At 51.8% G+C, this 57,671-nt stretch carries 38 protein-coding genes and 1 pseudogene (1 of these 39 running past the window's edge); 5 read left to right on the top strand and 34 right to left on the bottom strand.

What is annotated here, in order from left to right:
* Both VF260_08075 and VF260_08070 read left to right on the top strand, forming a co-directional pair.
* A protein-coding gene (locus VF260_08075; protein ID HEX7057136.1) for a sensor histidine kinase crosses the window boundary here: on the top strand, nt 1–78 show its 3' portion. Its footprint begins 1,782 nt before the window's first position; the window shows 78 of its 1,860 coding nt (coding positions 1,783–1,860); the start codon falls outside the window, past its left edge; it ends in the stop codon at nt 76–78.
* Nucleotides 75–1,697, top strand: a complete 1,623-nt coding sequence (locus VF260_08070; GenBank protein ID HEX7057135.1) for a response regulator — start codon at nt 75–77, stop codon at nt 1,695–1,697. Before VF260_08075 ends, VF260_08070 begins: the two co-directional genes overlap by 4 nt.
* A gap of 21 nt (nt 1,698–1,718) precedes the next feature.
* Here VF260_08070 and VF260_08065 read toward each other — a convergent pair whose 3' ends face one another.
* Entirely contained in the window at nt 1,719–4,028 is a 2,310-nt protein-coding gene (locus tag VF260_08065; protein ID HEX7057134.1) for an ATP-binding protein, read from the bottom strand.
* Nucleotides 4,029–4,105: 77 nt separating this feature from the next.
* Here VF260_08065 and VF260_08060 point away from each other — a divergent pair, with 77 nt between their 5' ends.
* Nucleotides 4,106–4,294 (top strand): hypothetical protein, encoded by a 189-nt coding sequence (locus VF260_08060; GenBank protein HEX7057133.1) that lies wholly within the window; start codon nt 4,106–4,108, stop codon nt 4,292–4,294.
* 104 nt (nt 4,295–4,398) lie between these two features.
* On the opposite strand, the gene VF260_08055 is transcribed toward VF260_08060, so the two are convergent.
* From VF260_08055 to VF260_08005, 11 genes are all read right to left on the bottom strand, one after another.
* Nucleotides 4,399–10,029, bottom strand: coding sequence for a bacterial Ig-like domain-containing protein (locus VF260_08055; protein ID HEX7057132.1), 5,631 nt, complete (start codon nt 10,027–10,029; stop codon nt 4,399–4,401).
* A gap of 188 nt (nt 10,030–10,217) precedes the next feature.
* Nucleotides 10,218–13,571 (bottom strand): carbohydrate-binding protein, encoded by a 3,354-nt coding sequence (locus tag VF260_08050; protein ID HEX7057131.1) that lies wholly within the window; start codon nt 13,569–13,571, stop codon nt 10,218–10,220.
* Nucleotides 13,572–13,685: 114 nt separating this feature from the next.
* Complete coding sequence (locus tag VF260_08045; GenBank protein HEX7057130.1) at nt 13,686–20,144, bottom strand: S-layer homology domain-containing protein; 6,459 nt, start codon at nt 20,142–20,144, stop codon at nt 13,686–13,688.
* A gap of 26 nt (nt 20,145–20,170) precedes the next feature.
* Nucleotides 20,171–22,558 carry a TIM-barrel domain-containing protein gene (locus tag VF260_08040; protein ID HEX7057129.1) on the bottom strand — a complete coding sequence of 796 codons (2,388 nt, stop codon included), beginning with the start codon at nt 22,556–22,558 and terminating at the stop codon, nt 20,171–20,173.
* A gap of 25 nt (nt 22,559–22,583) precedes the next feature.
* Nucleotides 22,584–23,426 carry a sugar ABC transporter permease gene (locus VF260_08035; protein HEX7057128.1) on the bottom strand — a complete coding sequence of 281 codons (843 nt, stop codon included), beginning with the start codon at nt 23,424–23,426 and terminating at the stop codon, nt 22,584–22,586.
* Nucleotides 23,427–23,428: 2 nt separating this feature from the next.
* Nucleotides 23,429–24,727 carry an ABC transporter permease subunit gene (locus tag VF260_08030; GenBank protein ID HEX7057127.1) on the bottom strand — a complete coding sequence of 433 codons (1,299 nt, stop codon included), beginning with the start codon at nt 24,725–24,727 and terminating at the stop codon, nt 23,429–23,431.
* A 75-nt stretch (nt 24,728–24,802) separates the two neighbouring features.
* Nucleotides 24,803–26,134, bottom strand: a complete 1,332-nt coding sequence (locus tag VF260_08025; GenBank protein ID HEX7057126.1) for an extracellular solute-binding protein — start codon at nt 26,132–26,134, stop codon at nt 24,803–24,805.
* 28 nt (nt 26,135–26,162) lie between these two features.
* The gene (locus VF260_08020; protein HEX7057125.1) at nt 26,163–27,197 is read right to left on the bottom strand and encodes a LacI family DNA-binding transcriptional regulator; all 1,035 of its coding nucleotides are present in this window, start codon (nt 27,195–27,197) and stop codon (nt 26,163–26,165) included.
* Nucleotides 27,198–27,382: 185 nt separating this feature from the next.
* Nucleotides 27,383–28,351, bottom strand: coding sequence for a sugar phosphate isomerase/epimerase (locus VF260_08015; protein HEX7057124.1), 969 nt, complete (start codon nt 28,349–28,351; stop codon nt 27,383–27,385).
* A 15-nt stretch (nt 28,352–28,366) separates the two neighbouring features.
* Nucleotides 28,367–29,449 (bottom strand): Gfo/Idh/MocA family oxidoreductase, encoded by a 1,083-nt coding sequence (locus VF260_08010; protein HEX7057123.1) that lies wholly within the window; start codon nt 29,447–29,449, stop codon nt 28,367–28,369.
* Nucleotides 29,446–30,210 carry a sugar phosphate isomerase/epimerase gene (locus VF260_08005; GenBank protein ID HEX7057122.1) on the bottom strand — a complete coding sequence of 255 codons (765 nt, stop codon included), beginning with the start codon at nt 30,208–30,210 and terminating at the stop codon, nt 29,446–29,448. The genes VF260_08010 and VF260_08005 overlap by 4 nt, the downstream gene beginning before the upstream one ends.
* A 176-nt stretch (nt 30,211–30,386) precedes the next feature.
* Here VF260_08005 and VF260_08000 point away from each other — a divergent pair, with 176 nt between their 5' ends.
* On the top strand, nt 30,387–31,196 hold the full coding sequence (locus VF260_08000) for an AraC family transcriptional regulator (protein HEX7057121.1): 810 nt from the start codon (nt 30,387–30,389) through the stop codon (nt 31,194–31,196).
* 54 nt (nt 31,197–31,250) lie between these two features.
* Here VF260_08000 and VF260_07995 read toward each other — a convergent pair whose 3' ends face one another.
* From VF260_07995 to VF260_07940, 12 genes are all read right to left on the bottom strand, one after another.
* Nucleotides 31,251–32,162 carry a fumarylacetoacetate hydrolase family protein gene (locus VF260_07995; GenBank protein ID HEX7057120.1) on the bottom strand — a complete coding sequence of 304 codons (912 nt, stop codon included), beginning with the start codon at nt 32,160–32,162 and terminating at the stop codon, nt 31,251–31,253.
* 35 nt (nt 32,163–32,197) lie between these two features.
* Entirely contained in the window at nt 32,198–32,971 is a 774-nt protein-coding gene (locus VF260_07990) for a glucose 1-dehydrogenase (protein ID HEX7057119.1), read from the bottom strand.
* Nucleotides 32,972–33,017: 46 nt separating this feature from the next.
* Nucleotides 33,018–33,773 carry an IclR family transcriptional regulator gene (locus tag VF260_07985; protein HEX7057118.1) on the bottom strand — a complete coding sequence of 252 codons (756 nt, stop codon included), beginning with the start codon at nt 33,771–33,773 and terminating at the stop codon, nt 33,018–33,020.
* Nucleotides 33,774–33,933: 160 nt separating this feature from the next.
* Nucleotides 33,934–36,405, bottom strand: coding sequence for a family 78 glycoside hydrolase catalytic domain (locus VF260_07980; protein HEX7057117.1), 2,472 nt, complete (start codon nt 36,403–36,405; stop codon nt 33,934–33,936).
* A gap of 81 nt (nt 36,406–36,486) precedes the next feature.
* A complete protein-coding gene (araA, locus tag VF260_07975) occupies nt 36,487–37,977 on the bottom strand; it encodes an L-arabinose isomerase (protein HEX7057116.1) in 1,491 nt (496 codons plus the stop codon).
* A 16-nt stretch (nt 37,978–37,993) separates the two neighbouring features.
* Nucleotides 37,994–39,679 (bottom strand): ribulokinase, encoded by a 1,686-nt coding sequence (locus VF260_07970; protein HEX7057115.1) that lies wholly within the window; start codon nt 39,677–39,679, stop codon nt 37,994–37,996.
* Nucleotides 39,672–40,376, bottom strand: a complete 705-nt coding sequence (araD, locus tag VF260_07965) for an L-ribulose-5-phosphate 4-epimerase (protein HEX7057114.1) — start codon at nt 40,374–40,376, stop codon at nt 39,672–39,674. Before araD ends, VF260_07970 begins: the two co-directional genes overlap by 8 nt.
* Nucleotides 40,377–40,477: 101 nt before the next feature.
* Complete coding sequence (locus VF260_07960; protein ID HEX7057113.1) at nt 40,478–41,569, bottom strand: GntR family transcriptional regulator; 1,092 nt, start codon at nt 41,567–41,569, stop codon at nt 40,478–40,480.
* Between the two features lie 1,052 nt (nt 41,570–42,621).
* A complete protein-coding gene (locus VF260_07955; GenBank protein HEX7057112.1) occupies nt 42,622–44,106 on the bottom strand; it encodes a tagaturonate epimerase family protein in 1,485 nt (494 codons plus the stop codon).
* A 21-nt stretch (nt 44,107–44,127) separates the two neighbouring features.
* Nucleotides 44,128–45,534, bottom strand: coding sequence for a glucuronate isomerase (gene uxaC / locus VF260_07950; GenBank protein HEX7057111.1), 1,407 nt, complete (start codon nt 45,532–45,534; stop codon nt 44,128–44,130).
* 4 nt (nt 45,535–45,538) lie between these two features.
* On the bottom strand, nt 45,539–46,354 hold the full coding sequence (locus tag VF260_07945) for a sugar phosphate isomerase/epimerase (protein HEX7057110.1): 816 nt from the start codon (nt 46,352–46,354) through the stop codon (nt 45,539–45,541).
* Nucleotides 46,355–46,381: 27 nt separating this feature from the next.
* Complete coding sequence (locus VF260_07940; GenBank protein ID HEX7057109.1) at nt 46,382–47,668, bottom strand: Gfo/Idh/MocA family oxidoreductase; 1,287 nt, start codon at nt 47,666–47,668, stop codon at nt 46,382–46,384.
* Nucleotides 47,669–47,815: 147 nt separating this feature from the next.
* Here VF260_07940 and VF260_07935 point away from each other — a divergent pair, with 147 nt between their 5' ends.
* Nucleotides 47,816–48,793 carry a LacI family DNA-binding transcriptional regulator gene (locus VF260_07935; GenBank protein HEX7057108.1) on the top strand — a complete coding sequence of 326 codons (978 nt, stop codon included), beginning with the start codon at nt 47,816–47,818 and terminating at the stop codon, nt 48,791–48,793.
* Nucleotides 48,794–48,854: 61 nt separating this feature from the next.
* Here VF260_07935 and VF260_07930 read toward each other — a convergent pair whose 3' ends face one another.
* The 10 genes and pseudogenes from VF260_07930 to VF260_07885 form a co-directional block, all read right to left on the bottom strand.
* Entirely contained in the window at nt 48,855–50,021 is a 1,167-nt protein-coding gene (locus VF260_07930; GenBank protein ID HEX7057107.1) for a right-handed parallel beta-helix repeat-containing protein, read from the bottom strand.
* A gap of 129 nt (nt 50,022–50,150) precedes the next feature.
* A pseudogene (locus VF260_07925) lies at nt 50,151–50,741 on the bottom strand (LamG-like jellyroll fold domain-containing protein).
* Between the two features lie 222 nt (nt 50,742–50,963).
* A complete protein-coding gene (locus tag VF260_07920; protein HEX7057106.1) occupies nt 50,964–51,680 on the bottom strand; it encodes a helix-turn-helix domain-containing protein in 717 nt (238 codons plus the stop codon).
* 103 nt (nt 51,681–51,783) lie between these two features.
* Nucleotides 51,784–52,803 carry an alpha/beta hydrolase family protein gene (locus tag VF260_07915; GenBank protein ID HEX7057105.1) on the bottom strand — a complete coding sequence of 340 codons (1,020 nt, stop codon included), beginning with the start codon at nt 52,801–52,803 and terminating at the stop codon, nt 51,784–51,786.
* Nucleotides 52,800–53,927: a glycoside hydrolase family 88 protein gene (locus VF260_07910; protein ID HEX7057104.1), complete on the bottom strand. Its 1,128-nt coding sequence runs from the start codon at nt 53,925–53,927 to the stop codon at nt 52,800–52,802. Before VF260_07910 ends, VF260_07915 begins: the two co-directional genes overlap by 4 nt.
* Complete coding sequence (locus VF260_07905) at nt 53,924–54,235, bottom strand: cupin domain-containing protein (protein ID HEX7057103.1); 312 nt, start codon at nt 54,233–54,235, stop codon at nt 53,924–53,926. The genes VF260_07910 and VF260_07905 overlap by 4 nt, the downstream gene beginning before the upstream one ends.
* A gap of 36 nt (nt 54,236–54,271) precedes the next feature.
* Nucleotides 54,272–55,399 (bottom strand): hypothetical protein, encoded by a 1,128-nt coding sequence (locus VF260_07900; GenBank protein HEX7057102.1) that lies wholly within the window; start codon nt 55,397–55,399, stop codon nt 54,272–54,274.
* A 48-nt stretch (nt 55,400–55,447) separates the two neighbouring features.
* Entirely contained in the window at nt 55,448–56,323 is an 876-nt protein-coding gene (locus VF260_07895; protein ID HEX7057101.1) for a carbohydrate ABC transporter permease, read from the bottom strand.
* 14 nt (nt 56,324–56,337) lie between these two features.
* A complete protein-coding gene (locus tag VF260_07890) occupies nt 56,338–57,291 on the bottom strand; it encodes a sugar ABC transporter permease (GenBank protein ID HEX7057100.1) in 954 nt (317 codons plus the stop codon).
* Nucleotides 57,292–57,390: 99 nt separating this feature from the next.
* Nucleotides 57,391–57,671, bottom strand: a 281-nt coding sequence (locus VF260_07885) for an ABC transporter substrate-binding protein (protein ID HEX7057099.1), incomplete at its 5' end; no start/stop codon positions are given.

Genomic DNA, 57,671 nt, shown 5'->3' with positions numbered 1-57,671 from the left:
GCCGGCACCACGGTAACCATTCGGCTGCCGCTTCCAGACGGCAAGAGACAAACGGGGAAAAAGGAGGATCATCTATGAGGATCTTGGTGGTAGACGATGAGCCGCTGACAAGAGCTTTTTTGCGGGAGCAGCTGCCCAAGCATGATGCCGCATGGCAAGTTGTCGGCGAAGCCATGGACGGGCAGGAAGCGGCGGATTTTCTGATGAATGAAGAAGTTGATCTGATCATCACCGATATCAAAATGCCGGTGATGAACGGTTTGGCTTTATGCCGCTGGGTCATCGAGAACGGGAAAAAACAAAAAATGATTATTCTTTCCGGCTATGATGAATTTTCGTTGGCCAAGGAAGCGATACGCTACGGCGTGAAAGATTATTTGCTGAAGCCCATCCAGTCGGACGAACTGTACGATACGGTTCGGCGCATCGGGGAGGAAATCGAACAGGAAAAAGACCAGGAGCTAGCTTTTCGCGCCATGCGGAATATGTCGGAAGCTTCCCGGCGCATGGCGGTTCGGCAATTGCTGAAAGCGATCGTGACAGACAGCCATGTGGAAGTTAAAGCGCTATATCCGCTGCTTTACAAGTTCAAGATCAGTCTGATTGAATCGCTTGGCATGATTATGGTGCTCTCACTGGATGAAGAATCGATACTGACCAAGCCGTCCGTCCCGGCGAGCGACATCGCACTGTTTCAATTTATTCTGAATCAGATTGCCGAGGAACTGGCTGACGGCAGTGGGCGGGGGAGAGTTTTTCTCGACGAAGAGCAGAATACGAACATTCTGCTTAGCGGAGACGATGAAGCGGAATTAGTGGCTGCCGGGAGGCGGCTTTATGCCGATATTGCTTCCGCGATGGCCAAACATACCGGGCTTACGGTTTCGGGGGCGATCGGAACGCCGAAATACGAGGTGCTTCAGCTCGGGGCTTCCGGCCTGGAGGCGCGGAAATTGTTGTTTTCCCGGGTCGTTCACAGTGGTGGGACACTCTATGTCTACCTTGATAAACCATATGTGGACAACGGTATCATCAACAAGTGGGAACAAACGATACAGGCTTTGCGGGCGGAACTGCCAAACGCCGGGGTTGCCGCTATCGCCATGCTGGTCAAGGAATATATCGGCCTGTTCCCGGATTTTCGGCCAGCTTCCTTGCGACGATACGGCGTTCATCTGATCCGTCGACTTGGATTACTGTCGCCGGGAGATGCGGGGGAACGCAAAGAATCGGCGATGAAGTTGCTGCGGGAACTCCCCACATCGGATGAAACGCCTTTAGCAAAAGAGGCGGTGGTTAAGTTGTTCACGAACATCGCACATATTTATGCTCCGGCTGAACCTGAAGAGAAGGGCGAACATGATGTGGTCAGCCGGGCGAAGGAGTATATCAACGCTCATTATGCCGAGCCGCTCAGCCTCGCCTTGATTGCCGAGAAAATAGGCGTATCGTCGGGATATTTGAGCAGCATTTTTCATCAGGAGACAAACGAATCGTATATCAAATTCCTATCCCGGGTGCGGATGGAGCAAGCGGCCAGACTGTTTCGCATGAAGCCCGGAATTAAGGTATACGACGTTTCCGAGCAGGTTGGATACGTTAGTGTCAAGCATTTTTCCTATGTGTTCAAACAGCATTTCGGCATACCGCCAGGCGAGTACCAAAGCCTGCATGGCCGCTCGGAAGGTTCCCCATGACCATAAACCAATCGTTTCTTTTTACGCCGACCGGGTCGCGTTCAGCGGGAATGCGACCCGCACTTTTAACCCGCCGCCTTTGTTTGACTTGATATCCAGCTGACCGTTCAGGTCCAGGACACGGCTTTTCAACTGCAGCATGCCGACTCCCGATTTGCCAAGCACCGGTTCGGGTATATAATCGAAGCCGATTCCGTCGTCGCGATACGAAAGCGTAACCATTCCGTCTTTTGCGGCCAGTTCAATCGCCACTTCCGTCGCGTTGGAATGCTTCTTCGCATTATTGATCAGCTCTTGCACAATGCGGAACAAATGGCGTTTTTGCTCCATGTCAAGCCGTTCAATCTCTTTGACGTTAACCGGACGAAAATAAATCTGAAACGGTACTGAAACATTTTCGATATCCAACGTTTTCTCGATCGTATCCACCAGGCCGGTTGCCCGCAGCAAATGCGGAAACAACTCAAAACAGCTTTGCCGCAAGTTGGAGTTGATGGCCTCAATGTATTCGATCAAACTGTTCAATTGGGCGCGCTCTTCCTGTGTAATCTGCATTTTATTCATCAAGGCGGCAAGCTTGCGCTTCAAATACAATAAATCCTGCATCGTCGTGTCATGCAAATCATTGGCAATCCGCTGCCGCTCCCTTTCCAACAGTTCGAATAACGATTTGCGGAACCATAAAAATTCGCTCGCGGTTTGCTCATCAAGCGCCTGCGCGGCAAACTCATGCAATTTTGTCGTCAGCTTGCGGATGAGATAGATGTTTTCCAGACTGACCGACAGATAGGTAATGATCAGATTCAGCCATTCGTGCTCTTCCAGCACAAGCATCGTATTTGCTTTCTTTTTCGTCACGACCAGGAAACTGCTGTATTCCTCGTGACGGTTGATGGGAAAAATGGTGCATTCGTCACAGTTCAAGCGTCCATCGGCAATATGCCGTTCCACTTTGCAAAGATCGATTTCCCCGATGCTGATCGTCTCCAGTTCTTCCGTGAATTTAAACACGATCGCCACACCATAAACCTGCAGCGTTTTCATGATGTCAACGAGGACAATCTCCTTAATTTCACGCAGACTGGAAATCGTAGCCAGATCACGGGCGATTTTTCCTAGCGCTTGTTGCAAATAGTACTTGTGCGGGAACATAAACTTGTTCAATTTGGTTGTAATGTATTCAAGCGAATACAAAATAAACGTAATCAGCGCCTCGATCAGAATAAACTGAATGGCCAGCCGCTCCATATCGGCTTGCGGCGTGAATAAAAATACGGATGCGGCAACGATAATTCCGCTCGGAATGACGGCCATCAAGGCGGTAAACAGGATGCGGCGGACGACATTGGGAATGTCGTACAACCGCTCCGTTGCGATCAGATAAGTAAACGAAAGCGGCAGAAACAGGATGAACCAGGCGGTATATATGGAACCGATCCATTCTTGGCCAAAAATAATTTGCGGCAAAAATGACAGAATGATGACGGGCGAGAACGAAATCACCAACGATACCCATATCGTTTTGATAATCGTTGACAAATACAAAATATTCCGTCGGTGTTTTCGGTACAAATAAATCAGCACAAAAAAATTGATCACGATGCCAAACACAAAATACGGAAGAGAAATGATCGTATTGTATTTATTGATATAATAAGCGAATGCAGGCAAAAAGAGCCCCAGAAATAGAACCATATGCGCAAATGAAAGGCCATACAGATATTTCATATAGCGCACATTCAGTGATATGTTTCCTTTTTCGCTAAGCAGGACGAGCAAAAAATGCAAAAATACAATCGGAGTGAGCAAAACCGCATTAATGATCAAATATTTTCCCAACGCATCGCCCCGCGCCGAAGCGCCCAGACTCATAAACGCCAAACCGATTATAAAAAAAACCAGCGCCAGAAATCGTGCCGAAGGTGTGCGGCCAAGTTTAAAATACAACAGGACAGCCATTAACAAGGATACGGCTTCTGCCAACAACGGAAGCGTCCCAACGGAAAAACTGTTTTGAACGTCTCCAACATCGACTATCAGCGGAGTGCCATTTCGCATTATTTTGATTGAATCAGCCTGTTCGATTGTCCGCCAATATTTCGCGCTGAAATAATCGTCCGGATTTACGCCATCAATTTTTAAAATTTGGTCACCGACTTCCAGTTTGACGAGCCCATCCGTACTTTTATCCAGGCTGGAAACCGTCCACTCATCGGCATTTTTGCTTAAATTAATCCCTAGATAAGGGTGTTGCATTGTAATATAGGCAAACCAGATTTGGGCGGCAAGCAATAATACTAAAATCAAACCCATAAAAACTTTTTTATGCACAAATTTCACTCCGCTTTTTTACAATTATTTGGTATAATAGCGTTTGAATAGATACATATATGTAAGGAGGAGTTTAAATGCAATTCGTTGAGTTTTCTCCCAGCTTGCAATTTCATGTAAGAAACCTCAAAAGTGATCGCAAAACCCCGATTGTAAACCTTTTCAATGCGGCGGATTTAAGCAAGGAAGAAAGTAAAGCAATGTTAAAAGTATTTTCGCAAAACGAACCTGAAAAACCGGTTCAAGTTAAAGCCTGGTGGTCGTAATCTCTTACTTAATTTTACCAGACGCAAAAAAAGATTGCACATTTTTCTACAAAATGCGCAATCTTTTTTTGTATTCTTGAATTCGCCTTTAATGCAAGCAATTTTTAATGCAGATTGATCAATTTGTATATCACCATGGCCGCTTCGGCCCGGGTGGAACGGCCGTTTGGTTTGAGCATAGACCCGTCGCCCGACACAATTCCCAGTTGCACCAACGATGCAATGCTATTTTTCGCATACGGGGAAATTCGGCCGGAATCCTTAAACGCGGCAAGCACGGAAGTGTCAATTTGTCCGCTATGTTCGTGCATATTGGTGAACGACAACGCGTTTGCGATCATCACGAACATTTCCTCACGGGAAATATTTTGCTTTGGCAAAAATGCGCCGTTCCCGAATCCCTGCACAATTCCGAGCTTTCGCGCAATCCCGACTTCCCTGTAATAATAATCGGACGGCTTCACATCCGCAAAGTTTGTATCCACATTGGCGGTAAGCCCAAGCGCCTTCACCAGCATGATTGTGAAATCGGCGCGGGAAACCGGGCGGTCCGGCATAAACGAATCCGCCGAAACACCATTTAACACTCCTTTCGAAGCCAGGACATCGATTGCATGCTTGGCCCAGTGAGAGGAGGCCACATCCGCGAATGTTTTGTGAAGATAGGTCACGACATATCGGCTGAAATGGCTGGTGGTAAAGACAACTTCGCCGGAATCGGCATCGTAATGTCCGTTCGTAACCGGCATTATATTTCCTTCCGGATCAATGTACCAAACCACGACGAATTCCGCATCGGTTTCATCGGCGGATAACGAATAGGGGATAGCTACTTTTACCGCCGCATCGGGATTATTCCATGCAGCTTCTTTGCCGTCAACCGCAATCGAAAAATCGTATATGGGCTGGTCGCCCAATTTTTCCCGCAACTCTCCGTCCGGCATGCTGGAATTTATCGACAATTGAACATTGTCCTTGATTTCCATCCCGGTACCGGTAAACATATTGGCCGGTAGCAGCACCGTAGCCGCATTTGTTTTGATTTCAAAGAATGTCGCTTCCTGGGCAAATGCCTCGGCAGGAAGATTTACGGCTAAAGTCTTGGCGGTGTTCGCTTCGCTTTGCGTGAAATCGATGCGGATGATCTTTTGCCCGCGCTCATCCGCTACTGCTTGCGAAACGGCATATTTCACCGTATCGCCGTCAATCGTAACGGTGGCTGTGCCATTGTCAACTTTGACCGGAGCTTTAAGCGTAACGCTGCCGTCTTCATTCCCCGTCAAATCGGTTGTTGCCGTTTGCGATGGGGAGACACTCGATGAATCGGACGAGGACGCGGGCGTCGGCGCAAGAAATCTCAGGAAATCGCCACGGATAATATCGCCATTCTCATCCCGTTGATAAGGCAACGCGGGTGTCAAACTGGCGAAGTTGTTATCCGTCAGGGTTATACCCGACAGATTTACCGATTTGGCACCGTCAAAAAAGTAATTATTGTTTGCTTTCAATCGCGACGGGAAATTGTCTTTCGCCGTACCTTCCGTCCTGTAGGAAACAAAGCCGTTAATCGTAAAATCCTCGGGAATATTCGTATATGTCGTGAAGCTCAAATTGCTTCCGCCATTATTGAAGGAAATATTATTCTCGGCAATCACACCCGGATTGCTGTTGCTGGTAAAGCCGGCAGCCCCGTTGCCAAAGGCCAGGCTATTGCGGATTATATGCGAGACATAAATTCCTTCGCCGCCCAGCTTAAACCCGTTCTTATCGCCTTTCCCAACCGTCCCGTCCGATAAAGTGCCGTTATGATAGGCGATGCAATCTTCGATCAGCACCGCTCCGATCGCGCCCGAACCGGCTTTTGTATACAGATCCCAACCGTCGTCTATATTGTTGTGGGAAATATCGCCTCTGAATACGTTGCCTTCGCCTGAAGTAAGCTTGGCGGCAAAACCGTCGGCGTTATTTTGCGACGGATCCATATTATCGAACGATTCACTGTTTAAAATCAAGTTATAGGACGGCCATTTTGCCTTATCATTTTCCGTTATGTCCGTGCGGCTGATTTGCAAGCCGGTATCGCCGTTTTCGTAAAATTTGCATTGCTCGATAATATTATGGCTTCCGCCAATCGTGTATCCTTTGGTGTTGGGTGCGGAATGGGTAAACGCGATACCTTTCACATGCCAGTAATTCCCGCTGTGCACAACGCCTTCGGATTTCTTGTTGAAATCGATAACCGGTGACGCGCCGGGCGCGGCAACAAGCGATTTCATCGCAAGAGCCGTGCCGTCGTTAAATTTGTCGATGATGAGACTTGTATCGCGCGAATAGATTCCGTCCTGCACGATAATGGTCTGACCGGCGGAAACAAAAGCGATCGCGGTATCGAGATCCAACGGATCATCCATGCTTCCCGTCCCCAGGCTTGTTCCCGTCGGGGCGACATAAATGGCTTTGCCTTCCTGGTATGTTTTCATATTTACGGAAAAGTTGATGATCTGTTTGTCATAGCTCGTCAAATACTGCGTGTCATCCGGAATAAATGTCAAACTGAAATTGTTTGTCGTTTGCGCCGCCAATGTCGTCGGAATGGACAGCACTTGTCCCGCTTGCACGGCTACATTCTGCGCAAGAACGCTTTGGCCCAACTTTAACGTCGCGGTTCCGTTTACATTCGTTTTGGCCATGAAATCATATGCGGTTTCCGCCGATTTATCCCGCGATAAAATTTCTACCTGCGGAGCTACCGGGGCAGCGGGCGGCTCCATCCGGGGAGCGTCAGTTTCCGCCGCTGTTACGGAAAAGTCAATATTGCTGACTTCGATGGTCGCCAGTCGTGCGGTATAAAATCCGACATACATTTTTCCGTCCTGCACATTCATAATTTCCGGTGTAAAAATGAGTTGCATTAGCCCGTCATTCAATCTTCCGATAAAGCCGCTGTTCGTTTTGGCCAATGTAAGCCGGTATTCGGCATTCGGATAAGTGTTGTTGGGCGCCGGCCGTTCGTTTTTCAACATGATTTTCTGAATGCCTTGGCTGCCAGCCCCGTCCGGAGTGGTTACACCGGTTCTGACAAACAATTGCGTGCCATTGTCGGCGGTGGTTCCTCCGCTGTAACCGCCCACGGCTGCGATATTGGACGCAAATATAGACGAATCGCCATCAACGCCAATGGCGTCTCTCGCCATTATTCCGAACGATTCCTGACCGTCTTGCGGACTTTTGGCATACTCAATCACTTTGATGTCCGCCGACAGCGTAAAATTGTCTTTGACGGCATCAAGCACCGTATAATAAAACGTTATTCCGTCATGATCGCCGGTAATTTTGCCGCCGCCCTCCAAGGCGGTCAGACGATAAACGCCACTGCCCAAATCTTCAAACGTATTTTTGCTTTTCGACGTTGATTGGCCGAATCGCGTCCATTTCCATTCATACTCGGCTTTTTCCCGCACTGTAACCGGCAATGTAATAGGGGACAGCGTCTGATCGGCGGGTTTGATTACAATATCATAAACACCGGGGGCTGTTCTATCGAACGCGGACGTGTCGATCGAATAATCGGTGCCGGCAGCTAGCGTTTCTTTATCCTGGTTGTCAAATACCTTTGACACAATGAGGCCCAAACTGTTAAAACCTTCGCCAATCGTATAGGTCGTTTTCGGGTATTGGGTGACTTCAATACGCACGGCTTTTTTCACTTTCACATTGACGTGGAAAGTTGCCGTCAAACCTTTGTAGGAAACGGTCACTTCCTTGTCCCCCGCACTCGCGCTGTCAAGCGGAGAAACGGCATACTCGCCGCGCAGCAATCTTGTTTCCGAACCGTCGCTATATTGGGCATAAACGACCATACCGGCAAGATCCAACCGATCGCCGATAAAATATTGCGTTTTTGCGGGCATTTGTCTGATTTCCAGTCCGCTGATCGCCGCATTTCGAACCGTAACTTCAAAAGCTGCGGACATCCCCGGCGTTTCCAGGGAATTGATCCGTACGGTCTTTGCGCCCGGGCTGTCAAACGTGTATGTCGCCCCGGTCACCGTGGCGTCTGCAATCGAAATAGCATATTTGTCCGCCGTCAGTTCCGCACTGACGCCAGTATTGTAATCGGCTACCACGACCAAGCCTTGCGGGTCAAAAACATCTCCCAAATAATAATCCGTTTTGGCCGGGTAATATTTGATCGCCATATTCGTAACGGTGAGCGGCAGAATTTGCAAGTCGATCGTCGCTGTTTTCCCATTAAAATACAGCGTAATCGTATTCGTTCCGGCACTGCTGCTGTCAAAGCCCGTCACCGCATATTCATTGCTTAATAAATATTCCTCGCTGCCGTCTGCATATTTCGCCTTTGCGACCAAACCGTTCAAATCAAGACTCTCGCCAACCAGATAAACAGTTTTCATCCCGGACGTATCCAGGTTAAGTACGCTTGGCGCTCTGGCATCCGTTCGGATCCCGAAATCGCTGAAGGTGACTTCCGCATCCCGTGCGACATAAATACCGGCAAAAATGCTGCCGCTAAAGATGTCATCCTGAACGATCGTGTTGCTAATCCCGTTCACGGTATATATATAAGCATCGCCGATTTTTTTGATGCTGAAGTCATATGTTTCGCCTGCAGCGGGAACAGCGGCATCTAGGATGGGAAGTTTTGTTTGCGAGCCATTCTTATAAAATCCTTCAATTATCTGGTCAAGGCCGCCGACACCCACATAATTCGCCGTATGGCCGCTCGTATCCCCATCAATGCCAACCTCATCGCGCAACATGAGGCCGAATGAAACCTGATTGTTGGCGCCGAAGTAATTGACGGTCGCCTTTCCATACACTTCAAAGGATACGGTGGCGGGAATTTCTTTGTAGTAGAAGCTGATACCGTCGACAGAACTAGAAATCTTGCCGCCATTGGCCGCGATGGTGACCGAACCGTCGTCGTTGACAACCGGATCAGGGTTTTTCGGCGTAGCTCCGGACCTGCCCGTGTTGGAGCCAAACGCGCTGAACTGCCAACTGCCCAGCGGAACTTCCGGCTCCATCGTTAATTTGACGTCGCTATATGTCACGGTCGTATTCCGCGCGGTAAACAGGCCGACATAGGCCAGAGCGCTGTCGCTTTCAATCACTTTTGTTTCGTCTCCGACCCTGATCAAGTACAAATTGCCCGACTTTTTAATGCTCAGGCTATACTGCTCGTCCTTGCCGGGAATACTGGCCGAGGAAAATTCAAAACCTGTTTTAACCTGCTTTCCATCCGCTTTGGTGAACCCTTTCATAACCTGGTCCAAAGCGCCGACCGCCACATAATCGCCGGTGAAGCTCGCACTTTCATTTTGCAGCACGTTGCTGCGCAGCATAATTCCGAACGATACCTGGTTATTTGCCTTCCAGGCATCGACATGGGCGGTGGCTGACAGTTGAAAATTTGCAGACGGGGAAATTTGCTTGTAATAATACGCGATACCCTCCGAACCGCTGGCTATTTTCCCCCGATCATTCCGACTGCTTATGGTGACAAAACCGTTGGCAGCGCTTTCAACAATGCTGAAGTTTTCCGCGTTGATCTTGTCCTGCCCGCCGACATCGCCAAACACACTGCCTTGCCAGTCGCTCGCAATATTGATCATCCCCGCCGTCTCGTCAGCGGCGAAAGCGGACACGGGCACGAGCGAAAAAACCAGCAATAAAGACACAAAAAACGCAATCAACCTTTTGTTATTTCGCACATGTTGGACTCCTTTCCTATAGATTACCATCTATTTAACCATTTCACAGGTATTACTTCTATAATCTTCATCTCATATCTTTACTTTTCCAATGCAAAAAACGGCGAGGATAAACCGCATTTATCCCCGCCGTTTTCACATTTCCCGACTTTGGATTACAAATCTTTTAAAACAAGATTATTCCTGTGTTACCATCCGCTGTTGCCGGCGCCCCGGTTAATCGTATAGGTGCTGTTATAGAGTCCGCCCGCAGCCGCGTTCGTAACTGTTACATTGCTGAAAGTGCCCGTTCCGGTTACGCCGTCGAAATACAAGCCGTAACCGCCCGCTTTGTTAATTTGCACGTTATTGAAACTGGTGCTGCTGATGTTTTGATTGTAACTGAGCTTGATGCCGTCATACGTGCTGTCGTTAATAGCCAGCGTATCGACAACAATGGGAGCGGGAATGCCGGTGTTTTCCGCATAAATCCACAATCCGCCAAAGCTGGTGTTCCAGTTGGGTTCCCAGCCGCCTGTGCGATTCAGCGTGTTTCGTAGCACCTCTGTTGTCCCCGTAAAGGTGGTTGCGCCAAAACGATTGCTGATGGTGATGCCTGCGGATGCGGTAACGGTATCCGCGCCGATGTTGTCAATAATTTTGTTGTCCTGGCCGCCGTAGATCGCAAACGTATTGGCCAAACACGGGAGCTGCGCGGTGTTGTAACGGAACGTGTCGTTCACGTTGGCGCTGCCGTTCGACCACATGGCAAACGCATCATCGCCGGTATTGCGGATATTAAAGTGACTTATTGTCGAATTGAGCACGCCGCCGGCGAAATTAACCCCATCCGCCCAAGTATCGCGAACTTTACCGTTTACAATATAAAGGCCATTCGTTCCCGCGGAAATCCAGAAGCCGACTTTCATATGTTCAATCCATACATTTTGAATGAGTGATCCTGTACCGAAATTTCCTTCAATGCCCGCATTGTCGCCGGCATCGTTCCGGTAGGTGGAATCACTTTCGATTGCCAGGTCGGCAATCGTCACATTGCTTCCCTGGCCGAAAAATCCTCCCTTGCCGCCAACGCCTTTCAGCTTCGAGTACCACATGCCGGCGCCGCGAACCTGGACATGATCCACGTTCAACCTGCCGCTAATCACAAACGTTCCTTCGGGAATCCATACTCCTTTCCCTTGCGCTTTCGCATCGTTAATCGCATTTTGAATCGCGGCGGTGTTGTCTGTTGACCCGTTTCCCACCGCGTAGTAGGGGGCTAATGTAATATCGATAAAGTTTGCCGGCTTGGAATAAGGAGAATCAATTTGTTCCAGGTCAATCAGGTCAATCGTATAGTAAGCCGCGGTATCGCCGGAATCTTTCTGTAATTTGACCGTTGCCCCGGCCGGGATATTTACCAAGAAACGGCTCTCATCATAGAAATGGTGCGGGCTGCCGTTTGCCGGGTTATCGTTATACGGATAGGCTCCGTAAGTCCAGGCATATTTGGAACTGAGATTTAATGTGTTTGTTTTCGTGCCGTTTACATACAGACTCAACGTTTTTTCAAGGCCGCCGCCGGCAGCGGAATCCGGCATACTGTAACGGACAACAAGTGAATTGGCCGCCTGGCTTGCGGTGAATTGCACGTATTGGCCCGTTGCGTTTAAAGTTACGGCGCTTCTGCCGGAAGATTCGGCGGCGACAGTTCCAAACGTTCTGTCGGGCGCAATGACCGTACCGTTGGTTACGCCGTTTTCCGCTTCATATTCTTGATAAGCAAGAGTTGCGCCGCGAGGAGACAACGACAGGCCACCGGCTACAGATACGGAATCGATATTGACATTGCCGCTGTTGCCGCTGTCAAACCGATAGGAAATCGTATTGATCCCCTTGCGCAAATTCAGCGTTTCATTCTTTACGGCCCATGTTGTCGCACCGCCGGTATCGGCAAGCGTTGTCGTTAATGCGTATAGTCCGTTCACATAAACATTCAAAGTTTTATTGCTTCCCGTTGCGTTCGCGTAGTTCAAACCGACATTTACGTTGCCCGCCGTGCCGGAGTTGACTGTGAAAATAACGCGCGCGCCGACAGACGAAAAGTTCTGCAAAAAAGTTCCGGCATTCGTTACCCCGCCGGAGTAAAACTGGTCTTCCGCCTGATACGTATTGGCAGGCTCCGGTGTCGGCGTTGGCGTCGGGGTTGGGGTAGGCACCGGCGTGTTCACAAAGATGTTGTCCAAATTCACATTGCCCGAATCGGTTGCGTCAAATTTATAGGCAATCGTGTTGCTGCCGTTATTCAGGTATAACACATCCGTTTTCGTCGTCCAATCATTCCAACTTGCGGTTGGGGATAGCGTAATTTGTCGTAATTTTACGCCATTCACGTAAATGCTTAACGTCTGGGAAATCGTGGTGCCGTTCGCATAACGCAGCACTACATCCGCATTGCAGGAGTTCGACACTGCAACGGTGAATTTTACCTGGGCAGTGCCTTTATTCGTATCTGTGAAACCGGCGACAAACCCGGTCCCGGTATAGCCGGTATGGTCGGAAGCCACGACGGCTCCACCCGACAAAGCGGCGTTTTCCGCTTCATAAGCGCCGGACGGAGTTGGGGTGGGCGTCGGTGTGGGCGTTGGCGTCGCAGATAATGGCATGAGCACAATATTGTCCAAATTCACATTGCCCGAATCGGTTGTATCGTATTTGTAAGCGATTGTATTGGTCCCGGCATTTAACGTCACCGTCTCATCTTGCGTGCTCCATGTATCCCAATTCGCCAAATTGGCCAGGGATATTTGCTTGATCTTCACATTATTTACGTAAATGCTAATGGTTTGCGTGATCCCGGAAGCGTTCGCATAGCGTAAAGCGACGTTATAATTGCCCGCTGCTGCGGCATTGACCGTGAACTTGGCTTGCGCGCTGCCTTTGTTGGCATCGGTGAAACCGCCTACAAACCCGGTCCCGGTATAGCCGGCATGATCGGAAGCGACGACGGCGCCTCCCGTTAATTCGGCGGCTTCAGCTTCATATTGCCCTTCCGGGGGAACAGGCGTCTTGTTTACATCGATTTTATCCAAATTTACGTTTCCGGAATCGGTTGAATCAAATTTATATTTGATCGTATTGGTGCCGGAAACCAGATTGACCGTATCGACTCGCGTGCTCCAACTATCCCAGTTGGCTGTTGCCGGAAGGGAAATTTGTTTTACTTTTGTTCCGTTCAAATATAAACTTAATGTTTTTGCGCTGCCGGTGCCATTCGCATATCGTAACGTAATATCATAGCTGCCTGCGGAAGCGGCGTTCACCATGAATTGCGCGGCGGCATTTCCTTTGTTGACATCGATGAAACCGGCCGCAAATCCGGTGCCGGAATAACCTGTATGGTCTGTCGCAACAAAAGCGCCTCCCGATAAGCTGGCGGCCTCGGCTTCATATGTAGCCGCATAGACGGAACCGCCCAAGGACAATTGTACGAAGACGATTGAGAAAATTAACAGACAAATCGCCAGTTTATTTTTGACAAATAAAATGCTTTTCTTCGTCATGTTAACACTCCTTGCCTTTTTATTTTGGGAATCGGCACGCGGGCATTCGCGGGCATGGCGTTTTGCCAGCAGTTTGAGGCCGTACGGCCAAAAGCGCACGGCCTCATCTTGATTTTATCGGAACAAATCGGCGGAAGACGTTTGTTGAATAACGCCGTAAATCATTACGGCGGCTTCCGCGCGCGTCGTACTTTGCTGCGGCAGCAAGCGTCCGGAATCGCCATGGATCAGGCCTATTTGCACGGCCCGGGCGAGATCTTCCCGCGCCCAAGCTGCAACCTGCCCATCATCACGGAACGAATTTAGCACATTCAAATCCACACCTGGAACATCCTCCGCTTGAGCGGCCAACAGATGGAAAGCGCGCAGCAATAAAACGACGCTTTCTTCGCGCGTAATCGGTTGGTTGGGCCGGAACGTGCCGTCGGCGTAGCCGGAAATCAACCCGACCGCTTTGGCTGCACCCAGGTCGGAAGCAAACCAGTCGCCCGCATGCACGTCCTTGAATGATTCGCCGTACGATCGGCCGCTCAATCCCAGCGCCCTGACGAGCATTCCGGCGAATTCCGCGCGCGTAACATTGGCCTTCGGAGCGAATTTCCCGTCAGCATAGCCGGAAATAATGAAATGATTGGCTAACCACCGGATCCGGCTTTCCGCCCAATGCTTGTCGATATCGGAAAATGCCGTTTCATTGTCGACTACCGTATAAACGCTGTTGCCCGGGCTGCGGATAATCGCCGCAGGCTTGCCATCCACCGTTCGAAATACGGCGGGAACATAGCTGAAACGCCCTGCCGACGGATCGTAACGCACGGCAGCCGCGGTGTTTTCGTCTACTTGCCGGTTCAATATCAAAGTGCGGGTAATATAGTGCCCATGCAAATCGTCGAGCCACCGGGTATGATTGGAATTTCTTAGCCCCAGACGGAATTCCACGGCCGGCGCCAACAAGTTATTGCCAGTTTTCCGCAATGCGGACTGCGCCGCCGCATCCACCGGTGAAATCTGTACCACCCATTGATCATCCGCGGAAGCGGTGAACCAGCTTGCGGCTGTAAACGGCAACATATAACTTGCATTCGCGCTTTGAACCACGACGCTGCCGCCCTCAGCTTGTTTTGCCGCCGCCGCAAACGCTGTCGCGGGAATGGCAACCTCCACAGCAGCGCTATTTGACGGCGCACGGAGGACGATTTGGTTTTTACCCGATTTTTCCAGCTGGGCTACCGCCTGTTCCAATACGTCGCCAGGCAATGAATAGGCCGTCAGCGCCTGCCCGGCATTTGCGTCCGGCATCTCCTGCGGCGGCAACTCAATCACGACGCCTTGCGGGGAATTTTGCACGTTTATGGCACCTTCCCCATTGGATCCTGGCGTTTCCGCTATCCCGCCCGAATTTGCCGGAATGCGCACTTCGGCCGTTAGCGGCAATTCGCTCCAGTTGCCGGCATGATCGATTGCTTCCAGCACGAGGGAATACGGGCTGCCGAAAGATAAATTATGAATAGTATAAGAAGTGATATCGCCCGGAACGACAGCATACGACGCGCCCCAATTTAGCCGATAGCGCGCGACGCCTCCGTTATCCAAAGCGGTTGGCCACGAAACTTGCACCGTATTGCCCTGGACATTTGCCTGCAATTGAGCGCCGGCTTGCCAGTAAGGCGCCTGATGATCGGTTACTTGCAGCGTCCAGGTTGCGGAAGTATCGCCGTAAACCGCCGTTATGACCGTATTGCCCGGCGAAACAGCCTGGACGATGCCATTATCAGCGATTTCAGCGATTAACGGATCGCCGACCTGCCATTGTACAAGCGGCGTTACGTTTACCGGCGCGCCATTGTAAACCGCGGTCACAACCGATGCGGCATGATCGCCGGCCATCAGCGTAAACGGACCGTCCGTCACGCTGCCCAGGATAAGCTGAAGCCCTTGCCGGTCAAAATTAAATCCTTGGTTTTGCGGCAATAACATCATCCGTCCGCCGGTTCCGTTGAACAGCTCGCCGACCCGAACGTTGCGAACGATCACATGATCAAAAACAGCGGTTCCTTTAATATTGCCGGACGCGTTGATCCCCCACGTGCCGGTTCCATCCACCAGATCACGCGAAAAGACTACGCCGGATGTGCTCTTTTCACCGAGGAAAGAAATTCCCTGTTTCGAGCTGTCCAAAATATCGTTATCCGCTATTTGCACATCGCCGGTTAAATCAATATCCCCGGCAAATATCAGGATGCCGCCAAAATCGGCATTCCAGTTGTATTCCCTGCCGCCGGCGCGCACAAGCGTATTGCGCTTAACCACTGTCGTACCGGCAAACGGCGCAGGGTTAAACCGCGTGCTTACCGTAATTCCCGCGCCGAACGCGATCGTATCGGCGATCACATTATCGGTTACCCGGTTGCCGTTGCCGCCGTAAATGGCGACATTGTTGGCGAGCCAAGGAAGCTGTACGGTATTGAAGCGGAATGTGTTGCCAACCGTGGCGACGCCGTCCGACCACATCGCCAGCGCATCATCGCCCGTATTTTGCAGTTGTGTTTGCTCGACCATTGAATGCATGGTTCCGGCGTCAAAGTTTATACCGTCGGCAAACGTGTTGCGAATGCGGCAGCCGACCACATACAAGCCGTCCGTATCGAGTTTGCCCAAGGCGCTGTCGTTCTGCTCCGCAGACCAAATACCCGCCTTCACATGCTCGATCCACATGTTTTGAATAATCGAGCCTGGGCCGAACACCCCGTCTACGCCCGATTCCGGCAAAGCGTCATGGCGGCCGGTGACTTCGCCGTCGATCGTAAAGTCGTACAAGCCAATTGCACCGCCTTTGGCCAGGAAGCCGGCGCCTTGCACGGTCGTATGCCATACCCCGGCACCGCGGACGGTTACTCCGCGAAGTTCGACGGGGCCTTGCTTCAAGTCAAAGACACCTGCGGGAATCCAGACGATTTCGCCGGTTTTCTCCGCCCTTGAGACAGCCGCGACCAGCGCATCCGTATCGTCCTTGCCATCGCCCGCTACCGCGCCGAAATCAGCGATGGAGATGCTGCCGGTAGGAGCCGTATACGCTTCATCCGCCTGTTCGGCTTCCACTTTGTCGATAACATAGTAATCCGCCGGATCATCCGCGTCTTTTTGCAAACGAATGACCGTTCCGGCCGGCAAATCGCCAAGCCAGATTCGCGTCTCGTCGAAAAAGCGGTGCGCATCGCCGTCGGCGGGATTATTGGACCACGGATACGCGCCATACACCCAGGCGTAATGCGAAGTCAGATTCGCGCTTTGCACGCGTTTTCCATTCACATAAACGCCTAGCGTAGCGTCCATTCCGGTTCCGTCCGCGGAATCGGGAAGCGCGTAGCGAACGGTGAGCGCGTTGGCATTTCGGCTTAACGTAAATTCAACATATTGTCCGGTTTCATCCAAACGCACCGCTTGTCTTCCCGAAGCTTCCGCGGCAATCTGTTTGTATTCCCGGGTCGGAGCAAGAATGGTTCCGGTATTTGCCATTTGTTCCGCTTCATACACCGTATAAGGCAGCGTCGCGCCGCGATATTCCGGGTATACGCCATTATCAACGGTAAGCGAATCGACGCTCACATGCTCGCTAATACCGCTTGCATGATCCAAAGTGATCGTATTGATGCCCTTGCGCAGCGTCACATCGGCTTGCGCCAATCCCCACGCATCCCAGCCGCCGGTGCTGTCCAGCCACAACTGTTGTTCATTCAAACCGTTCACTCGCAGTTTCAATCCGGCCGTTAAACCCGATCCGTTGGCATACCGCAAATGAATCCGATAGGCGCCGGCAGATTGCGCATTCACCGCGAAAATGACGCGCGCGTTCGCCGCGGTTAAATTATCCACATATCCGTCGCCGGTGAAGCCTTTCTGATCCGTTGCGACGACCGCGCCGCCGGAGATAAACGCTTCCTCCGCCTCGTAAACGGCGGTGCCGCTCATCACTTCCCGCAACCATTGCCCTGCATTAGCCTCGTTCGGCGTACCCAGCCGCAATGTTGCGCCATCGGCATACACTTGCGCGTCCGGCTGCGATACGCTGAACAAAGCGATCCAGTCGCCCTGCTGCCGCAATGCCCACTCATTTTGCCCGGACACCGTGAGCGGTTCGCCGGATGATGGGTTGATTAACTGCACATGCGCGTTTTTATGCTGAATAACCCATTCTGCAGCCGCCGGATCAACCGGATTGCCGACCGCGGCCGTGCCGTTCGTTTCATATAGCAGCGAACCGTTCACTCTGCTGTGCAGCCGAACCGGATTCGCTTCTGCGAACACGGCAGTATCCATTTGCGTCCCGCCAGCGCCCGGCTCCGGCAACACAATTTCATCCGCGGCGGGCTCGAACGTCCATTGTACGGCGGCGGACTCGATCGACCGCAAACCGACTTCGGCAAATCCTGCGCCGGACGATATATGCAAATACTGCTCAGGTTGGGAAACGCTTCTAAACAGCACTTTCCCCGACGCGGGAGCGCTTTCAAGCTGCCACTGTTCCGTATCCTGAATGTCGCTGATTGCCAAGCTTTCCACGAACGCTTCATGATTGCGCAAACTCATGAAATGATTGGTTCCACGATTTTGCAGCGTGATATATGCGCCATTGGGAACCACTTTCCATTGCGCATTGGGATCGGATGCGGCCGGATTTCCATACTGCACAATGCCGTGCGCATTTTCATACAGAAGCGCGCCGGATTGGGCATTCACGATATGCACAAAACCGTCCGGTATCGTTACCGGCAAGTCCGCCGGAGCATCTTCCTTTGTCCATTGAGCGCTGCCCCAGTTTTCCGGAATCGAGCTGCTTTGCGCGAAACTTAACTGATCCTCAACATGGATCACTTGTTCGGGATGCCATACATTCGCAAACACAACATCGCCCGGTGTTGCCGCGTCCCGCATTGTCCACTGCGCGCTGGCCCAGGAATCTTCGACCGGAATACATTCCAGCGGGTCCATATACGACGTTACATGTTCATTCGTCATAAAACAGCCGTTCGCACGGTTCTGGATGCGCTTGTTGCCGTTAAAATCCGCGATTAGCCAGTGGCTGCGCGCATCGTTCAGATCGGGATTGCCATACATAACCTTCCCGTCGTCCGCATACAGATATTGGCCGGTAAATTGATTTTTCAGACGCACATAGTGCGGAATAGCGGCATCATTTACTTCGATAAAATCCCATTTCGGGCTGCCCCATTCCGGCGGAATGACGCCGAATTGCACAAATCCCAATTGTTTTTCGACATGCAAATATTGATCATCGTACGCCACGTTGCGAATCAGCTTGACGCCTGCGGTATCGAGATTGTCGATGATCCATTGCTCGGTTTGCGCGCTTTCCGGCGCATCCACCGCTTTGACCGCGACTTTGTCCGAAGCGACGTCGGCAATGCTCAGATAATGGCCGGTCGCGCGGTTTTTGATGCGCTGCACGCCATCCTCATTTTCAATCAACCAATGGCCGGTTTGATCGTCCGCGCGCACGTTGCCATAGCGAACAATGCCGTCATCCTCATACATATACAGGCCAAGATAATCATTCTTGATGCGAATATAAGCCGGTCCGTCATCTTTCCCGCCTTCGTTGAAGGGGTAATCCACGTTCACGACCAGCAATTGCCATTGCGGCGTACCCCATTCCGGCGGAATTTTGCTCGATTGCGCATATCCGGTGTTATCCTGCACATGGATGTATATTTCCGGATTGGTTACGCTCTGAATCACCTTAAGCCCCGGAGTGACCGCGTCCAGCACGTGCCATTCAGCAAACAGATCATCGTCGGCAACATCCAGACTTTCCAGCGGATCGCCAAAAGAGACCACATGCTCCATCGTCATGTAATGGCCGGTGGCGCGGTTTTTAATGCGCTCGTTGCCGTCAAAAGATTCAATCAGCCAATGGGAGGCGGGATCGGCGGGATCAGGGTCCCCATACAGCACTTTGCCGTCCTGCTCAAACAAATACTTGCCCGTATAGCTGTTCTTGATTTGCACATAATCGGCCACGGGCTCAAACGCCCACTGCGGCGTACCCCAATCCGGCGGAATTTTGCTCGATTGCGCGTATCCGGTGTTATCCTGCACGTGGATGTATAGTTCCGGGTTGGTTGCGCTCTGGATCACCTTAAGCCCCGGAGTGACCGCGTCCAGCACGTGCCATTCGGCAAACAGATCATCGTCGGCAACATCCAGACTTTCCAGCGGATCGCCGAAAGATACGACATGCTCCATCGTCATGTAATGGCCGGTGGCGCGGTTTTGCAGCCGCTGATAAGTTCCATGATCCTCAACCAGCCATTGCGACGTAAAATCCGTTTCTTCCGGATGACCATATTGCACTTTCCCGTCGCGTTCGAACAAGTACGCGCCGGTGTAGCTGTTTTTCAGTCTTACATACACTCCGTTCGTCGGGCCTGCCGCGCTTTCGGCGTAAACAACTCCCCCGTTACCGCCAAAGACGCCGGGCAAAATCGGCAATTGCGGAATGAGCAACAAGCATACAAGCAATACAGAAACCGTTTTGACTAACCGTTTAATCATGTTCACACCGCCTTTGTTTGTATTCGCTATTTTCCATCGGCGAGCGATATGGACAGCATCCGCTTGTCTGCGGCAAAATGAATTTGTTCTTCCGGCACAGGCTGCCCGTTCAACACGACCGGAAGCCGTTCGCTTACCCCCTGAACATAAAGAAGGCGTTTTCTTTTCCATTCCGGGGTGTAGCCATCATGCTCAATCGTGATGCGGATTTCGAGACTGCCTGCGGCAAGCGAAACAGACCCGGATTCTTCGTAATACTCGCCGTTTTTGTGATTAATCGTTTCACCATCATCGTCATAAAAGCGATAAGTTGCCGTTTGCACCTTTTCCGCAAAATAGACGTACATCGCCAACTCTTGCATCGCTTCTTTTGTGCTTTGCCTTACCGGGCTTTGGAAAATGACCGCGCCGGATTTGATATAAATCGGCAATGTATCGAGCGGCGCAGTGGCGATATAACAGCGGCCCCCGCGCAGATGCTCGTTCGTCCAATAATCCACCCAGTCGCCTGCAGGCAAATAAACGAGCCGCCGTTCCATATCGGGCTGCATGACCGGAGCGATCAGAACAGAGTCGCCGATCAGAAACTGATCGTTGAGATTGTAAGTGTTCGCATCATCGGGATACTCCAAAACGAGCGGGCGCATCAGCGGCATGCCGGTAAGCGCGCATTCTCTTTGCAAATTATAGAAATGCGGCAGCCAGCGGTAACGCAGTTCAATGTATCGGGTGACAATTTTTTCAATTTCTTCGCCAAACGCCCATGGTTCTTGTCTGACCGATTTAATTTCGCTATGGTTGCGGAAAAACGGAAAAAACGCCCCGGCCTGCGTCCAGCGCACCAGCAATTCGCCGTTCGCGTCAAATGCAAACCCGCCTACATCCGCGCCGGCCATGGCGACGCCGGATAGGCCCAGGTTTAAACACATCGGAATAGCCATTTGCAGATGCTCCCAGAAACTGCGGTTATCTCCAGTCCAAACCGCCGCGTAGCGCTGAATGCCGGCGTAACCGGCCCGTGTCAGGACAAACGGACGCCGTCCGTTTAATTCTTCGTATAATCCTTCATAGGTCGATTGCGCCATTAATTGTCCGTAAGCGTTATGCAATGCCTGATGCGGAGCGGGCTCGCCGTTGTTGCCATGCAGAACATCCAAATCCATCGTTTTGGAATCCTGAAAAACGGAAGGTTCGTTCATATCATTCCAGATTCCCTCGATTCCGGCGGCGACAAATTCCTTATGGTTCTTGCCCCACCATTCGCGAACGCGAGCTTCGCTGAAATCGGGAAACGCGCTATTTCCGGGCCAAACGGGGCCGTAAAAAACACTCCCGTCGGGCTTTTTACAAAACACGGATCGTTTCAGGCCTTCCGCGTATATGGCATATTCGGCATCTTCCTTGACGCCGGGGTCCACGATCGGGACGACCCGCACACCCTGGTCCAGCAAGTCCTTAATCAATTGTTCGAAGTTGGGAAAGCGGCTGCGGTCGACGGTAAAAACGCGGTAGCCGTCCATATAGTGTATATCCAGATAGATCGCGTCGAGCGGGATCCGCTTTTCCCGGAAAGTGCGCACGATTAAGCGTACTTGCTCTTCCGTTTCATAGCTGAAGCGCGATTGATGATAGCCGAACGCCCATTTCGGCCACAGCGGCGCGCGGCCGGTCAATGCCGTATACCGCGAAACAACTTCCTTGAGCGTCGGACCGGCGATAAAATAGTAAGCCAACTGGCCGCCTTCGGCGACAAAGCAATATTCTTCTCTTTGCCTGAGATCAAACGTTGTCTTGCCGGTGTTGTCCACCAGCACCCCGAACGCGTTGCCGCCACGGTTGGTCATGTAAAAAGGAATAGAGACATAGAGCGGGTCCGTTTCCGGGTTATGCGGCGCATAAACGTCCGTGTTCCACATCACAATTTGCGTTCCGTTTTTATCCAGATAACCCGACTTTTCGCCAAAGCCATAAAAGCGATCCCCCGCCTGTTTTCGCTTATAGCAGGCCAATTCGCCATTGCCGCTTATGCATAGCCCATGTTCGCCCTCATCGAGCAGCGTATTCCCCGCGGCATCCTGAATCCGTATGCGTACGGGAGCTTTGCCGATTTCCAGGCGCACAGCGCCGCCGCTAAGCACAATGCGTTCCGCTTGTTCTTCCATTTCGGTCGCGATCGATTGCGGCGCAAGCCGGACGGCCTGGCTGCCGGAGCGCAAATTCGGCGGCTGCGACGCATTCATGACAATACGGACGATATGTTCCGCAATAAATTGAATGGACACATATCCCTGTGCGCAGCGCAACAAATATGCGTCTTGCTCCTTCTCGACGGCGATCAGATCACCGATATCGGCAAAAGAGACCTGTTCCCTAGCTGTAAAGTTGTCAGGATGAATTGACAGGCTTGTATCCATGTGTTTCCCTCCACTTTTATGTCTTTTAGCCTTTTGTGCCGCCTTCTGCCAACCCGGAAATCAGGTAACGCTGCAAAAATAAAAATACGATGGAGATGGGAAGGGCGATTAACACGGCTCCTGCCGAAAAGCGCGTAAAGTTGTTGGCCACTTTATCGCTGATAAAATTAAACAGACCAAGAGCCAGCGTAAACTTTTCCGGACTGCGCAAAATGATGCGGGGAAGCAAAAAATCCATGAACGGAGCCATGAAATTAAACAATGCGACAACCGCCAAAATGGGCTTGGCCAGCGGCATCAGCACTTTGAAAAAAATTCGCAAATAGCCCGCTCCATCGATTTTCGCAGCTTCATCCAAATCTTTCGGGATGGTGTCAAGATACCCTTTTACCAGAAATACGTTCATCGGCAACCCGCCGCCGATATAAATAATGACCAGACCGTACATGGTATCCAACAGCCCGACTACATTAAGCAGCAAATAAATCGCCACCATTCCCATCATGACAGGGAACATTTGCAGGATTAAAAAGCTGTATATGCCATATCTCCGCCCGACAAAATGAAAGCGGGAAAAGGCGTAGGCGATAAACGAAACGACAATTACCGAGGCGATAGAAGTGAGAATGGCGACATAAATCGTATTTTTATACCAAAGCAAATAATTGCTGTTGGGGTCCGCAAACAGCCACCGATAATGCTCAAACGACAAGTGCTCCGGAATCAGGCTTGCGCTAAACATGCTTGTGCCGGGATTCAAAGAGATGCTGATCGTCCAAAGAAGAGGATAAATAATCACGATAAACATCACCAGCACGATCAAATAAATGCCGGCAACTTCGAAACGGGATTTTATTTTTCGCGACATGGTTAATAAACATCCTCCTCCCGGAATGATCGGGTTTTGCTGAATTGATACAGGGCGAATATGGCGACAAACAGGCCCATGACGATGGATATCGCCGCCGCCATCATGTAGTTGTTGCTGTCAAAGGTCAATTTGTACACCCAGGAAATCAAAATATCCGTCCCCCCGGCGTTTTGGCCGAAAACGGGCGGTCCGCCCTTATTGAACAAATAAATAATATTGAAGTTGTTGAAATTGCCGGCATACTGCATAATCAGCAATGGCGCCGTGGCGTACATGACATGCGGGAACGTGATGTAACGAAACTTTTGCCAACGGCTGCCGCCATCGACATCCGCCGCCTCAAACCAATCTTTGGAAATGCTTTGCAAAACCCCGGTGAACAGGGCGAACACGAACGGAAAGCCCAGCCACACCTGAATCATGATGATCGTGAACTTCGCCCAGTTCGGATCGGTCATCCAGGGGACATGAAGGCCGAAAGGAGCAAGCACATCCCGGTTTATCGCGCCGAAATCATCATTGAACATCGCCGCAAATACAAGAATGGTAACGAACGAAGGAACCGCCCACGGCAAAATAAATACGGTGCGAATCAGCCGCTTGAATTTGACGCGCGCATCATTGACCAACACGGATAAAAACAAGGCAAGCGCGATTTGCAAAGTTGTAGCGACGACCGTCCAGACAATGGTCCAGGTGAGAACCGACAGCAGGCTTTTGCGCCATAACGGCTCGGTAATGAGCGACTTGAAGTTTTCCAACCCGACCCAATCCAGCAGTTTGGCAGGGGGCGCGTTATAGAGATTGTAGTTCGTAAAGGCAAGGCAAATCATGAACAACAACGGGAAGACAACAACAAACATCAAGATAAAAAATCCCGGCAAAACGATGAAATAGGGGAATCCATGATCCCACGTCCGGCTGAACGCTTCACTGACGGATACAATCCGGATGCCCTGCTTGATTTTTTGCGCGTCTTTGCGCGCATCGATGAAATTTACGACATAGAGCAAGACGGCGAATCCGCTGATGATGATAGCCAGCAATCCTTGCACCAAGAGCGCGCGGGAATCATCCAATTCGGCAATGGTCCCCAACGTGTAAATGCCCCAAAAACCGATGTTTAAAAAATTGTAGAAAACGGTAAAAAACGAAACAAATATGACAAAAAGCAAAATTCCTTTAATATATCTGCGATTATACAATTGACCCAGGCCTGGGATTATTGATAAAATAGTGGCGACCGTCGTGCTATGTCGGCGGTTTTGCCGCGAGCTCGATGTTGTCTCTGTAAGCATGGTGTACCACCTTTTTCAAGAATGTGCTGGAAAGGGCCGCATCCCTTTCCAGCACATTTTCCATAATTGCAGCTATTACTTGCTTGCGCCCATCATTTTGATTTTTTCCTGGACTTGCTTCACCGCTTCATCCAACACCGTTTGCACATCTTTGCCTTCCGCAGCAAACTTGAGCGCGTTCGCCATCGGATCCCATACCGCATCCAGTTCCGGCACGTTCGGGAACGGCAAGCCGTGCTTGATTTGTTCGCTGAAACCGGCGACAATCGGATCGTTCGTTAATACCGGATTGCTTAACACTTCCAATACCGGCGGAATTTCTCCGGTTTGTTTGAAATAGGTGAGCGTCGAATCGGCGCTGGTCAAAAATTCCGCAAGGTCGGTTGCCCATTCCGGGTTTTTCGAGAATTTGGAGAGCATCCAGCCCTTCACGCCGATAAAGGATTGCGGCACATTGCCGTTTGCCAGCTTCGGAAGCGGAGCTACCGCAAATTTATCGCCCAATTGTTTCTTGGAGTCGGACACGGCCCACGGACCGTTAATAATCGCGCCGACTTTGCCCTGGTTGAACAAGCCCCCGGCGATATCCCCGTTCACGCCCTTCGGCAAATATCCTTGTTTAAACCAATCCTGAATCAGTTTGACGCCGGCAACCGCTCCTTCTTTGTTCAGACCGATGTCGTTAATATCGAACGAATTGCCGTTTGGCTTGAAAATATACCCGTTGTTTCCGCCCATAAACGCCCAGGCAAAGTAGAAATTCGTCGCGTCGAACAAAAAGCCGTACTTGTCGTTCGCTTTATCTGTCTGCGCTTTCATGATTTGCTCCAGATCGGCGATCGTGGCCGGCGGAGTGGGCACCAAATCTTTGTTGTAAAAGAGCGCATACGTTTCAACCACAAACGGCAAGCCGTACAATTTGCCGCCGTCGCTTAACGCGCTCAGCGATTCCGGCGTATAGGTCTTCAGCACGTCTTCCGGAACGTTCATCGGCTGTACCAGACCTTCCAGCGCCAGTTTCCCGATACCCGGTTGATAGAACAAGTCCGGTCCTTTGCCGGCCGGCCCGTCGAGCGTCAACGTTTTCGGCTGGTCATTCATGGCGATCGGCGTAATTTTTACGGGAATTCCGGTTTTTTCCGTGTATTTCTTCGTAAGTTCATTCAGCACGGCAAGTTTGTCTTCCGCCGTATCGGCCCAAATTGCAAGTTCCTGCGGTTTCTCCGGCATCGCGCTTGCTTCCGCATTATCTGTCGGCGCGGCTGTTTGCTCGCTTGCCGCAGGCGAATTCGCCGGTTGCTCGCCCCCGTTTGCATTATCCCGCTTCGGCCCGCATGCCGAAAGCGACAACATGACAAGCATTAAACACAAAACGAGCAGCACAATCTTGTTTCCCTTTGTAAACATGGTGTGAACCTCCCAGTAAGTCTTTGTGTTAGTTTCTTGCCAACCCCGTTGTTTCGCGAATCACCAATTCAACCGGCATCACCACCTTTCGGGAAATAATCGGCCTTTTTTCAATTTGATCGAGCAAAAGCTTGATCGATAGCTGCCCTTTTTCCAAAATATTTTGCGATACCGTCGACAACGCCGGCAACGTAAAACCGGAGACAAACAGGTTATCGAAGCCTATTACCGAATAATCGTCAGGCACTTTTTTGCCCGCTTCTTTCAAACCTTTCACCAAACCCATCGCGCTGATATCGGAAAACGAAAAGACAGCGGTTACTTTTTCCATCGCAACGAGTCTGGAGGCGGCGCGAAAACCTCCCTCCATCGATGTGGGCAGCTTGATCATGAGTTCGGGATCATACTTTAGTCCGGCTTCGTCCAAGGCGTCGCGATAGCCAAGCCATCTGGCATGCAAAACCCCGTAATAGGAAATTTGCTTCATATCGATATCGCCAATCAACAGCGCGATGCGGGTATGTCCCTGGCTGATCAAATATTTGGTGGCCAAATACCCTCCCCTGCGGTCATCGATGCACACTTGATATAAAGCGGGGTCCTGCAAATAACTGTCGATATAGACCGTCGGGATGCGCAGATTCATAACCCGTTTAAGGGCTTTCGAGCGCTCATTGACCCCGATCATAATTAATCCGTCAAGCATTCGTTCGCGAACGAACGAGAATGTCTCGGTCCGCTCATCAATCCCGGTCAGAATGATATGGAAATTGTGGTCCCTGGCCACCTCTTCCACGCCCGCAAGCAGATCCCAATAAAACGGGTTGTCTTGCAGCCGTCCCGGCTTCATCGTCGGCACAACCAGGCCGATCAAATGGGTCCTGCGGGTTTTCAAATGCCTGGCGGGCAAATTCGGGGCGTACCCCAGTTGTTCAATAATCTTTTTTACTTTTAATTTTGTTTTTTCCGAGACGCGGCCTTTGTCGTTAATCACATTCGAAACGGTGGCTATGGACACGCCGGCTCGCTCGGCAACATCGCTAATATTAATTTCCCGATCCATTTTTATTGCTCCTACCGATTAAACGTTTAATCGACATAAACAAAGTTGATTAAACCTTTAATCAAAGGGTACCATATCCAACATTTCCGCGTCAACACCTGATTTATGAAATCACAAAAAAACTGCGCCTCCAACGCCAGATCGCCTCTAACGGTTGAAGGGGCAGTTTTAAGATCAGTTTAAGGCTATACCCACCACATATCGCCCAATGGCTCGCTGATGAGCACTTGCCGCAAATTTTTCACCGCTTTTGTAAAGCCTTCTTCGATCGACATCAAGCCGTCCTCATGCTCGATGCTGACGACATAATCGTATCCCGTCAAGCGCAGCGCGCTGATGATATCCGCCCACGTTTTCAAATCATGCCCGTAACCGACCGTACGGAACTGCCAGGCGCGATCCAGCATGTTGGTGTACGGCTGCATGTCGGTCAAACCGAATTTATTGACATTGCTTGGATCGATCGACGTGTCTTTGGCGTGAAAATGATGGATGGCGCCTGCGCGGCCCAATATTTGCACGGCCTGGACGGGGTCGATGCCCTGCCACCACATATGGCTGGGGTCGAGATTCGCGCCGATCACTTCGCCCGCATATTCGCGCAGTTCCAGCAGCGTGGCCGGCGTGTGCACCGAAAAACCGCCGTGCAGTTCCAGGGCTATTTTCACATGATGATCCGCGGCAAATTTGCCCCATTCCGTCCAATACGGAATCACTTTGTTTTCCCATTGCCATTTGCGCACTTCCTGGTAGTCGTTCGGCCATGGCGCAACGGGCCAGTTCGGATATTTGGCGCCTTCGTGGTCGCCGGGGCATCCGGAAAAATTGTTGACAACCGGCACTTCCAACTTCTCGGCAAGCTCAACCGTTTTAATGAACGTCTCGTGATACGCTTTGGCAATCTCCTTTTGCGGATGCAGCGGGTTGCCGTGGCAGCTCAATGCGCTGATGACAAGCCCGCGCGACTCCACCGCTTTTTTGAACGCGCGCAGCTTCGTTTCATCTTGCAGCAGTTCGTCCGGGTTGCAATGCGCGTTGCCCGGATAATTGCCCGTCCCGATCTCGACCGCGTCCAGACCGGCAGCGGCTATGTAATCCAACGCCTCTTCCAAACTTTTTTGCGAAAAAAGCACGGTAAATACGCCAAGTTTCATGTTTTTCCGCCTCCTTTAATCAAAATATACGGCTTTCCCGGTTCGCGAGCTTTCATAGATCGCTTCCAAAATTTCCGTTACGACAAGCGCCTGCTCCGGTTTTACCACGAGTTCGCGGTCATGGATGACGCTTTCGATCCATAATCTTGCTTCCATGTCCGCGGGGCTTTCACTTTTTTCTTCATAAAAGTCTACGCCGCCTGCGCCCAACTGGATCTTGTTGGTGAACAGTTTGCCATAGCGCTCGCCGTTGATGCGCAAGCCGTCTTCCATATCCGCGCCGCCTTCCGTGCCGCACAGGATTGTTTTCGCTTCGCCTGTTTGCAGCGTATTGAGCGCCCAACTCGACTCGAGGACAATCGATGCGCCGTTTTCCATTGTGATAAAGCCGAACGCCGAGTCCTCGACGGTGAATTTCTGCGGATCCCAAGGTCCCCAGGCATTCGCCGCGTTGGCCCGTTTGCCAAGCTTGTGGTAAGCGGAACCGACTACGCGTTTTGGCTTGTAATTGTCCATCAGCCACAAGGTTAAATCCAACGCGTGCGTGCCGATGTCGATCAGCGGTCCGCCGCCTTGCAATTGTTCATTGAGAAAAACGCCCCAGGTCGGCACGGCGCGGCGCCTGATCGCCAACGCTTTGGCAAAATAAATTTCGCCCAATTCCCCGTTTTCGCACACCCGTTTTAAAAATTGGCTGTCCTGCCTGTAGCGGTTTTGGTAACCGATGCACAGCTTTTTGCCCGTCCGGCGGGACGCTTCCAGCATCGCCCGCGCCTGCGCGGCGGTTTTGGCCATCGGTTTTTCGCACATGACGTGCTTTCCCGCTTCCAGCGCGGCGACCGTTATTTCCGCGTGCGTGTCGTTTGGCGTGCATATATGCACGACATCGATCGTCTTATCCTCCAACAGCCGTTGGTACGAAGCGGTCACGAGCGCATGATCCCCGCCGAATTGTTTCGCCGCTTTGCGCGCATTCTCCTCAAACGTATCGCTGAACGCGACCATTTCCACGTGCGGCAGTTTGGCCAAGCTTGGCATGTGCTTTCCAAACGCAATGCCGCCGCAACCGATAATTCCCACTCTCACTTTGTCACTCATCCCGTATATCCTCCTTTGATCAACCAATTCATGCTGGCGGCGACACTAAGAAAAGGCGGGTTTATGCATGTGTCCTGTTCAACGATCGCCCATTCCACCCCAAGCTCTTTTGCCGCCGCAATGATGGCCCCTACATTCACTTCACCCTGGCCCAATTCAACCGTTAGCGGCTTGCCTTCTTCCCTGCGCAAATCTTTCAGATGCACAAGCGGCAATCTATTGCGGTATTTGCGCATCACCGCGACCGGATCAGCCCCGGCGTAGTGCGCCCAGCAGGTATCCAGTTCAACTTGCAAAAGGTGTTCCGGCACGCGCGCAAAAATGGTGTCGAACAAAGTAGTCCCGGCGAATGTTTGGCTGAACTCAAAATCGTGATTGTGATAGCAAAGTTGCACACCATGGCGCGAACATTTTTCGCTTATATGAGCAAAATTCCGCAAAGTCTCGGCCAATACGTTTTCGTCCGCACGGTATTTTTCCTGCAAATAAGGGATAATCGCGTAACGCATGCCCAATTCGCGGCAGTAAGCCATCTCCTGCGGGAATTGTTCTTCCGATAGCAAATTTTCATAAGAAATGTGGCTGCCTAAAGCCTTAAGTCCCAATTCATCCAGTGTTTTTCCCAGCTCGACCGGAGAAAGGCCGCCGTAACCGGCAAATTCAACGCCCTCGTAGCCGATTTCCGCCACTTTGCGCAACCCGCCGACAAAGTCCCGTTCCATTTCCGCACGCAGCGTGTAGAGTTGCAATCCTATTTTCATTCAATCACCTTCGCTTATCCAAAAGTAAACCTCGAATTATAAATATCATTTTTCTTGGCGCCGCACCATGATAAAAACCGAATAAATATGATAAATCTGGCTGCAATTTTTACGATATCATTCTATAATTCTGGTATCGGCCAATGACTCGTTCCAATAGGGAGGTGCGCGCAAACATGCCTATTCAAGCTGATTTAAACGTGCTTTCTTCCGGCTATTCTTTTCATAAAAAACCATATTCGATCAAAACGGAGCGTCTGAAGTTTTATTTGTTTCGCTTGCAGACGGAAGGAACCAGCATCATGCGCGTTGACAACAGGCTGCAGAAAATCGTTCCCGGCGATCTGCTGATTTTTGGCATGGGCGAGCCGTACGAGTTGATTATCAATCGCGATTCGCTCTCTGATCCAACCGCGGAAATCGCGAGCGGGGACTATTATTTGTTTGCGCGGGGACCGTGGATGGATGAATGGTGGAAACAGCAAAAACGCCCGCAAAAGCTGAATATCCAGTTAAACGACAACCTGATCTCGCTGTTTCGCCAACTCGTCGCGGAACAGCGCAAGCCTGCCCGGCGGTCGGATGAAATCCTTCTCCACTATACGAAAATCATCTGCCTTACCATCGATCGGATGCTGACCGAACTGCCCGGCGAAGGCAAAGCATATGTGGCGCAGCGCATCAAACGCTACATCGAACAAAATTCCGCATTTCCGTTTAAACTGGAAGACGCCGCCGCCGCAGCCGGCGTCAGCGTCTCCAGAGCCGTTCATTTATTCAAGCAAACATTCGGCAAAAGCATCATGCAGTATACGTTGGAAGTCAGGCTGCATTTGGCGCGGGAGCGGTTAATTTACAGCCCGGTGCCCTTGCACGTCATTGCCGAAACTTCCGGATTTTCCAGCTACACGTACTTTTTCCGGGTTTTCCGCGAGCACTTCGGCCTGTCGCCGAAACAGTACCGAAACAAATACTCGGAGTACTGACAGGTCAGGTTCCCGAACCAACGATCCTCGTACGCCGATTTGTATTTCGGCAAATTAAACCTCTTTCACCATGCGATTGGTCAGCGAACCAAGCCCCGCGATTTCAACTGTGACCACGTCGCCATCCTGCAAATAAACCTGTTTGTCCACCGGGTACCCCAGGACAACCCCTTCCGGAGTCCCTGTTAAAATGATGTCGCCCGGTTCAAGTGTAAAATGCCGGGAAATGTAGCTAACAAGTTCGTCGCAAGGAAATATCATATCGGAAGTGTTGGACTGCTGGCGCACTTCGCCGTTCACAATGGTGCGGATGGCCAGATTATTCGGATTTTCCACTTCATCCGCCGTTACCAGATACGGCCCTAACGGCGAGAAGCCGTCGCACGTTTTGCCGAGCAGCCATTGCGATGTTCGCATCTGCAAATCCCGCGCCGACAAGTCGTTGACATTGCAGTAGCCGAAAACATGATTCAGCGCGTCTTTTTTCGCGACATTTTTCGTCTTTTTGCCGATTACCAAAACGAGTTCCGCTTCATAATCAACTTTCCTGGAAACGTTCGGCAGCACAACATCGGCGCCGTGGCCGGTCAACGTATTGTTGAATTTATTGAATAAAACCGGGTATTCCGGAATCTGCGCGCCGGTTTCCTCCGCATGTTTGCGGTAGTTCAGGCCCACACAAATGATTTTTTGCGGATGCGGGACGCACGGTCCGAATGTAATGGCAGCCTCGTCCAGCATATATTTTGCGGGTTTCCCCGCTTTCGCTTCCGCCACGGCTTTTTCGACAAACTCGCGCAACACCGCCACGGCTTCCGGGCCGCCTGCAATCACCTCGTGCACCGACCTTGCGACCGCTTTTTCAGCGGGTATGACGGAAAGCGCCGCTTTCACATCCACAATTCCATGTTCTGTTTTAACGCCCAGGCATTCATTTCCGTTTTCAACAAAAGTAAGCAGTTTCATCGCATTATCCTCCCGCGTCATGTAAATAGGAATCTTTAAGCGTTTTTCCCGAAAGTGGCCCCGCCGTCGATATACAGCGGAGAACCCATCATAAATTTCGATTCGTCCGACGCCAGAAACAACGCCGCTTGCGCAACGTCTTCCGGTCTGCCCAATTGTCCGCTTAGCTGGCGTTTCTTAAGCGCTTCGAAAGCCGCATTTGGATCGGCATACGAAGTTTTCAAATAATTTTCCACGAAAGGGGTCAAAATGGTGCCTGGCAAGAGCGCATTGATTCGAATATTATACGGGGCATAATCGACCTGCATCGATTTGGTGAGCGCGAGCACCGCTCCTTTCGTCGCCGCGTAGGAAGCCCGTTTTGCCAACCCGATCTCCGCGATGCAAGAAGACATATTGATGATCGTACCCGACTTACGTTCCATCATATGGGGAATAACAAATTTGGAAGGGAGAAACACACCCTTAATATTGACTTCGATGATGCGATCCCATTGCTCCGGTTCGATTTCATGCAAGGCCCCTACGCCGCTGATGCCGGCATTGTTAAATAAGACATCGATGCGGCCGTACATCCTGATGATGGATTCAACCATTTCTTTAACAGAAGCGGGATCGGTCACATCCGCCTGAATAAACTTGGCCTCTCCTCCTTCCCTGCGGATTTCTTCCGCCGTTTCGTTACCATTGTCCGCATGCAAATCGTTGACGATGACGGTCGCGCCATGCCTGGCGAACAGCAGCGCGCTGCTTTTGCCGATTCCCGAACCGGAGCCGGTAATTAATGCGATTTTCTCTTTCAGTCTCACGGGCATTCGTCTCCTTTTATGCTGTATATTCATTAAAGTGTGAAGCCTAAGGTGCGTTGCCGCTTAACGACAATCGTGCCGCCAGTTGGCGAATTGCTTGCGCGGCCCGCTCTTTTTTCATCTCCCACTGGTGAACAGGGATGGAGCAACTTACGGCGGCCAGCCCCAGCGGGCCGGCATTGACAAATGCCGCCACGCAGCAAAAGCCGGTTACCGCTTCCTCAAGATCGAACGCAAGCCCATTTTCTTTAACCTGACGCAAATTCCGAACCAACTCGGCAAAAGACGAGATGGTATGAGGAGTAAGGCTGCGCAAGGGTACATTCGCATAAACAGCTTTCAGTTCATCATCCGGCAATTGAGCCAGCATCGCTTTTCCCAAAGCGGTCGCATGCGCGGGAAATTTCATTCCCGGTTCCGAAGCGAGCCGCACCGGGGTCGGCGCCTCTTCTTTGGCAAGATAAAGAATTTCATGGCGCTCCAGTTTCGCCAGTTGAATGGTTTCACCCACCGCCTCCTTCGTTATTATCGCCTCCAGGTGAAAGTTCCGGATCAAATCATATTGCTTAAAATAAGCATTCCCCCATTGGCCGAATATGGCGCCCAAAGCATAAGTGTCTCCCTTGTCGCGAACAACCCACCCCAGGCGCTCCATCGTTTGCAACAGGGAAAACATGGAACTCTTGTTAATTTGCAAGCGTTTGGACAAATCAATCAATTTGTTTTGATATGGTTCAGCGGCCAGGATTTGCAGCACATCATTCGCTTTTTTAACCGCCGGAACCCAATATTTTTGCTCCATTCACTCCGCCTCTCGGTTTATTATACTAAACCCGGTTTTATATCCTTTATAATAAAAATAGCACTTTATCGATTCCGCCGCAAGCGGCAAAGCGAACGCCAATCGCAAAGCCAAAAAATTCCCGGCGGATAACCACCGGGAATATGTCGTCATGGTTGGGTCACATGAGCGTGAAGTGATAATTCCCCGAGCCGACGCATAAATACACGCCGTTTTCCATCGGGGTAACGGAAGATATGCCGTCGGCTTGCCTTACGCCGGCTCCGCTCTCCAAAAGTTCGTCCGCTTTCGCATTCGGCAAAAATACCGTAGCGGTCGTGTTGGGCGGAATCATCACGGAATACTCCATCGTATCGTACCCTGTACGCCGCCAACCGACGCCAACCGTACCGTACATGGTCTCCAGTTTCGCTTCCGCCCAGGCAAGACCGGGTCCCGGTTGCGGGTGTATATGGATATGCTTGTATCCCGGCTGGTCTTCGTCCGTATCAATTCCCGCAACGCAACGAAACAACCATTCGCCGATCGTGCCGATTGCGTACGGATGCAAACAATTTGGATGACGCGGCGTTGGCTCGGGGACGGTTTGCAAAAGCAGCTTGTACGCCAACTCCATCTCGCCAAATCGGCTTAGCGCAAAAAACAGGTAAGGCGCAGCGGTGAATGCGGCGGCTTTGGGGCCGTCAATATCCGAAAGCCCATCATGCAGCTTGCGGATCGCCAAATCTTTTTCCGCGCCGTCGATCAAACCAAACATAAGCGCCAGCGCATGCACATATAGAGCGGGAGCCGGCAACTTTTCGGCTTCGGCTGCGAAACTCCGCCGGAACGCTTCCGCAACATCTGCATGCAATTTTTCATAGACTTGCGCATCGGCATTCTTGTTCAGGATCGCGGCGGTTTTGGCGGCAAGCGACAAAGAATACGCGTAAAAGGCAAACGCAATGAAATCTTCCTCAGACTCGACACGTTTGCCGCTTGTTTGCGCGCGAACATAATCCGTCCACGCCTGTATGCTTTCATATTGCTGTTCCAAAATGCGCACATCGCCATAGCATTCGTACAACACCCACGGGTAAACAACTGCCGCCGCGCCGTCCCACGGCGATAATGCCTCATTATTGCCAGGCAGGTTGCGGATTGCCGGTTGAACGGCGTCTTGGCTCGCATAAACGGATTTCCAGTCATGCAGCCAGTTGGTGAAGAACGGCGCAACGTTGAAAAAATAAGTGGCGGTGCGAGCGTCCCGGCGCAGGCTATTGCCCGGAAAATCGAGAAAATCGCCTTTTTGTTCCCAGACGATCTGATGCAGCAGTTTGTTCACCTGCGGCTCGGAACATACAAAATATCCGACGGACTCCATATCGGCGTGCAGAACAATGCCGGCAAAATCGGCAAGGTCGGGCGATTCGCCGAAACCGGACAACTTCACATAGCGGAAGCGCTGGAACGTAAAATGCGGCTGAAATGTTTCCGGGGCCCCGCCTTTTAAAATGTATCGCATGATTTGCCTTTCGCCGTGCAATGGGCCGCGCGCAAAATTGCCGTCGCGATCCAGCGACTCGCCGTGCTCGAGCGACACTTCCTGTCCGGCTTCGCCGCGAATCGTAAAACGCACCCAGCCCACCATGCTTCGACCCATATCAAGCACCGTTTCGCCTTGCGGAGTCGTGATAATCGCCACGGGTTTCACTTTTTCGATTTTGCGGATCGGCTCGTTTACCTGCGCCACTATAAGCGACTTCGGATACGGGAGAACATCCGCAGCGCGCCAGATGTCTTCGCCAAACGCGGTCTTGTCCCAACCTTGTTTTTCCAGGCGGGCGTCATACGTTTCGCCATGATCGACTATTGACTGCATAATCGGGCTATCCGCCGTCTGCCAATTTCCGTCGGACACGATGACATCTTCGCGCCCGTTACGGTAAACAATGTGCAATTGCAACAGAAGCGCGGGGCGCTCGCCGAACGAATGCCCTTCATCCTGCCGATGATAACTTTTATGCCGCCCATTGCCGAGAATTGCGCCAAGCGCGTTTTCGCCCGCCTGCAAAAGATTCGTAACATCGTACGTCTGATAATGCAAGCGGTCGCCGCCGCTTGTCCAACCGGGGGTAAAATAACTGTTTCCGACGCGGCGGCCGTTCAACCGCAGCTCGTAAAGCCCGAGCGCGGTCGCATAAATCCGTGCGGTCTCCACTTCGCCTGAAACCATAAAGCCGCGGCGGAATAAAGGGCATGCGCACATCTCCGGTGAAAACGGCGCGAGCGGAGCGCTGATCCACTCCGCCTGCCACGCCTCATGCGCAAGAAGCCCCGTCTCCCAATAGGCGTATGCCCAATCCGACGTCTCATCGCCATCGCTCCAAATGCGGACGCGGTAATGGTAGCGCGTGCGCGCCTTCAGCGGTACGCCTGCTAATACAACGTGAAGGGATTTATCGGAAACAATTTTGCCCGTGTCCCAGATAATATGCGCAAATGATTGCTGTTCGGAAATTTGAATTTGATATGCTCGCTGCAGCACCGCCCTTGCGTCAGAGCGCAGCTGCCAGCTGATTCTGGGCGAAAGCACATCGATGCCAATCGGGTTTTCCAAATATTCGCAGCGGAGTTTGTCTGCCTGTAACATGGTTGCGCTCCTTTCAAAGATTGTTCCGACTCCCATATTACACCTTATTCGCCGCGATGTTCATCTTTCCGAAAAAAAATTTTAGCGCAAGCGCCATGCCAGGTCGTTTAGCCGCAGTTCGTTGCGGAACGCCTGCGGTTTCGTCCCTTCGCCGATAATCGCGCACTCGATTCCCGCCATTTCCGCAAAGTCCGCCAACTGCTCGGATGTGACCGCATAGGAAAAGCCCGTATGGTGTGCTCCTCCGGCCAGGATCCAGGACTCGACGCCATCTTGCAAATTTGGCCGGACCTTCCACATCACGCGCGCCACCGGCAGCTTTGGCATCGCATGCGGCGGCGCAACCGCCTCGACTTCGTTTACGATCAGGCGGAAACGGCTGCCCAAATCGATGATCGAGGCGTTCACCGCGCTGCCTGCTTTGCCGTTGAACACGAGCCGCGCCGGGTCTTCCTTGCCGCCGATGCCAAGCGGATGCACTTCGATTCGCGGCTTATCCGCCGCAATGGTCGGGCAGATTTCCAGCATGTGCGCGCCCAGTACCAGTTCATTGTCCGGATCAAGATGATAGGTGTAATCTTCCATAAATGATGTCCCTTTATTGTCGGCGATAATCTTCATGATGCGCACAAGCGCGGCTGTCTTCCAATCGCCCTCGCCGCCGAACCCGTATCCGTCTTCCATGAGGCGCTGCACAGCGAGCCCGGGCAGCTGCCGCAAACCGTGCAGATCTTCAAACGTGTCGGTGAACGCGCTGAAATTGCCTTCCTGCAAAAATGCGCGCAAACCAAGCTCAAGGCGCGCCTGGTAACGAATCGCCTCATGAACCGCGCCAGGGCTTTTTCCTTCCGGCACAATCTCATACCGCTCCGCATATTCCCGCATCAAGCGGTCCACTTCCGCGTCGGAAACGGCATCAATCCGCTTGGCCAGGTCGCCTATGCCGTAACCGTTCACCGACCAGCCGAATTTGACTTGCGCTTCGACTTTGTCGCCTTCAGTAACAGCGACTTCCCGCATATTGTCGCCAAAACGCGCCACTTTAAGCGCGCGGCTTTCCGCGAACGCGACAGCCGTACGCATCCACCCGCCTATGCGGCGGCGGATAAGCCCGTCTTCCCAGTGCCCGACCACGACTTTGCGGGAGATGCCCAAACGCGCGCCGATAAATCCGTATTCCCGGTCGCCATGCGCCGATTGGTGCAAATTCATGAAGTCCATGTCGATCGAATTCCACGGGATATCCCGATTAAATTGGGTGTGCAAATGCAAAAGCGGTTTCGCAAGCTGCGTCAAACCGGCGATCCACATTTTTGCCGGGGAAAATGTATGCATCCACGTAATGATGCCCGCACAGTCGTCGTCGGCGTTTGCATCGAGGCAAAGCCTGCGGATTGCCTCCGGTGTGGTTAGCACCGATTTGTATACGAGCCGAAACGGAATTGCTTCGTCGCGGTCCATATCCTCGGCCATTTTTTGCGCATTAGCCGCCACTTCCGCCAATGCCTCCGGTCCGTACAAGTGCTGGCTGCCCGTGACAAACCAAAAAGAATAAGGTTTGATTTGCAGCATTGTCATTACCTCCCGATTATCCGTTTGTGTTGCGGCGCGTTGTTTCTTTCAACGCCTTCAGGCGCTTCATCACGTCGTTCTCGCCGCGCCCGAAATAGTCGTGCAATCGGGAATATTCCCGATACAGCTGGTCATAGATTGCCACATGCTCCGGAACCGGCTTAACCGTCGTGTCCCGGACGCGCGCCATGTTTTGCGCCGCTTCCACTATCGTATCGTATCCGCCGTTTTGTTTGCCGGCCGCAACCGCCGCGAACATCGCAGCGCCGACCGCGGGGGTTTGCCGGGAAGCGGCAATTTTGATCTCGCGATTGGTAACATCGGCGTAAATTTGCATCAAAAGCTGATTTTTTTGCGGCAATCCGCCGCATGCATACAGTTCATTGACCGGCACTCCATTATGATGAAAAGCGTCAATGATTTTGCGCGTGCCGAAGGCGGTAGCTTCAAAAAGCGCCCGGTAAATCTCCTCAGGTTTCGTCAGCAACGTGCAGCCGAGCAAAAGCCCGGTCAAATCGGTGTCCACCAGCACGGAGCGGTTCCCGTTCCACCAATCGAGCGCCAACAACCCCGTTTCCCCCGGCCGGTAAGCGCTCGCTTTCCGCTCCAGCCACGCGTGGACGCCGATTCCTTGTTTCGCCGCAGCTTCTTTCACATATGCGGGTACGGCTTCTTCGACATACCACTCAAAAATATCGCCGACTGCCGATTGCCCCGCTTCATAACCGAGATACCCCGGAATAATGCCGTCCTCGACCACTCCGCACATGCCCTCGATTTCTTTTTCTTCGGTGCCAAGCAGCATATGGCAGATCGAAGTGCCCATTGCCATCACCAGTTTGCCCGGCGTGACGACGCCCACTCCCGGTACGGCAGCGTGCGCGTCCACATTGCCGACCGCCACCGAGGTTCCCGGCAGCAATCCTGTAAGCGCCGCCATTTCCGCCGTTAAACCGCCCGCCCTTGTCCCGAGCGGAACAATCTCGCCGCGCAGTTTGGTTTCCGTCAGGTTTTCGAGGCGCGGGTCAAGCGCTCTGAAGAAATCTTTGCCAGGATATCCGTCCTTTTTGTGCCAGATGGATTTGTAACCGGCTGTGCAGCTGTTGCGGAGAATGTTGCCTGTCAAACGAAAAATGACCCAATCCGTACATTCCAAAAAACGATCCGTTGCGGCATAAATTTCCGGCGCTTCATTCAGAATTTGCCACACTTTGGCGATCATCCATTCGGAAGAAATCTTCCCCCCATAGCGCGGCAGGAATTTCTCTCCCCGCCTGGCCGCAATTTCGTTAATTAGCGTCGCTTCGTCCTGCGCCGCATGATGTTTCCACAGTTTCACCCAGCTATGCGGGTTTTTCCTGTACGGATCGGTCAGACAGAGCGGAACGCCGTCCTGATTTACCGGCACCATCGTGCAGGCGGTAAAATCGATCCCGACGCCGATCACGTGAGCGGGGTCCACACCGGACGACTGCAAAACATTCGGCACGGATTGCCGCAATACCGCGATATAGTCGTCCGGATGCTGCAGCGCCCAATCGGGCTCCAGCTTCACGTCCGTATCGGGCAGCACCTCATCGATTACGCCGTGCGGATAAGGCGTGACATGATCGGCTACTTCCGTCCCGTCGGCAAGGTCGACAAGCACGGCGCGCCCCGATTGCGTGCCGTAGTCAATGCCGATTGCGTACTTTTTAGCCATGACTGCTCACCCTTTGCCCGTAATATGCATTCGCTCCATGTTTACGCAAAAAATGGCGATCCAGCAACGTCTGGTCCATCGGCTGCACACGGGGATTGAGCGCACAGGCGCGCGCCGCGATTTTCGCCACCTCTTCCAGCACAACCGCATGATGGACCGCATCGGCGGGATCTTTGCCCCAGACAAACGGCGCGTGGCTATGCACGAGCACGCCCGGCATCTGCAGCGGATCGAGCCCGTTCAGCGTCTCCACGATGACATTGCCGGTTTCCCGCTCATACGCTCCGGTAATTTCCGCCTCCGTCATTTTGCGCGTACAGGGAATTTCTCCGTAAAAATAATCGGCGTGCGTCGTCCCGAGCGCCGGTATCCCCATGCCGGCCTGCGACCAACTGGTTGCCCACGGCGAATGCGTGTGCACGACTCCGCCGATTTGCGGAAATGCTTTATACAGCACAACATGTGTAGGGGTATCGGAGGACGGGCGCAATTTGCCTTCCACAACGTTGCCGTCCAGATCGGTTACCACCATATCGTCGCGCCGCAGCTTTTCGTATGCTACCCCGCTCGGCTTGATGACCATCAACCCGCGTTCGCGATCAATGCCGCTCACATTGCCCCAGGTGAACATAACGAGCCGCCGCCGCGGAAGCTCCAGATTCGCGGTCAACACCGCTTCTTTTAATTGTTCCAACAATTGCAATCCCTCCTTTTTAAAGCAGTTTATATGCCTATTATATACTTGTACGTACAACTTTTGCTATGGGCTGTGTAAAATATTTTTTGATCAGCGAATGGTTATGGCCATGCGCAAGTCGACTCGCGAATGACCAACTCCGGCGCATAGACAAAATCTTGCGGCTGCCCGTCCGGTCTGCCCGCGATCATGTCAAGCAGCATCTCCGTCGCTTTCGCGCCCAGATCCGCTTTGGGATGCGTCAACGTTGTCAGCTTGATTTCCGATGCGGTCGCCAGGCTCGAATCGTCAAATCCTGTGATGGATAATTGTCTCGGGACGGTTAATCCGACCAGCCTGATCGCATCCAACAGCTTCACGGCCAGTTCGTCGTTGTAGCACACGAACGCCGTCGGCCGGTCTTTTCTTTTGAGCATGTCCAATGCCGCCGCAAACGGTTTTGTATTTTTTTCTTCCGTTGAATAGCTGACGACGAATTCCGGGCGCAGCGCTACGTGGTACTGTTCAAGCGCGAGCAAAAATCCTTTCAGCCGGTTTACTCCTTGCAAATCGTCGGTTTTGAAAAATCCGGCGATGCGCTTATGCCCCAATTGAATCAGGTGCTCTGTCGCTTTGAATCCGCCTGATGCGTCATCCACCTTGACGCACGGGCAATTCATCTCGGGATATCGTTCATTGATCATAACAAACGGGATGCCTTGCGCGCGCAGTGCCAAAAAATAAGGCAAATTCGGATTGCCCAGCGCGCTTTTCGTCGGTTCGATTATCAATCCTCGCGGCGGCTGATCGAGAATTGTCTGCAGATGGACCAGTTCTTTTTCCTTATCGTTGTCGGTGCTGGACAGCAAAAGGCTGTAGCCTTTTTGCCTGAGCGAAAGTTCCGCGCCGCGCACGATATGGGGAAAAATATAATCGGAAATGTATGTGGTCAGCATGGCGATCGTTTGTCCGCCTTGGCTCCCGCCGCTTTTTGCCGGAGAAACGAACGTGCCTTTGCCCTGGATACGGTACAGCCTTCCCTCCTGCACCAACTCGCCAAGCGTATGCCTTACGGTCTGGCGGCTTATGCCAAAGCGTCCGGCAATTTCATGCTCCGACGGCATCTGATCATTCGGTTGCAGGCGGCCCGTTTGCAGCCATGCCAAAATTTCCCGTTTCAACTGGATATACTTGGGCTGTTGTGTATGCTTCATGCTTCACCTCAAGCCAAATTGGATTCATCGTGTCTCATCCGATAACGTGACTATTATAGCATAGCCGCGAACTTGTATGTACATGTTAAAAGCGGCAAAGAACCGCCCGATTTTGCCAAAAGTACGCCGGCATTCAGACCCGTCTATTTTTATTAACCGATGGTGCCGCGTTAGCGGTGTGGGGGCCAACGAAGCGGCTGCGCGTTAACACGCGGTGGCACTTATGTGCCGCGCGAGCGGCATGGAGGGCTTATATTCCCACTATGTGCGGTGTTCAGGCCAAAAAAACAACTAGCGTTGCATATTAATCTTTTATACAACGCTAGTGTCAATATCCGCATTTTTGCCGTTGTACGATCTAAACGACTACCGGCAAAAGCCGGTGGTTTCTGCCAACGGCTGAAAGCCGACAGTTCAGGCTAAAGCCTGCCGAAAAGTAATGTGTGATCTGTGGCTAAAGCCACCTAACGCTTGCCGACGGAAACTCAGCCGTAACTCATCCGCAAAACCACGGTCGGTTTGCCGGCTTGCGGCTTTTTAGAAGGCTGATGAACACTCGGTCTGCTTGCCGGGTTGCAGCCTAGCCCGACTTGCGGCCATTAACGGTCATAGTAGGGTGCTTTCAGTTCTAACGGACGTGACAGAGGCTATTTTGTGTTTTACGCCCGGTTTTCCAGTTTAACGGACGTATGCGCGCTTATTCTAGCACTTTGTACGGTATTCAGGTAAAAATAAGGCGAATAGCCGCTGAGGCGTCCGTAAAAAATTTTTAAACAGCCTTTTTTCGGCAAATAGCCTCTGCTGCGTCCGTTATCGTTGGGCGGGGAGGGGAGCCAACGTTTTGGCGTTGCGTAAGGAGGCTGCCTCCCCGTTTTGGCGCTGTGCGGGGAGGGTTGTGCATGGAGGCGCCTCCCTATGTTTTAGGGTTGTGCAGTATCCAAGCGTGACAACTTTTGCAGCGAACATTCACTTCATGAGCGCAACAAGAAGCTGACTGCCCAAAGGCGGAGGATTGGGCCGCTTGGCGGCAACCCGCATGTTGGGTACAGCCGTTATTTCCCGAGCAATTGCAAATGTTTGCCGATATGATCGATCAGGGCTTGCTCATATTCCGCTTCAAATTGATCAAGCGTGCGGAAAAATTCGTCTTTAAACAGCGAATTGCCCTGATCATCCCGCGCCTGCAGCAAAATGCCGTACGTGATATGAATCAGTTGTCGGGCGTTATTGTCTTGCAAATAATCGGGAAGATCCGCATCAGCCACTTCCGAAAGCGGCTTGATCGCGTTCCAGTCCGTTGTAACATGATAATAGGAGAGCGCTTCGCCATAGCGTTCCCACGCGTAAGCATGCATGCGGCGGTACAGCGACGGATTCACTTTTGCCACCACCCGCATGGCTTCCAGCCAGTTGGTTCCCGCCGTTTTCAGGTGGAACCGGCCTTTCGTGTATTTGGCAATCAAGGAAAAGACGGCAAACTTGTCGCTGCCCGAATGGATGCTAAGCTTGTAGCCGAAATGATCGGCGATCGCGGCGTGTACGCTCAATTCTTGCTCAAACTGCGCAAGATTGCCGATATAGTCGATTCCTTTCTGGAACTCGCCGCAAAACCTCGGCGCCATGCTGTGAATGGCTACGCCGTCCGCATACAATTCGTTGGCGACAAGAAAATGGGCCGCCGGGTCGGTAGGCGTCAACGTTTCATCGATGGAAATTTCAAAGTCGATCATCCGCCCTGCCTTGGTTATATATTCAAAATATACTTTTTTCATAAAATCAATCGCGGCGCTGTATATCAGCACGTACTTCATTACGCTCGCTTGATCGAAAGCAAGCGGCGCACCGCCCACCTGAAACGTCTTGCCGGCATAGCGTTCTTCAAAATGCTTGCGCGTTGCGGCGGGCAAAAGATCGTATCGCGCGGCAATATCCGAAAGCGGCGAACCCGCGACGGTGTTGTCGATTTTCTCGGAGCAGTCCAGGGTCAGCATCGTAAAGCCCAGATCAAGCGACATTCTAATGTCGGATTCGGCCTTTAAATGATCGCCGTCCGCACCGAATCCGTCTTTGTAGCCTTCCTGAAACACGGCAAAAGAAGCCGCGTCCAGAACATCGTTGAATGTTCGTCCGGTCAGCGTAATTTCGCGGACGCTTTGTTGCGCCAAAATGGGCCGAATCGCTCTTCCCCGCACGGTCTTGATATGCCCGGGGGAAGCAACCCCTAAGCGGTCGCCCAAACCGATGGTGGCGATTTGCGTACCGAACGCTTGCGGGGCCGTATACGGAAAGTAGCGATTCAATACGAGCCGGTTGGCATGCGTGAGCGGACACAGTTTAAAATCATCTTGGGCTTCGCCGACTAACTCTCCGGCCAATATTCCATTGCCGACGACAAGCAGCTTCTTGGCCCCGTTCTCCTTGATCATCAGCAGTTTGTCATTGCCATAAGCCGCGAACGACTCGCGGTAAACCTTAATAGCGCCATACTGCGTTTTGTTAACCTGGTTTTGCCGGATGGCCTGCAGCAATTCGTTCATCGTTATGCTCCTTTCCCCGCTTTAAAATTGAAAATAGCGTTTTGCGTTGCCGTAACAAATATCCGCCACGATTCCGCCGAGCCAAGCCAAATCATTCGGCGCCTCTCCGTTTTCCGCCCATTCGCCCAGGAGACTGCACAAAATGCGCCGGAAATACTCATGGCGGGTATAAGAGAGGAAACTGCGGGAATCCGTAAGCATACCGACAAACCGGCTCAGCAAGCCGTTTTCGGCCAAGGCGTTCATCTGTTTCAACATGCCGCCTTTGGTGTCGTTGAACCACCATGCCGCGCCCAACTGCATTTTCCCGGGAATGCCGCCGCCCTGAAAACTCCCGATGAGCGAAGCGAGCACATCATTGTCGCGGGCATTAAGCGAGTATAAAATCGTCCGCGGCAGGGCATCGTCCTGATCGAGTTTGTCCAAAAGCCGTGTCAACGGCTCGGCAATCAGATTATCATGGATGGAATCGTAACCGGTATCCGGCCCCAGCTTGGCGAACATCCGCGTGTTGTTGTTGCGATGCGCATTGATATGCAACTGCATCGTCCAGTTCAATTCCGCATAACGCCGGCCGAGGAACAGCAGGGTGTACGTCTTGTACCGGTTTTCTTCTTCCCGGCTGATCGATTCGCCCCGCAACGCTTTGGCAAAAACTTCCGCCGCCTGCGCTTCGGTCGCTTCGGCATATGGCACATAGTCAAGCGCATGATCGGAAATTCGCCCGCCAACACGGTGGAAAAAGTCAAGACGCGCGTCGAGCGCCTGCAGCAGATCCGCATACGACGCAATATCCCCGCCGGCTGCTTCCCCCAACCTTTTAATCCACGGCAGAAACGTTTTGCGGTTGATTTCCAGCGCTTTATCCGGGCGGAATGAAGGCAGGACGCGAAATCCCAAATCGGCCGCTTCCTTAAGCTTTACGTGATATTCCAGCGAATCCGCCGGATCATCCGTTGTACACAAGACTTCCACGTTGGCGCGCCGGATCAAATCGCGCACGGAAAAACCCGGCTCATTCAATTTGGTATTGGCTTTTGCCCAAATTTGCGGCGCATTTTCCTCGTTAATCAGCTCATCAATGCCGAAAATTCGTTGCAATTCCAGATGGGACCAATGAAAGAGCGGATTGCCGAGTGTAGCGGGCACGGTTTTGGCCCAGGCAACAAACCGATCGTAATCGGAAACGCCCTCGCCGCCTGTCACCAGACATTCCGCAACGCCGTTCGCCCGCATCGCCCGCCATTTGTAATGATCGCCGTACAGCCAAACCTCGGCAAGATTGCGGAATTGCTTGTCATGGTAAATTTCCTGCGGACTTAAATGGCAATGATAGTCTATGATCGGCTGATTTTGCGCATAATTTTGAAAAAGCGCAACCGCCGTGTCATTCGTCAGCAAAAATCGGTCATCCAAAAACTGTTTCATGGGTTCACCGCCTTAACTTTTTGATAAAATCGCGTGAATACGCCATTTCCGACTCGGCGAGCCGCTCCAGGGTGATGTATATATGCGGCTTATATTCATTCGCCAGCTTTAAAAACAGCGCGTAATTCAAATGGCCTTTTCCAGCCGCTGCGATACGCAGGGTGCCGTCCTTTTCAACGACCACGTCTTTGGCGTGCAGGCTGACCATCCGCTCTCCGAGTTGAGCGAACGCCTCTTGCATTACCAAATCCTGTTCGGCAACATTATCCTTTGTTAAAACATTGCACGGATCGAATACCACGCCGAGCATGGACGACGGAACTTGCCGCAGGAGTTCGGCTAATGCCGCCGGAGAGCCGATCAAATGATTGTTGGCGGCTTCCAGACCGACGATTATCCCCCACTTCTCCGCTTCTTCCGCAATTTCTTCGACCGCTTCCTTAAGCCTTTGCCAGTTTTGCGCAAAATCGGTTCCGGGAGCGGGCACTCCGGACTCTGTCGCCACAATGGCCGCACCAAAGTGCCTGGCATGCCGAACATGTTCTTTGAAACGGTCGATATTGGCGCGATATTGCGTCCGATCGGAATCGAGCAAATTGACATAGCAGCCCAGCACCGGAATGCGCACGCCGTGCCTTGCAAACTGTTCGGCGATCGTGTTGGCCAAACCCGGGCTAAGTTTGCCTGGCCCGCAATCAAAATCGGACAGCGCTTTGGTTAATGCCAATTGCACGTAAGAAAATCCGCTGCGGCCAATTTTTTCGGCGAGCTTAGCACAGGGCAGCTTGCCGAAACAATGCGCCAACACCCCCAGGGACATGGCTTCCACCTCCACAATACCGCTTATTTAAAATAACAATTCGTCAATCCGCACCGGCCGGTTTTCCTTGACGGAGCGCCACACGGCTTCCCCCGTCGCGACGGAATAACTGCCGTCCGAACTGCCCGACAGGATCGGAAACGCCGCCCCGGGATCGGGACCCATAAACAAATCTTCCTGTATGGCCGAATCCCCGCCGCCATGGCCGCCGGCGCGTTTTACCACATGGATTGTTTCCTTGGAGCCGAATAACGGAAAATAATCGATTGTTTGTTCCGGAACCGGAAAAGGAACGCGGGAAGGCATATGATATTCCATCGTTTCCAGCCTGCCCTTTGTGCCGTTAATCGCCAGCCTGTAACCCTCGTAAGGGACGGAAAAATTGACGGAATAGCTGAGCAGGGCGCCTTTGCTGTATTTCACGGTGGCGGTGTATGTATCTTCGATTTGCACCGCGGAGTCGAATATGCACATATCGGGACGATAATCGGTATACTGTTCGCCTGCATATTCCGTAGGCAGCCCTTTTCCGATATGGTCGTCCTCAACCTTCATATTTCCGCTCCGGCCGCTCCACCGGCGGACATACGCGCAGTTATCCCGGTCGGGACAAGTGCTGCAATGCCTGCCGTCCGCTTTTCGCGGATTCCATTCGCTTTCGGGACCGTAATAATTCAAGGCGCCGAAAGCAAATACCTCCACCGGTGTTTGCCCGGTCCACCAATTGACAAGATCGAAATGATGCGAGCTTTTATGGATGGACAGTCCGCCGGAAAATTCCCGCAGGCGATTCCAGCGCATAAAATAACTGGAGCCATGATAAGTGTCGATATACCAGTTCAAATCAATATTCGTAATCCTGCCCAGTTTTCCTTGTAAAATCAGTTCCTTGATCTTAACATGAATAGGGGTATAGCGGTAATTGAACGTTACGGTAACTTTTCCTTTGCTTGTTTTTTCCGCTTCCATGATTTTGCGGCAATCGGCTGCTGTCGTGGCCATCGGTTTTTCCGAGATGACATCGAGATCATGCCACAAAGCCTGGATAATATAGTGCGCATGCGTATCATCCCGGCTCGCCACGATCACCGCGTCCGGTTTGGTTTCTGCAATCATTTGCGCGAATTGGTCCGGCGCATATTGTTTCACATCGCGCAATTGCGGACATCTCGCCTTGCACACCGCAAATCTGCGCGGATCAGCATCCAGCAGCGCAACAACTTCGCCGCGATCGGCGAATGTTTTGACAAGCGGGGTAATAAACATTCCGATAGCCCGATTGCTGACGCCGCAAACCGCATACCGTTTTACCAAAAAAATCGCACCTCCATTAAAATAACAACGTTGTTATTTTGAATTGTAAAAGATGCGCGCGCCGTTTGTCAACGAAATAATCGCGCACTTGACAAGCAAGGCCAAATCTTTTTTGATAAAGATATATTCGAAAAAAGGGGGCCCGACATGACAGTAACGATCAAAGATATTGCCGAACGGGCTGGCGTCAGTTTCTCCACGGTTTCGAAAGCGCTTCGCAACAGCCCTCTTGTGAAAGAAAGCACAAAGCAGAAAATTGTTGCGATTGCCGGGCAAATGGGCTATATCCCCAATATCGCCGCTCGCAAGCTGGTTTCCAACAAAAGCGGCTCATTTGGCGTTATTTGGCCGTCGCTGGAACGGATGACCCCTTCCGTTCTGATCACCAAAGTAAATGATTTACTGGAAGACCGGGGTTTTACGATGATGCTGTCCATTAACCGGTTCGAGACGGCGCTTGCCGCCTTCCACCGATTTAAGGTTGATGCGATTCTGCTTTTTTACGATCGTGATCAATCTTTGTTTAACAAGCATACGTTTGCTGCGCAGATTCCCGTGCTGTACTACGGGATCGCCGGCACGACGCCGTATCCGACAATCGATTGTGAACGTAAGACGGCCATAAATCTTGCCATACAGCATCTTGTTCAACTGGGCCACCAATCGATCGCTTATATCGGCAACCCGCCCTATACCGATCTACTGCAAATGGAGAAGGTCAATGCCTTTACGACACAAATGCGTAACGCGAGTTTGACCGGGAAAGTGATTCCGGTCGCCCGACTGGATTCCATCGACGGCTATCATGCCGCCAAGGCGCTCTTTCTTTCCGAAGAGCGTCCAACGGCAATGATTAGCGGCAGCTATGACCTGACGCGCGGCATTTTGCGCGCGGCGCACGAATTGGGCATACGCATCCCGGAGCAGCTTTCGCTCATCAGCTACGACAATATCCCGCAGATGGACGCTTTGGATATTCCCGTCAGCGCCGTTGGCGTGGAAATAAACACGATAGCGGAACAGATCGCCCGTTCGCTTGCCGATCTTGCCGAAGGTAAGCCGCATCCCGAAACGATTTCGCTTAAACCGGAAATCGTAATCCGGGCATCGACCGCGCGCGCATAACAGAGAAAAATCCCGCCCAAAGCAAGCGCTTCAGGCGAGATTTTGGCATAACAGCAATAGCTTAATCGAAAATCGCCCCGATATCCTGCCCATTAACGCCGGCGCCCTTCAAGTCGCTGCCTGACGCAAGCTTCAGGAAATTCCCGAGATTGGGCGAACCGTCGGCATTGCGGCTGACTGTCGGCGTCAAGCTGACGAAATCGGCCGCGCTTACGACCAGGCCTTTGCCGTTCGTGCTGGCGCCGTTTTTCCACCACACGTTCGAATTTTGCACATCGGTTCCACTTGTTTTATCGCTGGCATCGCCATCGAACGACAAATTGTTTATAAATTGATGCGTGCCTTCATTAAAGGCAAAATTGCTGCCCGCGTCGATTCCGTTATTCCAGGACGTATTGTTTTTCATTGTGATCGATCCGGGGTTGCTGTTGAACGTAAAGCCGTGTTTTTTGTTCATAAAGGCGACATTATTTTCCACGATGTGGTTCACCGGAATGTCGCTGCCGCCCAGTTTAAAGCCGTTGCCGTCGCTATCGGTGGTTGTGCCGCCGTCGGATGTTTGGCCGTTCCGGTAGGCGACGCTGTTTTTAATCGTAACGGGTCCGATCGGACCGGTATCCGACTTCGTGTAAAGATCCCATCCGTCATCCACGTTGTAAGCGGAGATGCACCCGTCGAAGACGTTGCCTACGCCCACGGTCAGTTTGGCGGCAAAGCCGTCGGCATCCTCGCCGTTGTCCGGATCGTAGTTATCGTGCGAATAGCTGTTTAATATCAGATTATAACTGGGCCAGTCGGCAATATTGGTAAGCGATGAACTGTAACGGGAGAGTTGCAGCCCCGTATCCCGGTTATGATGCGTTTCCACGTTCTCAATGATGTTATGACTGCCGCCGATAAAGATGCCGTTATCTCCTGCTCCCTTCACTTCTAGCCCCTTTACATGCCAGTAGTTTCCGTGCACCTGCAAACCGCGGTTGGATGAATCAAACGACTCCGCGGAAAAATCCAGCACGGGTTTTTCGCTGCCATACGCGAACAAATGCTTCAAATTGCCATTCGTGCCGCTGTTATCGTGTTCGATAATCACGGTTTGTGAAAAGTAATAAGTGCCGCCGCGCATATAGATCGTGCCTCCCGGGGCGACTCTCGTTATGGCGGAAGCAAGAGTCGTCGGGCTGCTGATGGTCCCGGGATTGCCGGAAGAACCATTCGGAGCGACATAAATCGCTCCCGATACAGGCGGGGGAGTCGGTGTTTGTGTCGGTGTTGGCGTTGGTGTCGGCGTAGGTGTTGGCGTAGGCGTTGGCGTCGGAGTAGGCGTAGAACCGCCGGCGTCGGACACGACAACGTCGTCGTATTTCGTAACCGTTTTGTAAGCGACGAGACCGATTCCGCCGGAAGCGATGCTGCTATCGGTAGCTTGCAATTCCAGATTGCCGTTGACATACATTTTCAGCGTCGAGCCGGACATTTCCAATTTAACGGTATACCAGGTGCCGGTCGCAAGCGTGTACGCCTTCGAGGCGAGCGTCGAACTGCTGCCGCTTACTTTTTTCCGCAGTTCCAGCTTGTTGCCACCCGTTAAGGACGCCGCATAATAATTGTTCCCGTCTCTATATCTGCCGTTCACGTAAGCCCTGTTGGAACCATTGAAGTTTTCCACCTTCACTTTTGCTTCCACGCTGTAATTGGTCCATGATTGACTGCCCGCACCGATACGCCCTTCATTCGTGCTGGACGAGTACAGGACGTAGTTGCCGTTGTCGGAAACGACCGACCAATCGTCGTATTTTGTGCCTCCCGCCGTCCATCCGTTGGCGTTGCCGTCGTTGAAATCGTCGCTGAACAAAGTTGCCGCGCTGGCCGGATAAATCGCGAACAAGGACAATGCGAGCACAAGACTCAGGCAAAGAGCGAAGTGACGTTTGAAAAGCTTCCTTCTCATGTCATTTACCTCCGTTTCTTTTCATTTTTTTTTGCAATACTGTGGTCCAAACACTCCTTTTCGCGTCCATCAGAGGAGTCGCATAATACCACCTCCCATGGAAATTTGCGTTGCACCTTAAGAATATAAAATTTTACTGAATTTTACTTCGCAAAAATCAGACTGTTTTTTAGAAAAATCAGACTTGACCGGACATCGCGCTTGGCTATGTTCCGCCTTTTCTCATTCGCTTCGCTGGCGGGGCCATACCAACCTTGCATACTCTTTCGGCGTTGTTCCGGTGTGCTTTTTAAAGGCGACGCTAAAATATTGCGGATTATTGCCGAATCCCACTCTCTCGGCAAGTTCGCTGATTCTGACCGTTTCCGCGGATTGCAGCAAATGAATCGCCCGTTTGATTCGAGCCTGCATCACATATTCCGAAAACTTCATTCCGGTTTCCAGCCTAAACAACCTTCCCAGGTAATCCGGATTCATGTAAAACACTTTGCGGGCAAGGCGCGACAACGTTAACGCTTCATCTTGCAGGTGCGCTTCGACATAATCCATGACCCGGCGAATCAGCTCGCGATGATTCGGCTTGCCAAACGTCTCGTCATTCGCCGCTTGAACGGTTCGTTTCGCGCACGGCTTGCACAAATAATGTTTGGCGACAAACTGTTTCGCTCGCCAGCCATAACCCGATTCCGCGTGATCACGAACGATTATGCCGTCGAGGCGAATCTCCGGCGTCCCGGCCGCAGGCTCAAAGCCGCCCGTTTCCGGCATATTCAAATCGGCTATGACGATTTGCACGATTTGGGTCGGAACAAATACGTACATCTTTCGGCCCTCGCGCGTTTTTTCGACCAATACCGGCTTAAGCCGTTCCCAATCAATCACAGACGCGATGCCGGCAAACAAAATTTTCCCTTCATTCACGAACTGTACGGCAAACATTCGTCCCCCTCCCTGGCAAATGAACATTCAAAAAAACCGAGTTGGTACGGCTGTTTTTAACCTCCCTCCCTTCACCCGTTAATTGTCTGCAGCGTATTTCCGCCTAATCCGCAACGAGCCATGCAAGCGAGCGCCTGCCGGAAAACTCATGCTTGCCCGGAAAAATATCGAGCGCCAACTGCCGTTCGGCATGATAATGCCGATAAATCTCCGTTAGCCGGGAATATGCTTGCCGAACATGCTTTACCGGGAAAAGCGGATCGTTTGCGCCCGCCTCCACAAACAACGGTCTGGGGGCGATCAGGCCGATGATGTCCGGCATTTCCGCAAGCTTAAGAATTCCGGGAATATAATTGTCCAAACAATGGCGAACGGACATGATGCTGCCCTGAAACGTGTTGGTATAACCAGAAATCACCGTTTTACAAATTCGCTTATCCAAAGCGGACACAAGCGCGGCGATCATCCCGCCGCCGGAAAAACCAACGCAGCCGATCCGCCGGGCTTGTCCCCCCGTCAATTCCGGCAACAGATCAATGGCACGTCTCGCTTCGAACACCCTTAGCCCGGCAAGCGTCTTCCCGCACAACAGCAATTGTGTCGCCAGCGAATAGCACGAATAGCGCTCCTCGCCCGCAAACGCTCTTTCCTTCCACCTCCTTGTGCCAAAGCCGAGCATTTCCGGCGCGATCACGATATGGCCCATCATGGCCAGTTTATGGGCAAAATATCGGCTATCTCCCGCTTCCGCGGGCTGCTCCGCGCCCTCATGACTGATGCCAACCACTTCTTTATGGCCGTCACCGTGGCCGTGCAGCGCAAGGATGGCCATGGGATTCGGAGCGAGACGATCGGGAAGCAAAAGATAGGCGGTCGCGCGCAAATGCTCGGCAGTGGAATAGGCAATCAATTTTCGCGTATAGGAGTGTATATGCACGGATTCAAGCGTTGATGGCGCCATAGCGGGGAACTGTGCGGAAAACTTCCCCAATAATTGGGGAAGCTTACGCAGCAGCATCGTTCGGTACGAATGCCACCCTGCGGCGGACAATTTGTTATTGCGTTCCTCCAGAAGCTCGTGAGCGATCTTCGCAAAAAAGGTATCCGGGTGCCCGTCCATCATGTCGCCGCCTTCAATGCAAGGCTTTCTTTCGCTTTGTCCAGTTCCAGACAAGCAAGCACAAATGCGCCGACGCCATGCAAATCGTTGCTGCTTACGGGGCGGGTTACATAATTCCGATAGTCGCCGGCGGAAGTGCCAATGCAAATATCGGGCAGCACAAAATGGTTTTGTTCATCCTTATATACTTTACGAAGCAATCCGGCAAATCCGGCGTTAGCGGCAGCCAGGCAACGCTCATCGGCGCATTGCAGGCGGACCGCTTTGGCGATCGCATAGATGAACAAAGCGGAGCAAGAGGTTTCCAACCAGTTGTCCGGCTCGTTTCCTTTATCCAACACCTGGTACCATAACCCGGAAGGCTGATCCTGATAACGGATCAACGACTTAATGAGTTCCCTGAAAGCTTCGGCCAATTCATCACGCCCGCGAGCGCCCTTGGGAACATATTCAAGTATATCGGCGACAGCCGCCGCATACCAGCCCACCGATCTGCCCCAAAATTCCGGCGAGCAGCCCGTTTCGGGATGCGCCCAGGGAGCCTTGCGGCTTTCATCCCACGCATGGTACAGAAGCCCCGTCGCATGATCTTTCATGTGCGAGCGCATCAGCTTTTCCTGATGCAGAACCTCTTCATACAAGTTTGTTTGTCCAAAACAATCGGCAAAAACAACGGCAAACACGCCGCCCATATACAAACCGTCCAGCCACATTTGGTTCGGATATTTGTCCTTGTGCCAAAAGCCGCCTTCGGAGGTGCGATTCAGCGTCCCAAGCAGATTGCATAATTTCTCTGCGGCGAGACGATATTTCCGCTCTCCGGTCCGCTGATAAATCGGAAACAGCAACAGGCCCGCCTGGATGGCGTCAAGCTCGTCACGCGCGAACAAAAAACTGCCGTTGTCGTCAACCAGATGATCCACGTAAGCTTTCGCGTACTGGAAATAGCGTTCCTCCTTGGTTCGTTCCCATAAGCGCATCATGCCGTGCAAAAACACTCCCTGATGATAATGCCAACGGTTTGCCGGCGGCAGTTCATAAGGCGCATATCGGGCGATTAACGTATCACACGCGCTTTTGGCCCATAATAGTAACGTTTGCTCATTTTCTCTCATATCCGGGTTCATTTCAGCAAATCCTCCCTGAGCGGCGTAAACACATCCAGCAATATGCTTTCTTCCAGCGCCTTTACACCATGGCGCAATCCGCTTGGAATGATAACGGTGTCACCCGCTTGCACAAGGCGGGATACCCCGTCGATGCGAAACTGAAGCTTGCCTTTTAAACAATACGATAATTGTTCATGCGGATGGCTGTGTTCGGTTCCTTCCGCACCGGGGGCAAAATGCACTTCCATCATCATGATATTGGCTCCCGGCGGGTGAATAAGACGTTTTACCCCGGGCTCGGCATTTTCCCATTTCCCAACTCCCATCGCTGTTCCCCCCGTTTTTTTAGGCTGCTTTCATGTTTATGCCCGCGCATTATTTTCCAACAATTTGTAAAACGCGGCGGCTTCCGGCAGCGGCGGCGGCGCAAGGTTCGCCAGCTTGTAACATTGCAAGCGCAGCAAATGCGCCTGCGTGCCCGCGTTCATATCTCCCTCATAGAGCCCCAGGCTTAAACGGACTGGTTTGGGCATGACGGGATAAAATTCCCCGTTTTTGACCTGGGCGACATTCGGTGCAGACGGGGAATTCCCGATTTCCCGGGAAAAGCCGCCATCCGGCCGTTTCAGCCGCGCCATGTTGGAAACCGTAATGTCAATAATTTCATACAGTTCATGCAAAGGAATCTGAACCCGCAAATAGGTAAGCAGATTAATCGGATTGCGGATGTAACACATATCCGTCGCATTTTCCGTGCGCAAGCAATTGAGAATGCTTTGGTAAATGCTTTCGGCATGAGGCATGGGACGATTGAATTTGCCATAAAACGTATGCAGCTTGAATGTGCCGGAGATGCGGCAGTATAAACTGCCATCCCCCCAAAGGCCCGTCTGCGGGTGTTGAATTTCGGCAAAATAGTCTAACGCCGTGCGAATGTATTCCGTTTTTTCCGGCCCGGGAAGCTGCGCCACATACGGACCGGACGAAGCCATGCGGTCGCACCCGCGCCAACTGTTGCGCAGATCGATGTCGCGCAGCCACTTGGCATATGACGCAACGGAAGCGAGATAGTCCGGCGCCGCAGAGGCTTGCACCGGCAAAGCGTAAAGCGGCGGCGCGCCCAATTTTTGCAGCGAACCGGTCGCATACGCGATGGCCCGCGACACCATGACTTCATCTTTTCGCATCAGCGGATCGCGGTCATAAAAATATCCGCTCGCCGGATCTTGCTTCGCTTGAAAAAAACGGACGAGCCGTTCCTTCAGCCATTCCGGAATAGCCGCAATAAGCCCGTTTCGCTCCAAAATGTTGAGCGCCTGCGCCGTCGACTCGATATCCGCCGCCAATGCTGCCGAAAGCCTGGAACTTGCGGCATAAAAAAAGCCGCCGCTGGCAAAGTCATATTGCTTGGCCAGCCATGGGAAAAATCCTGCGAATAATTGATCCATACGGCGCAGAGGAACGGTGAAATCATATTCATACTGCTGCATCCGATTGTTCCCTCCAAGCGGCTTGGAAAACGCTTTGCGCCCGGTCCGTCAACCTTTCAACGAACCGATCAGCGCGCCTTTCGTGAAATATTTCTGCAAAAACGGATAAACGAGCAAGATCGGCAACGTGGCAATAAAGATTGCCGCCATTTTTACGGATTGCGCGGGAGGCGGAACCTCGTCAACCGCCGTATTGTCCACACTCAAACCGTCGGCAACGATGACGATTTGCCGCAAAATGACCTGAATCGGCCACTTGTCGGAATCGTTCAGATAGAGGATTGCCGGGATATAACTGTTCCAATAATAAACCGCGTAAAATAGCGACACGGTAGCCAAAGCGGGCAGCGAGAGGGGAAGAACAATTTTGAACAATATGCCGAAATCCGAACAACCGTCAATTTTGGCCGATTCCTCCAAGCCTTCCGGCAGCGCCATAAAAAAGGTTCGCAGGATAATCATATTCATGGCATTGACCGTAACGGGCAGGATAAGCGACCAATAAGAATCAATCAGCCCGACCTCTTTTACAACCAGGAACGTGGGAATCAGGAATCCGTGGAACAATAAAGTAAATACGACCAGAAACATGATGGTTCGTTTCCCGTCCAAATCCCGGCGGGTCAAACCGTAGGACATCAGACAGGTAATGAACATGCTAAACAGCGTGCCGACAACCGTTATCCCTACGGAATTGGCGATTGAACGCAAAAATGTGCTTGTGGAAAAAATATAATCGTATGCCGCGAAGCTCCATTCGCTGGGAAAAAGGACAAAACCTTTGCGGGCAATTTCCGCTGTCGTCGTGAAAGAACTGGCAACCACATCGATAAACGGCAGAATTGTAACCAAGCCGATCAACACAAGAAGGGTATAGTTCACCACGCTGAAAGTACGACTCAAAAGTGTTTTGCTTTCTACCAATTCTCTCCCCTCCTTTAGAAGATGCCTTCTTCTTTAAACAGTTTTGCCAGCCAGTTGGCTACAACCACCAGGATAAGGCCCACTGCCGACCGGAAAAATCCGACTGCCGTCGTATAGCTGAATTGCTGCTGCAGCAAACCTACCGTATACATATATGTGTCGTAAATTTCTCCGACATGCCGATTCATGGCGTTCAAGAGCAAATAGACATGCTCAAAGCCGACTTCCAGCACATTTCCCATTCTGAGGAGCAGCATGATCACGATGACGTTGCGAATCGACGGCAACGTAATGTGCCACATTTGTTTAAATCGCCCGGCGCCGTCCATATGCGCCGCTTCGTATAGCTGCGGATCAACGCCCGCCATGGCCGCCAAATAAATAATCGTGCCCCAGCCCGCCTCACGCCAAATATTTTGCAAAATATACATCGGGCGAAACCATCGCGGGTCGAGGAAAAAGTTGATTTTTTCATATCCGGCTTCCGCCAAAAGATTGTTCACAATGCCGTTGTCCACCGACAAGAGGACAAAACTGATCGAGACAACGATAACCCAGGACATGAAATAAGGCAGATAAACAATGGATTGAATCGTTCGTTTGAAAATCTGCACCCGCACTTCATTCAACATTAACGCCAGAATAATCGGAATCGGAAAGTAAATGGTAATATTTAAAACAAACAGAACAAGCGTATTTTTCGTAATTGTCCAAAACCATGGATCATTAAACAACCTGTGGAATTGCGCAAATCCAACCCAATCGCTTTTTAGCACGCCCAGGTACGGCTTATATTCCTGAAACGCGATAATCAGCCCATACATGGGAATGTATTTAAAAACAATGAAGTAGAGGAGACCCGGAAGAATCATCAGATACATCCACTTGTTGCGCAGGATCCGTTTGCGCGTCTCCTTTTTCCTTTGCTGTTTAAGCTCGGGCAAACTTTCTGCAATAGCCAGGTTCATATTCCAAAACCCCTTTGGTTCGACTTCGCTGAGATAGGTTGAACATAAAAGGCTGCCAATTGTTAGCAGCCTTTTATGCTACATGATTAGCGCGACTTATTAACCTTTGCTTTTTTGATAGGATTCGTTTATTTCTTGAATGACCTGGTCTCCGCCTTGCTTTTTCCATTTTTCAATTTCCGCCTGGAATCCGTTTAAGTCGATGTCGCCAAGAATATACTTGTAGGTGGCGTCATTGATAATTTGTTGCAGTTGCGTGCCTTTTTCCGCCAATGTTTTGGAATCGAGCGCGGCAGCCGGGTCATTGATCATGTATTTCAAATTGTCAATCTTCTGTTCCGTGGCATGAACCATTGCCGGAATGGACTCGTAACCTTCAT

This window comes from Bacilli bacterium, assembly GCA_036381315.1.
In the GTDB taxonomy this organism is placed as follows: domain Bacteria; phylum Bacillota; class Bacilli; order Paenibacillales; family KCTC-25726; genus DASVDB01.
Note: the sequence above shows the minus strand (reverse complement) of the source record. Positions and strands in the feature narration are given on the sequence as shown.

Bases quoted from the DNA above. Each gene is read 5' to 3' on its own strand.
- VF260_08070 (HEX7057135.1), top strand. From the start codon at position 75: ATGAGGATCTTGGTGGTAGACGATGAGCCGCTGACAAGAGCTTTTTTG.
- VF260_08060 (HEX7057133.1), top strand. From the start codon at position 4,106: ATGCAATTCGTTGAGTTTTCTCCCAGCTTGCAATTTCATGTAAGAAAC.
- VF260_08050 (HEX7057131.1), bottom strand. From the start codon at position 13,571: ATGACGAAGAAAAGCATTTTATTTGTCAAAAATAAACTGGCGATTTGT.
- VF260_08045 (HEX7057130.1), bottom strand. From the start codon at position 20,144: ATGATTAAACGGTTAGTCAAAACGGTTTCTGTATTGCTTGTATGCTTG.
- VF260_08040 (HEX7057129.1), bottom strand. From the start codon at position 22,558: ATGGATACAAGCCTGTCAATTCATCCTGACAACTTTACAGCTAGGGAA.
- VF260_08035 (HEX7057128.1), bottom strand. From the start codon at position 23,426: ATGTCGCGAAAAATAAAATCCCGTTTCGAAGTTGCCGGCATTTATTTG.
- VF260_08030 (HEX7057127.1), bottom strand. From the start codon at position 24,727: ATGCTTACAGAGACAACATCGAGCTCGCGGCAAAACCGCCGACATAGC.
- VF260_08025 (HEX7057126.1), bottom strand. From the start codon at position 26,134: ATGTTTACAAAGGGAAACAAGATTGTGCTGCTCGTTTTGTGTTTAATG.
- VF260_08020 (HEX7057125.1), bottom strand. From the start codon at position 27,197: ATGGATCGGGAAATTAATATTAGCGATGTTGCCGAGCGAGCCGGCGTG.
- VF260_08015 (HEX7057124.1), bottom strand. From the start codon at position 28,351: ATGAAACTTGGCGTATTTACCGTGCTTTTTTCGCAAAAAAGTTTGGAA.
- VF260_08010 (HEX7057123.1), bottom strand. From the start codon at position 29,449: ATGAGTGACAAAGTGAGAGTGGGAATTATCGGTTGCGGCGGCATTGCG.
- VF260_08005 (HEX7057122.1), bottom strand. From the start codon at position 30,210: ATGAAAATAGGATTGCAACTCTACACGCTGCGTGCGGAAATGGAACGG.
- VF260_08000 (HEX7057121.1), top strand. From the start codon at position 30,387: ATGCCTATTCAAGCTGATTTAAACGTGCTTTCTTCCGGCTATTCTTTT.
- VF260_07995 (HEX7057120.1), bottom strand. From the start codon at position 32,162: ATGAAACTGCTTACTTTTGTTGAAAACGGAAATGAATGCCTGGGCGTT.
- VF260_07985 (HEX7057118.1), bottom strand. From the start codon at position 33,773: ATGGAGCAAAAATATTGGGTTCCGGCGGTTAAAAAAGCGAATGATGTG.
- VF260_07980 (HEX7057117.1), bottom strand. From the start codon at position 36,405: ATGTTACAGGCAGACAAACTCCGCTGCGAATATTTGGAAAACCCGATT.
- araA (HEX7057116.1), bottom strand. From the start codon at position 37,977: ATGCTGCAAATCAAACCTTATTCTTTTTGGTTTGTCACGGGCAGCCAG.
- VF260_07970 (HEX7057115.1), bottom strand. From the start codon at position 39,679: ATGGCTAAAAAGTACGCAATCGGCATTGACTACGGCACGCAATCGGGG.
- VF260_07960 (HEX7057113.1), bottom strand. From the start codon at position 41,569: ATGAAGCATACACAACAGCCCAAGTATATCCAGTTGAAACGGGAAATT.
- VF260_07955 (HEX7057112.1), bottom strand. From the start codon at position 44,106: ATGAACGAATTGCTGCAGGCCATCCGGCAAAACCAGGTTAACAAAACG.
- uxaC (HEX7057111.1), bottom strand. From the start codon at position 45,534: ATGAAACAGTTTTTGGATGACCGATTTTTGCTGACGAATGACACGGCG.
- VF260_07945 (HEX7057110.1), bottom strand. From the start codon at position 46,354: ATGTCCCTGGGGGTGTTGGCGCATTGTTTCGGCAAGCTGCCCTGTGCT.
- VF260_07935 (HEX7057108.1), top strand. From the start codon at position 47,816: ATGACAGTAACGATCAAAGATATTGCCGAACGGGCTGGCGTCAGTTTC.
- VF260_07920 (HEX7057106.1), bottom strand. From the start codon at position 51,680: ATGTTTGCCGTACAGTTCGTGAATGAAGGGAAAATTTTGTTTGCCGGC.
- VF260_07915 (HEX7057105.1), bottom strand. From the start codon at position 52,803: ATGATGGACGGGCACCCGGATACCTTTTTTGCGAAGATCGCTCACGAG.
- VF260_07910 (HEX7057104.1), bottom strand. From the start codon at position 53,927: ATGAACCCGGATATGAGAGAAAATGAGCAAACGTTACTATTATGGGCC.
- VF260_07905 (HEX7057103.1), bottom strand. From the start codon at position 54,235: ATGGGAGTTGGGAAATGGGAAAATGCCGAGCCCGGGGTAAAACGTCTT.
- VF260_07900 (HEX7057102.1), bottom strand. From the start codon at position 55,399: ATGCAGCAGTATGAATATGATTTCACCGTTCCTCTGCGCCGTATGGAT.
- VF260_07890 (HEX7057100.1), bottom strand. From the start codon at position 57,291: ATGAACCTGGCTATTGCAGAAAGTTTGCCCGAGCTTAAACAGCAAAGG.